Consider the following 57,671-nt stretch of genomic DNA (forward strand, 5'->3'; position numbering starts at 1 on the left):
TGGTGACTGCCACTGTGCCGTTTACCTCACAATTGGTTTGGTGGTTGCGTAGTTTTGGTAAAAAGCTAATTCAGATTGAACCTGTAGAAGTTGCCAATGCGGTGCATCAAACTCAGGAATAAAAAAGCCCCAAATATATTGGGGCGATAGCATTATCGTTCTCTTTTAAATCAAATTATTGTGATTGCTGATTGAAGTTAAAATTAAAATTGACTCGGCATCGTTCAGCGTGGGCATGCCAGTTCAGCTGTACTATAACGAATGCTTTTTAAAGTCATATTTTGCTCCTATCTATGTTGATAAGTGTCACTTTAAATGCTCCTGATCTAGCTGTGAAATCATAAGATATGCAGTCGAAATCAGATTTATTCTTATACGCAACTTCTTCTTTGCTTAGCATCTGATTTACTTTGGCGCATAAAAAAGCCCGCAATTTAAATTGTGGGCTTCTTCATCAATCCATCAAACCTTAAGCAGATTTACGTGACTGTGCATTTTTACGAATGGTGATCATCACCAATTGAACTGCGGCAGGTGTCACACCTGGAATACGACTGGCTTGTGCCAAAGTTTCAGGCAAAACATGCTTCAATTTTAGCGTGATTTCACGCGATAAACCTGACACTGCATCATAATCAAAATCGGCAGGGATTTTGGTTTCTTCCAAGCGTTTTAATTGTGCGACATCTTCATGCTGACGGTTGATATAACCTGCATATTTCACTGCAATTTCAATTTGATCGCCCACTTGTGCAGAAACGTCTGAACCCGTTAATTCTGCGATTTGCGCAAAACTGATATTTGGACGTTTTAACAGATCAATCGCAGAACATTCTTTGGATAAATCTGCACCTGTCATTTCAACAAATTTTTTACCCATTGGATTGTTTGGTGCAGCCCACAAATGTTGTAAACGCCCTGTTTCACGTTCTACTGCTTCCATTTTTTCACAGTAAGCTGCCCAACGAGTGTCATCCACCAAACCAAGCTCACGACCAATTGGCGTCAAACGCTGATCGGCATTATCTTCACGCAACATCAAACGGTATTCCGCACGTGAGGTAAACATGCGGTACGGTTCTTTGGTACCTAGCGTGATCAAATCATCAACCAATACACCAATATAAGCTTCGTCACGTTTTGGTGTCCATTGTTCCTGATCCCAAGCGCGACGTGCCGCATTCAAACCAGCTAACACACCTTGCGCACCCGCTTCTTCATAGCCAGTCGTACCATTAATTTGACCTGCAAAATACAAGTTATTAATGGCTTTGGTTTCCAAAGTGAATTTTAAGGCTTGTGGATTGAAGTAATCATATTCAATCGCATAACCTGGACGCAAAATATGCGCATTTTCCATACCACGAATTGAACGAACTAACTCGAACTGCACATCAAACGGTAAAGAGGTTGAAATCCCGTTTGGATACAATTCATGTGTATCTAAACCTTCAGGCTCCAAAAATACCTGATGCGAGTCTTTATCAGAAAAACGGTGAATTTTATCTTCAATCGATGGGCAGTAACGTGGGCCAACACCTTCAATCACACCTGTATACATCGGTGAACGATCTAAACCACCACGAATAATTTCGTGAGTACGTTCATTGGTATGGGTGATATAGCAGTTCACTTGTTCAGGGTGCATCGACACATCACCCATGAATGACATGGTTGGTGATGGGAAATCACCTGGCTGCGGAATCATGACCGAAAAATCGACTGAGCGTGCATCAATACGTGGTGGCGTACCTGTTTTTAAACGCCCAACAGGCAAATTTAATTCACGTAAACGTGCCGCCAAAGCAATTGATGGAGGATCGCCTGCACGACCACCGCTCGATTTTTCTAAACCGATGTGAATCACACCACCCAAGAATGTACCTGTGGTCAATACCACGGTTTTCGCATCAAAACGAATCCCCATTTGAGTGACTACACCTTTTACAGTATCGCCTTCTACAATCAGGTCATCGGCTGCTTGTTGGAAAATATCTAAATTGGCTTGGTTTTCTAAAGTGGCGCGAATCGCAGCTTTAAAGCGAACTCGGTCTGCCTGCGCACGTGTTGCACGAACAGCAGCACCTTTACGCGAGTTTAAAATACGGAATTGAATCCCGCTTTTATCGGCAGCCAATGCCATTGCGCCGCCTAAGGCATCAATCTCACGTACCAAATGTGACTTACCAATCCCGCCAATTGCAGGGTTACAGCTCATCTGCCCTAAAGTCTCAATGTTATGAGTTAAGAGTAAGGTTTGACGACCCATACGTGCTGCTGCAAGCGCCGCTTCGGTGCCTGCGTGACCGCCACCAATAACAATGACATCGTAAACTTTAGGATAGTGCATAATGGTCAATGAGAGATAAAAAATAAAGACGGAATATTATAGCAAAACTTGTGGCATAAGTTGACAGATTCAGTCGATTTTATTGGCTTAACCGCGCTACAAAATTAATATTTTGTAATCCAAATTTGCATTTTTACTGTACATAAAAACATTTAGACCTAAAAATTAACCAGATCACCGTTGTTTTAATTTGTCTATTTTTTATCCTAATAGCACAGATATGAGAAACAAAGGGAAACATCATGAATAAGAAAATTTTGCTGTCCTCTATGCTTTGTGGCTTATTTTTCAGTCCATTTGCAGTGCAGGCAAATGATAAAGTAGAAACCGTCTATAACGCGCAAAAATTCCAGCAAGTCTGTAAAGGTAAAACTCAGGGCGCACCTGTAAGCTTTGCTTATCGTGGGATTATCTGGAATGGTACCTGTGAACCACAATTCTTTAGTTCATCTAAAGCAGTGCAATTACAAGGCAATGAGCCTGAATTATACCGTTCTTGTATGGCAGATGCGCAAAGCACCGTCATTACAGTCAATGGTACTGAGTTAAAAGGCAAATGTGCCTTAGGCTTTACGCCACCACGCCCTGCTGCAATGTGATCAATCACTTAATCTATATTTTCATGAACAGATCGGGTATTCATTCAAACTGAAAGCATGAAAATAACACCAAAGCAGTCATTTATAAGAAGTGACTGCTTTGTTTATTGCACAAGCTCAAAAAACAATTACACTGCAAAGAGAGGGAAAATTATACCCATAAGAAAAAAATAAAGGATGTGCTATGGATTCAGGCTTTTTTACCTTTTTTCTACCACTGACCTTAGCTGTGATGATGATGGGCTTAGGCTTACAACTCACGCCTAAAGACTTTATTCGGGTCAATCAATTTCCTAAAGTCATTTTTTTAACGCTTTTTTCACAATTGGTCATTTTGCCTGTTTTAGCATTTTCAATTTGTTTATTTTTAGAATTGCCACCGCTCTTGGCAATTGGCTTAATGCTGCTTGCTGCCTCACCAGGGGGGCCTACTGCTAACTTATTTAGCTATGTTTATAAAGGTGACGTTGCCCTAAATATTACCCTAACCGCAATGAACTCTGTGATGGCGACCTTTACCCTGCCTTTTATTGTTAATTTGTCTTTTCTGTATTTTATGACCGATCAACAACAAATTGGCATGCCAATTGAAAAAATGGCACAGGTTTTTTTACTGATTATTGTGCCTGTTTGTGTAGGAATGGCGGTGCGTAATGCAATGCCACAAATTGCATTACAGTTGGGCAAACCTATGCGTTTGATGTCCATTTATTTCATTTTCGCTTTATTCTTTTATGCGCTTTTCCGCGAACGCGCCAATGTCTTTGACTATTTCAGTGCGATTGGTATCGCCACAGCGCTTTTTTGCTTTTTAAGTTTACTTATTGGTTATCTTGTGCCGTATTTGGCGGGTGTGCCTGATCAACAAGCACGCTCTTGTTGTTTTGAAATTGGCATTCATAACACTGCTGTTTCTTTAACCGTTGCGCTATCGGTTTTGCAAAGCACTGAAATTGCCATTCCTTCTGCGATTTACACCATTTTTATGTATATGTTCAGCTTTATTTTAGGGAGTATGTTAGCTAGACAATCGGCCAAACTTGCCCATCAACACAAACAGGAGCAGAGTTTAAACCACAATAAAAATACAATTTAAAACGTGAGCAAAATTAACTACATATTAAACAAACAGTTAAATATCAAATAAATTATTGTAGATGTAAAAACAAAGGAGTGTTTATGGATTCAGGATTAATCACAATATTTTTGCCGCTGGCTTTGGCCGTGGTCATGGCTGGACTTGGCTTAGAACTCACTCCTAACGACTTTAAACGGGTGAGCAAACACCCCAAAGCAGTGTTTATTGCTTTATTTTGTCAATTGGTCGTCCTGACAGCAATTGCATTCTTTATTTGTAAACTGCTGAATTTACCACCACTGCTTGCAGTCGGACTCATGCTACTAGCAGCATCTCCAGGTGGGCCAACAGCCAACTTATTTAGCTACTTATATAAAGGTGATATTGCCCTAAACATCACCCTCACTGCCGTGAATTCCGTGATTGCAGCATTTACCTTGCCCCTGATTGTCAACTTTGCCATTCAACATTTTACGCAGGATGGGCAACAAGTCGGCTTACAGTTTGCCAAAGTATTACAGGTGTTTTTAATTATTATTATCCCTGTCACTTTGGGGATGTTGGTACGCCATTTTAGCCCGCAAACGGCAGACCGTTTAAACAAACCTGTGCGTATTTTTGCTGTGGTTTTTCTGATAGTGATTATTATTGGCGCAATTGCCAAAGAGCGAAACAACATCATGCTTTATTTGGCAGATGTAGGACTTGCCACTGCCCTGTTCTGTGCCTGCAGTTTATTGATTGGTTATTTTGTCCCGCGTTTCTTTGGCGTAAATAGCCAACAAGCCCGAGCCTGCGCCTTTGAAATTGGCATTCACAACAGTACCCTTGCAATGACTATCGCCCTAACCGTTATGTCAAGCTCAACCATTGCCATGCCTGCTGCGGTTTATTCTATTTTCATGTATATTTTTGCCGCAATTTTAGGCACATTACTAAATAAATTTGTGCCGACACCTGCATCGGAGCAATCTGCATCCTAAACAAGTCTCTCAATCATCCCCAATCCAGCAATTTGACTGTTTTGGGGATGATTGAGCGATGATGGTTCAAACAAATTCTTAACTTATATTTTTTAGAGTTATATTTTTGTCACATTATTCGACTATAAGCATAAAGCGAATTTGAAACTTCCAATCGTATAGAGTTTTCCCTTTCGCAATCCGAATAAAAAATAACAGCGTCTGCACCAGTTCAGTTACAATAGCGCTTTCGCATTAAATTTTAGGTTATCTCCGTGAAGTGGTTACAAATACATATTACTGTTGATCAAGCGCAAGTCGATTTTACTGAAACCCTGCTCAGTTCATTGGGTGCAGTCAGCGTAACCTTAGATGATGCGGAAAATCAGGACTTACTTGAGCCACTGCCAGGTGAAACACCACTTTGGAACAAAGTCATTGTGACAGGTATTTATGCACAAGACGAAGGTGAAGAAATTGATGTTGCAGCCTTAGAAACCTTTATTCGTGCGCAAATGCCAGATGCCCCTTTACGCAGTGAATTTTTGGAAGATCAGGTTTGGGAACGCTCATGGATGGATTACTACGAGCCAATCCAGATTGCAGAGAAATTCTGGATTGTACCTGAATGGTTAGAACCACCTGAGGCAGATGCAGTCAATATTAAACTTGACCCAGGTTTGGCTTTTGGTACAGGTAACCATGCCAGTACGTTCCTGTGCCTGCAATGGTTAGGTAAAACCAATGTAAAAGATAAAGTCGTGATCGACTACGGTTGTGGTTCAGGTATTTTAGGAGTAGCGGCTTTGTTGCTCGGTGCAAAAAAAGTCTATGCGACTGATATTGACCCGCAAGCAGTTTTAGCGACCAAACAAAATGCAGAACTCAACGGTGTACTTAAAAACTTATATGTGGGACTTCCAGAAGAGTTCAATGAAACCATCGGTAATGAAAAAGCAGACATTTTAGTTGCCAATATTTTGGCAGGCCCATTGATGATGCTTGCGCCAGAGTTTGCAACTTTAATTAAATCTGAGGGCGAGTTCGCACTTGCAGGTGTAATTGAAGAGCAAGTTGCTGAAGTTTCTAGTGTTTATTCTGAATTTTTTGATATAGTACAAGTCGAAAAACGTGAAGAAAACTGGTGTCGAATTTCTGGGAAACGCCATCCCCACTAACTGTAATTTTTGAGTTATGAGTGACAAGCAAACCAAGTGCCCTGAATGCCAAACTGTTTATAAAGTATCCGTTGCGCAGCTGACCGTTGCGCAAGGGATGGTTTGTTGTCCTAAATGCGACAATACCTTTAATGCTCTTTCGCATTTGGTATTTGCCTTTCCTCAAAATAAAAACTCAGTCACATCACAATTACATCACATTCAAAACCGCAGTTTTATGCAGGCAACTGCTGAACTTGCGCAACCGCAACATATTTTAGATATTTTTCAGCGTAAAGTTGAACATTCCAATATTGATCTGAAAACCTATCTGAATAACCTCAATTATTTCAGTACTGAACCGATTGGCAACATTCCTGCCATGAAGTTGTCTGCGCCTGATCTTGAAAGTGAAAAAAAGCATGGCAATGGTTACTACTTACTTTGGGGAATTATTAATCTTTTATTGATTGGCTTGTTGATCTTCCAAATTTTGTGGTTTAACCCAAAGTTTTTAAACAGCAGCCCTGCACTGAATTCTGTGTTTACCCAAGTCTGTCAATTTTTTAACTGTAGCAGTTTAGAAGAACGCTATAGCTTAATTTCAGCAAATCGCGTGAAGGTTAAACGTGTAGATCGTATGAATACACAATTTACGGGTGAGCTGATCAATTACTATGATAAAAGCTTGGCTTTGCCTAATATCAAAGTCACTTTAAAAGAAAAACAACAAACATTATCGACTTACATCTATTCCCCACAGGAGTATTTGGTCGAAAGTCTTTCGAGCATTCAACGTATTCCTAAAAACAGTCCATTTAAGTTTGACATTTTAGTTCCAATATCACGAAACGACTTCGATGCCTATACTTTAGAAATTATCAAGCCTTAATTCACAAAAAAATAGTGAAAAAATAGCGAAAAAAATTAAAAAAATTGCAGTTTTCTTGCTCACTTTTTCTCATACAATGGTATCATACGCGCCACGAAAGCTTTGTGCTGCAAACTCCTCGCAAGATTCACAACAAATATAGATCTGTCTAATGCGCTTTATTTTTATATATCGCGTACAGAGTAGATTTTTTGTTTTGATTTTGGTCTGTAACAATTATTAATGTATTGTTACGCTTAAATTTCGACCAATGCCTAGAGTTGTGGCAAGCTAAATGTTCCAGTTTTAGAACTTCCCGTTTTAGGATCTAAAACGGAGTTCATTTAATTTATAGACCACATTGATATATCACTTTATCCCAGTGATATCTGATTTTCGGATTAATTCGCATGAATAGCAAATCTCCTATTTTTACTGCACAATCTGATGTTGCTTTACGTATTCACGTAGATCGCGCAGTTCGCCATTATTTTGCACAACTACAAGGTGAACAACCTTCACAAGTGTATGACATGGTGTTAGCAGAAATGGAGAAACCTCTTTTATCTGTTGTTCTTGAATACACTCGCGGTAACCAAACACGCGCTGCTGAAATTCTTGGACTAAACCGTGGTACTTTACGTAAAAAGTTAAAAGCTCACGGTTTAATGAGTGAATAAGTGATAAAATGCTTGCGACCTCCGCAGGCATTTTTTTTACCTGCATTTTGCTAGTTTGTTTTAATCTGTAATTGAAAACTGTGACGAAGATCATGACTATTAAACGCGCTTTAATCTCTGTTTCTGACAAAACAGGTATTGTTGAATTTGCACAAGACCTTGCTGCTCTTGGGGTAGAAATTTTATCTACTGGCGGTACTTATAAGTTGCTTAAAGACAACAATATTGCTGTCGTAGAAGTATCAGAGCATACTGGTTTCCCTGAAATGATGGATGGTCGTGTAAAAACGTTACACCCAAAAATTCATGGCGGTATCTTGGCTCGTCGTGGTCTAGACGAAGCAGTCATGGCAGAACACAATATTGATGCCATCGACTTGGTTGTTGTTAACCTTTATCCATTTGCTGCGACTGTTGCAAAACCAAATTGTTCACTTGCAGATGCGATTGAGAACATCGACATTGGTGGCCCTACTATGGTTCGCGCTGCAGCGAAAAACCATGCTTCTGTAGGTATTGTAGTAAATGCTTCTGACTATGCGACTGTTATTGCAGAAATGAAAAGCAACGGTGCATTGTCTTACGAAACTCGTTTTGATTTGGCAGTGAAAGCATTTGAACACACTGCACAATATGACGGCATGATCGCCTCTTACTTAGGTGCACGTGTAGGTAAAGAAGAAGGTACTGCTGACCAATTTGCACGTACATTCAATACACAATTGAACAAAGCGCAAGATTTACGTTACGGCGAAAACCCGCATCAATCTGCAGCGTTCTATGTAGACCCTGCTGCAACTGAAGCTTCTGTTTCTACAGCGAAACAGCTTCAAGGTAAAGAATTATCTTATAACAACATTGCAGATACTGATGCCGCACTTGAATGTGTGAAATCATTTGCAAAACCTGCTTGTGTGATCGTAAAACACGCGAACCCATGTGGTGTTGCTGTATCTTTAGACGGTATTCAAGCGGCTTATGACCTTGCTTATGCAACTGACCCTGAATCTGCATTTGGTGGCATCATTGCGTTTAACCGTGAGTTAGACGTTGCCACTGCACAAGCGATTGTAGACCGTCAATTCGTTGAAGTAATCATTGCGCCTAGCATTGCAGATGGCGTACTTGAAGTGACTGGCGCGAAGAAAAACGTACGTGTACTGGTATGTGGCGAACTTCCTGCGATTGATGCACGCGCTCCACAAATGGATTACAAACGTGTCAACGGCGGTTTATTGGTTCAAGATCAAGACTTGGGCATGATCACTAAAGATGACTTAAAAGTTGTGACCAAACGTGCACCAACTGAACAAGAAATTGACGACATGATCTTTGCTTGGAAAGTTGCGAAATACGTAAAATCGAACGCAATTGTTTATGCAAAAAACCGTCAGACCATTGGTGTTGGTGCAGGTCAAATGAGCCGTGTAAACTCTGCTCGTATTGCTGCCATTAAAGCAGAACATGCAGGTTTAGTGGTTGAAGGTGCAGTAATGGCATCTGACGCATTCTTCCCATTCCGTGATGGTATTGATAACGCAGCTAAAGCTGGTATCAAATGCATTATTCAACCGGGTGGTTCTATGCGTGATGAAGAAACGATTGCAGCAGCAGATGAAGCTGGTATTGCAATGGTCTTCACTGGCATGCGTCATTTCCGTCACTAATTAAACTCATTAATTAGAAGTCGTATTTAATAATCCTCCGAAATCCCCCTTTTTTATAAAAGGGGGACTTTTCACGTAAGGGAACTGTGTTTTTATGCACAATCTCCTTCCTTTTCAAGGGTGAAAAGCATAGCTTCGCTAGGGGATTTTATTCTTTGAGGGATTTTTAGATGAATATTTTAGTTTTAGGTAGCGGCGGTCGTGAACATGCGTTGGCATGGAAAATCGCACAAGATGACAAAGTCGCTAAAGTCTTCGTTGCACCGGGTAATGCAGGTACGGCAACAGAAAACAAATGCGAGAATGTAGCGTTAGATATTCAAAATAACCCTGCAATCATCGACTTTGCCAAAAATAATGCTGTTGATTTAATCATTGTTGGCCCTGAAGCACCACTGGTCAATGGTGTAGTAGATGCCTGCCGTGAAGCGGGTTTAAAAATTTGGGGCCCAACCCAGTTTGCTGCACAGCTTGAAGGTTCTAAAGCCTTTGCCAAGCACTTTTTAAAACGTCACAACATTCCAACTGCATTCTATGACGTATTCACCGAAGTTGATGCGGCAAAAGCATTTGTTGAAAAAAATGGTGCTCCAATCGTGATCAAGGCGGACGGTCTTGCTGCAGGTAAAGGCGTGATCGTGGCGATGACCAATCAAGAAGCATTTGATGCAATTGATGACATGCTAGCAGGCAACAAATTTGGTGATGCGGGTTCGCGTGTAGTTATTGAAGAATTCCTTGCCGGTGAAGAAGCTTCTTTCATTTGTATGATTGATGGCGACAACATCCTTCCTATGGCAACTTCACAAGACCACAAGCGTATTTTTGAAGGCGACCAAGGTCCAAACACTGGCGGTATGGGTGCTTACTCTCCTGCCCCTGTCGTGACTGCAGACGTATTTGAAAAAACGATGAATGAAGTGATGCGTCCTACCGTTGAAGGTATGAAAAAAGACGGTCATGTTTATACAGGTTTCTTATACGCTGGCTTAATGATTGACGACAAAGGTCAACCAAAAGTGATCGAGTTTAACTGCCGTTTTGGTGACCCTGAAACGCAGCCAATTATGATGCGCTTAAAGTCATCTTTGGTAGATTTGGTTGAAGCAGGTATTGCTGGCAACTTACCTGCCGAAGCAGACTGGGATGAACGCAAAACTGTCGGGATTGTATTGGCGACTGCGGGTTACCCTGAAACTTCAGGCAAAGGTGATGTGATTTCTGGTTTAGAAACACAAATGGCAGATGCGAAAGTATTCCACGCAGGTACAGCAAGCAATGCCGATGGTGAGATTGTGACCAATGGTGGTCGTGTACTGTGTGTAACTGCGCTCGGTAATACCATTGGCGAAGCGCAAGCTAAAGCCCTTGAACTGTGCGAAAAAGTTACCTTTGATGGTGTGCAATATCGTAAAGATATTGGCTATCGTGCCATTGCTCGTGAAAATGCTTAAAATTTTTAGTTTAGCCTAAAAATTTAAGTCGATAAAAAAGCTCGTCACTGTACGAGCTTTTTTATGGCATCAATAGATGAATGAGCCTAAATAACACCTGATTGCTATTTTTCATATTTCTATTTCAGAATAAATTCTAAAGCACCCAAATATTTAAACACTTGTTCAAATTCACAATCTTTACAGAATATATTTATTTATAAGAACTTATTTTGACTTATTCGCTTTCTGTTGTAAAAACAGTGATATGCATAACATACACAGCACTATATAGAATTATTTTTTATTGTTATGATGGTGCATCTTTTGAAAAAGTGAATTGCCCATCCATCTCAAAATTATTGATTGAGCTGTGGGCTGACTTTTTCAGTACTCAAACAATACCTACAACATATTTGAGAAACATACAAAATCATCATCATGCGATTCCATCCATCGTGCTGATTTGATTCTTCTCAATCATTGGCAACTTTAGGCACTGCTTAAACTTGCTCGGGATATATTCATGAAAAAGCTCCTTGGTCTTGTACTTGGTCTTTCAGTTGGCTTGGCTGGCTGTGGCAAACAAGAAGCGCCTGCGACTGACGCGGCACAAAAAGATTCTTCTGCTCTACACACTGTCACTATGGCATCGACTGGTTCAGATGCAGATATTTGGCGTTTTATTGCCGACTTACCTGAAACCAAAGCAGCAGGTATTCAACTTGAAGTGAAAAACTTCACCGATTACGTGTCAATGAACACGGCGGTAGCAAATAAAGAAATTGATCTTAACGCATTCCAATCTTATGCCTATATGGTGGCATTTAATTCCAACAATAAAGATCAAATTGCACCAGTAGCGACAACTTACTTAGAGCCAATGGGTATTTACTCAAGCAAAGTGAAAAAGTTGGATGAGTTCAAAACAGGTGCAACCATTGCTATTCCAAATGATGGTGCCAATGAATCACGTGCACTGTTATTACTTCAATCGGCTGGTTTGGTTAAACTGAAAGATGGTTTTGACAATGTTCAAGGCACGCCTGCAGACATCGTAGAAAATGCTAAGCAAATTCAAATCAAACCAATTCAAATGGCAACGGCTGTACGTGTAAAAGATGAAGTCGATGCAATTGTCTTGGGCAACACCCTTGCAATGGAAGGTGGTTTGAACGTACTGAAAGATTCAATTTATTACGAACCAATTGACCAAAGCACAAAAATGAATGTCAATATTCTCGCGACTGCTGCAGATCGTCAAAATGACCCAATCTTGCAAAAAGTAGGTGCGTTGTATCATACCGAAGCGGTGAAGCAATATATTGATCAGCACTTTGGCGGAACAAAAGTTGCGGTAAATAAACCTGTCAGCTATTTCACTGAAGCAGCAAAATAGTAATATAATGCGTTAAACAAAACAGGCAAAGCGAACTTTGCCTGTTTTTTCATTTATGGACATTTCTTGACGATATGATTGAATTTAAAAACATTTCAAAGCACTATCAGCTCAAAGGTCAAACACTGCGTGCGTTGGATCAAATTAATCTACAAATTCCAACAGGCAGTATTTTTGGCATTATTGGCTATAGTGGTGCAGGTAAAAGTACGTTAATCCGCTTGATCAATTTGTTGGAGCGTCCAAATGCTGGGCAAGTCATCATTCATCAAAAAGATTTTACTGCACTCAATGCCCGTGAATTGCGTCAAGAACGTGCCCATATTGGAATGATTTTTCAGCACTTCAATTTATTGCAGACCAAAACTGTGGCTGCCAATATTGAAATGCCGATGAAACTGTTAGGCTGGAACAAAGCCAAACGTGAAAAACGTTTAAATGAATTACTTGAGTTTATTGATTTAAAACATAAAAAAGATGCCTATCCTGATGAACTTTCAGGCGGACAAAAGCAACGTGTCGGTATTGCGCGTGCGCTAGCCAATCATCCTAAAATTTTACTCTGCGATGAAGCGACTTCGGCACTTGATCCGCAGACTACCAAATCTGTACTGGAATTACTGAAAAAAATTAACCGTGAACAAGGCATTACCATTGTAATGGTGACGCATGAAATGGATGTGATTGAATCGGTTTGTGATTATGTTGCAGTGATGGAACAAGGCAAAGTGATTGAAACAGGTTCAACCTTGGAAATTTTTAGTCAGCCGCAACACCCGACCACTAAAAGCTTCATTCAAACTGTGTTGCAGCAACAATTGCCTATCAATATTTTGAATAATCTGGAAAATCAAAATCAGCACAGCATTTATTGTCTGAAATTTTTAGGTAAATCGGCTCAGGAAACCGTGATTCAAGCTATCATTAAACAGTTTGATATTAGCCTGAATATTTTATTTGCCAATATGACCGAAATTGATGGTGCTGTGATTGGGCAAATGTTCATTCAATTACTCGGTGATACAAACGTCATTCAACAGGCGCTTGAGTTTCTGAAAGCCAATGGCGTTGAAGTTGAACAGTCAGGAATACAAGCATGAGAGATTTAATTGTACAGTGGCTGACTTCGGTAACCACACCTTTCTGGAAAAGCTCTTTATCTATTGACCAATTTGTTACGGCCTTACAAGAAACCTTTCATATGGTGTTCTTTGCCATGTTGTTTGGTTGTATCTGGGGCTTTATTCAGGGCATTACCCTTGTAGTGACTCGTCCGACAGGTATTTTACCAAACCGTGTGATTTATCACGGACTCAACCCGATTGTAAATGCACTGCGCTCCCTGCCCTTCATTATTTTATTGATTGCGGTGATTCCGCTGACTAAATTTTTAGTGGGTACATCCATCGGAACTTGGGCAGCCATTGTACCGCTGACCATTTATGTCGGCCCGTATATTGGTCGTTTGGTAGAAACTTCACTACTTGAAGTCAATGAAGGGATTGTCGAATCTGCACAGGCAATGGGTGCTACACCATTACAAATTATCTTCAAATTTATTTTACCTGAAGCACGCAGCTCACTCATTTTGAACCTAACTACAGCCACCATTAGCTTAATTGGCGCAACTGCGATGGCAGGTGCAGTCGGTGCTGGTGGCATTGGTGACCTTGCTATTTCTTATGGTTATCAGCGTTTTGATAGTAGTGTAGTCATACTTACAGTAGTGGTCTTATTAATTTTAGTGCAATTGGTGCAAAGTTTAGGTGACTGGTTATCTAAGCTCAGATAAAACAATCATCATTCAATAGCGAATAACTTAGCCTGTTCATCCCACTCGATGAAACGGCAAAAGTTAACGCATAAAATGAAAATTGTGTTAGCGGGTGAAGATCACTTCACCACAGAAAAACACAGCAGCGTGTTTTGTCTTGAACAGAGCATGCTAAACTAACCCGTGATTTTTTAAGGGACTGATTCATGCGCTTTGTTCATTTAGGTATACATACAGAATTTTCGATTACCGAGTCGATTGTACGCATACCTGACTTGATTAAAGCTGCAGTCAATGAAGAAATGCCTGCTTTGGCATTGACCGATCTCTCTAACCTACACGCTGCCGTAAAATTTTATGGCAAATGTTTGGGGCAAGGCATCAAACCGATTTTAGGTTCAGTGCTGCGTTTAAATGATGCCGATCATCGTGTGACGCTATTGTCGATGAACAATCACGGCTGGCGCAATCTGACCGAACTGGTGTCGCGTGGCTATATTGAAGGTCAGCAACTCAATATCCCTTGCGTCAATAAAGCATGGATTTTAGAACAAGCCAATGATCTGATTCTGTTACTCGGCATTCAAAGTGATGTCGGCAAAATGCTGATCACGTCCAATCCACAAAAAGCCGAACCGTTGCTAGAAGAATGGATAGAAAAATTTGGTAATCGGGTCTATTTGGCGCTGACCCGTACAGATCGTCCCGATGAAGATGCTTTTATTGCCGAAGCGGTTAAATTAGCTAAAAAATATAATATTGGCGTGGTGGCACATAATGATGTGCACTTTGTCCGCCGTGAAGATTATGAAGCGCACGAAGCGCGAGTTTGTATTGCCGATGGTTATGTTTTAGGGGATAACCGTCGTCCTAAAACGTATAGTCCTGAGCAATATTTTAAAACTACTGCAGAAATGACGGAATTATTTTCCGACATTCCAAGTGCTATTGAAAACAGCTATCACATTGCCAAACGCTGTAACGTCACGCTGCAATTGGGTAAATATTTCCTTCCAGATTATCCAATTCCAGACGGACACACCATTGATACCTACTTCGCGCACCTATCCAAACAAGGTTTAGAAGAACGTCTAAATGTGCTCTATCCTGTCACACAGCGCGATGAAGACTGGGCAGAAATTCGCAAACCTTATGATGAACGAATTGAATACGAAATTAATATTATTAACTCGATGGGCTTCCCGGGTTACTTCCTCATCGTCATGGATTTTATTCAATGGTCTAAAAATAATGGCGTACCTGTTGGGCCGGGTCGTGGTTCAGGCGCAGGCTCATTGGTCGCTTATAGCTTAAAAATTACCGACTTAGACCCATTGCGTTATGAACTACTCTTTGAACGTTTCTTAAACCCAGAACGTGTATCCATGCCCGACTTTGACGTCGATTTCTGTATTGCAGGACGCGATAAAGTCATTGATTATGTGGCACGCACCTATGGACGTGATGCGGTATCACAAATTGCCACTTTCGGTACTATGGCCGCCAAAGGTGCGATTCGAGATGTCGCACGGGTTTTGGGCAAGTCTTATGGTTTGGCAGACCGTATTTCTAAATTGATTCCAACTAAACCTTTAGGGCTTAGTTTGGAAGAATCAATTGAAGCCGAACCACAGCTGAAAGATGTGGTGACCAATCCATCTAACCCAGACTATGACGATGCTTCAGAAATTTGGGAAATGGCTTTAAAACTTGAAGGCATTACCCGCAACACAGGCAAACACGCAGGTGGTGTGGTCATTGCACCAACCAAAATCACCGACTTTTCTGCGGTTATGTGCGATGCTGATGGAACCGCCCGTGTTGCACAATACGATAAAGACGATGTTGAATCGGCAGGTTTGGTCAAATTTGACTTCTTGGGTTTACGTAACCTGACGGTTATTGAAGATGCAGTACAAAATATCAATAAACGCATCCAAGCCGATACACCGCTAGATATTGCCCATATTCCATTGGACGATAAAGACGCCTATTTAGTCTTTGCCAATGCCAACACCACAGCGGTATTCCAGTTTGAATCCGTGGGCATGAAAAAGATGCTGAAAGAAGCACGCCCAAGCAAATTTGAGGAAATTATTGCCTTCGTGTCCTTGTATCGTCCTGGCCCGATGGATCTCATTCCAGACTTTATTCACCGTATGCACGGTGGCGAGTTTGAGTATCTGCATCCTTTGCTAGAAGGTGTGCTTGAACCAACCTACGGCATTATGGTTTATCAGGAACAGGTAATGCAGGCGGCACAGTATTGTGCAGGCTATACCCTCGGTGGTGCGGACTTACTACGTCGTGCTATGGGTAAGAAAAAACCTGAAGAAATGGTGAAACAGCGCCAAATCTTTATTGAAGGTGCTGCGAAAAAAGACATTGATGCCGCCACAGCCAACCATATTTTCGACTATATGGAAAAGTTCGCAGGCTACGGTTTTAACAAATCCCACGCGGCTGCTTATGCCCTCGTTGCCTATCAGACGGCATGGCTGAAAGCACATTACCCTGCCGAATTCTTGGCTGCGGTAATGTCGTCGGAAATGCAAAACACCGATAACGTGGTGTTCCTGATTGATGACTGTCGCCACAATGGTCTGGAAGTTTTACCACCTTCGGTAAATATGTCTTTGTATCATTTCCACGCCAGCGATGAACGCACCATTGTCTACGGACTTGGCGCAATTAAAGGCGTGGGCGAACAAGCCATGCAATCGGTGATTGATTCTCGCCAAAAAGAAGGTCCATACCGCGATTTATTTGACTTCTGTCATCGTATTGATTTGAAAAAAATCAACAAACGAACCCTTGAAGCCTTAATTCGTGCGGGTGCATTAGACTGTTTAGGCATCGAACGCTCAAGTTTAATGGCACAATTGCCAGAAGCGGTACAAGCGGCGGAACAAGCACGTTCCAACCGTGAAACAGGCATCATGGATTTATTTGGTGAAGTTGAAGAAGTACAACGTAAGCCTGCCAAACCTGTAAAACCATGGTCAGATGAAGTCCGACTTAAAGGTGAAAAAGACACACTTGGACTTTACCTCACTGGTCACCCGATTGATGTCTATCGCAATGAATTAAAAGCCTTTATTCCAAGTAAAATTAATGAACTGACGCCAACCCGTCGTGGCGTGACCACCGTCTTTGCAGGCTTGGTGGTGGATGTCGCCAACTTCCCAAATCGGATGGTGGTCACTTTAGATGATGGTACGGCACGTATTGAAGTATCTGCCAACCATGAGCGCTTCCAACGCTTTAAAGATATTGTACAAACTGAAAAAGTGGTGGTGATTGAAGGCGAAATTTACGAACGTGAAGGTTTTGACCGCCCAATGGGACGCTTAACCAAAGCGTTTAGCTTGAATGAAATTCGTCAAAAACGCGCCAATAGTATTCAAATTCACTTGCATGCAGAACATTTAAGCAAGACCTTGAGTCAAGACTTACAAAATATGTTGCTGCCTTATTGTAATGTGGATTTATGCACGCATATTCCTGTTTTATTGCACCTTGACTATGCTTATGCCACTGCAGAATTACATTTGGGCATTCAGTGGAAAATCGCACCCTTAGATGAAGCCTTGGTCAAATTGCGTGACTATTTTGGTAAAGAAAGCCTGCACATTGAATATCAAGTGAAATCCAAAGCCGCGAAAGCTGTCGATGTGGCGAAACCCGCAACGATTGCACCACCACCAGCTGATATGAGCATGGATGATGCTATGGATTTATACCATACCGAAGTTGATCAATATTCTTAATTTAAAATAATTTTTGGACCTTGTATGAGTCAAGTCGACAATGCTGCAGTATCAGCACACCTCTCCCACGTGCGTATTGTCATGGTGAATACCACCCTGCCTGCCAACATCGGTAGCGCCTTACGCGCCATGAAAACCATGGGGCTATGTAAATTGGTTTTGGTTGATCCAAAAACCTATCCGCATCCAGATATTGATGCTTTGGCGGCAGGTGCAACCGATTTAATTGAACAGATTGAAGTGGTTGAACAGCTCGAAGATGCAATTGCCGACTGCCATTTGGTCTTTGGCACCAGTGCACGTAGTCGTACTATTCCTTGGCCACTCTTAGATGCACGCCCTGCGGCAGAAAAGTCGTTAAATGCTGTGGCACAGCATGGGCAAAATGTTGCCATTATTTTTGGACGTGAAGATCGTGGTTTAACCAATGAAGAGCTGGCTTTGGCGAATTATCACGTGACGATTCCTGTCAATGAAGAATATGGTGTGCTCAATGTTGCTCAAGCCATTCAAGTGATTTGCTATGAAATGCGTATGGCTGCCATCGATATTGTCGGAAAAATTGCCGATCCTGCAGCGACGATGCAAGTGACAGATTCTGAAGCGATGCAATGGGATGAACCTTTGGTCAACCATGAACAAATGCAACAGTTCTATCCACATTTAGAAAAAATGCTGGCAGAAATTGAATTTATGGATCCAAAAAATCCACGATTATTGCCTTTGCGCTTGCGTCGGCTTTTCGGACGTATACAATTAGATCGTATGGAATACCATTTACTTCGCGGTATTTTTAGCCGCGTACAAGCAATGAATAACGGTTCATGGAAAAAATCTACATCAACACAGGACGAGGATCAAACTAATGCTTAAACAGCTCAAAGAAGACATTCAAGCTGTCTTCGCGCGCGATCCTGCTGCTCGAAATACACTTGAAGTCTTAACCACTTATCCAGGAATTCACGCTTTAATTATGCATCGTGTGGCGCATGAATTATGGAACAAAGACTGCAAGGGGTCGGCACGTCTACTCTCGTCATTTAGCCGTTTTGCTACAGGAATTGAAATTCATCCCGGTGCAAAAATTGGTCGTCGCTTTTTTATTGACCATGGCATGGGCGTGGTGATTGGTGAAACTGCTGAAATTGGTGATGATGTCACCTTATATCATGGCGTGACTTTAGGCGGCACAACGTGGAATAAAGGCAAACGTCATCCAACTTTGGAAGATGGCGTAGTAGTCGGTGCAGGCGCGAAAATTCTAGGCCCATTCACCGTACATAAAAATGCCAAAGTTGGCTCTAATGCGGTTGTGACCAAAGAAGTACCTGAAGGCACAACTGCTGTGGGTAACCCTGCGCGCTTTATTATGAAAAATAAACCTGCCGATGATCAGGAAGCACGTCGTCGTGATTATGCTGCCAGTATTGGTTTCCAACCTTATGCAGCAACGCAGGACCAATCTGACCCAGTATTGGACGGCATGCGAGTATTACTAGATCGCTTGGAACAAAATGAAAAACGTATGAATTTATTATGTCAGCGTCTCTCTTTACTTGACCCAAGCTTTAAAAACCCACAGCAAAATGAACAACCTTATAGTGCAGAAGAATTAAAAATAATTGAAGATGTTAGACGTGAGTGTGAAGCACAAAGTAAATAGGGCTGTTTATTTGATCAATCCTACATACTTAAAAAAACTTCGTATCACTGTGTAACTAAGCCCCCTCAATTGTATTGCATGTTCGGAACAGATTTCTTAGACTGACCGACATGCAATATTTTAATCCGACACAATCACCTCTCACTTTTAAAATAAATTGAACGGAAGAACACCATGACCCTTAAGCCTTTGGCACTCAGTATTCTAGCCGCAACGCTCGTTAGCGCCTGTGTTGCACCACCAAAACAAGAAGTAAAACCACCTATCGTATTTACCGAACCTGAATTAAGTGCACCATTCTATGCCTTAAATCCATTTAATTATGATGCCCCACCACCATTTGAAATTAACCTACAAAAAGCAGCAGCACAGCCTGTGACTAAAATGGTGGTTACTAACCCAAATGATCCAAGCAAAAGCATTACCTTAGATCAAAACAAATTGATTGTACCTACGGTCAATAACAATGCCCGTAGCTTGAAGTTTGCAGTTTTGGCAGGTGAAAACGAAATTGACATCACCGAAATTGATGACTTCTTACAATTGGTCGAAGGCAAAGCACGTCACTATCCACCACGTTTTAGCGAACGTCAGGAACGTCGTGGTTTCGAGGCAAAGCTCAAAGAATTGACTCAACAATTAGACACTTTGGCAGCCAATGAAAATGCCTCTTTTGATATTTTGATGCGTGCATTTAAAGCCAGTGTTATGGCACGTAATCTAGACTTAGGCTCTGTTTACACCACACGCTCACTTAACTATGCGCAGCGTATCTTAAAAATTAATCAGGAAGATGCCGAAGCGAATTTCTGGTTTGGTTTCGGTCTGTCTGAAGGTGGCGGTCATCGTGAAGCCATTCCTTATTTAGACAAAGCCATGAAAGCAGGTGTGCAGGAAGCTTATTTGTCTGCGGCAAACAATTATATTGCCATGGAACAAAAGAAAAATGCAGTACAAACTTTGAAAAACTATAAAATCAAATACCCGCAAGAAGCCGAAGTGGCTGACCGTTTGATTGCTGAAATTGAAAAGCAAGGTCGCTGGAATGTGTGGCAAGTGATCGCACCACGCACTTAATAAAAAATCGATACAAAAATACCTAAAAATAGACCGTTTCGACGGTCTATTTTGCTTTCTACGCAATTGAAAAAGCTTTAAAAAAACGTATGATGGAAAAAAATCTTAAAAATTAAGCCAGACTTTCCATGAATAAAATTGTGATTGCTGCATTGCTCAGTACAACACTGCTGTCTGGTTGTCAGGTGGTCAGTGTTAAAAATCAGGCGTTAAAAGTTAGTATTGCCAATGAACGTGATAGTATTTTATCGCGCAAAAAACTGAGTGAAGCCAGTTTAAATGTCTTGTCGATGACAGGACGTGAAGCCAATATTTGTGCCGAAAAACCTGAAGAATGTGTGAGTGCACTCAAGCAAATCCCACAAATTCAGGATGAACAACTGCTCTCAACCGCCAGTGAATTATATTTAGCGAAAGCGATTGAACTGGAAAACTCATCGTCCTGTAAAATCAGTATTCTGAACAGTAAAAGATCGGAAGAACAACAAAAAATTCATCAGGCCAATTATGAACAATGTTTAGATCAGCAATTGCACATGCTCGATCAAAGTATTCGTTATAGTTACGCCTACATGTTTAAAACCAAACGTGCGCCGCAAGACCGTCTTTTTGATAACAGACAAGTCCAAATTCGGGATTTTTATAATCAGGCGATTGCCAAATTGGTCAGCAGCTATGCGCTGCGCTATAAACACGATGAATTGCAACAACAAATTCGTGTTGGCAACAGCATTTATGACATTGATTTTGAGTACTACCCGCAGCTGAAACAACAAAAAATTCAGCAGTTGATGTCAACCTATAACCTGAACTTTTCGGGTTTGCGCTCGGTCACGCGCCGTGATGGTTTTGGGTCTGAATTTCTGGTGGTATTGCCTGAAAATCCAAACGATGATCTGAGCAAAAGCAAATATATTATTGATCCGCTAAAATATGATTATCCTGCAGGAAAAAATCCAAATATTCACCAAGCTCGCTATTTAGCCGCGACAATCACTGCAGAACCACATAGCGCCAATTCCATTGAAGATATTTTGAATCGGCCGCATTTTAAGCTCAAGGCTTATGATCCGTATAAATATGAATCTGCCCAAATTGCACAAAAGAACTACCCGCTTGCAGCTAACTTTTCTGCACCTTATGGCTTGTGGTTAGCGCAAAATAATTTAGGTAAATCGGCTTATTTATCCTTAATTGATCGTGAAGAACGACTCAGTATGCCGCATTTGTACTTACTTGAGCCGTATAATCCGAATAAAAAAGTCATTGTCCTCATTCATGGTTTGGCCAGTAGCCCCGAAGCGTGGATTCGCTTAACCAACGATATTATGGGCGATCCTGTATTGCGGGAAAACTTTCAAGTCTGGCAAGTGTTTTACTCGACCAATATGCCAATTTTAGAAAGCCGTTTCCAAATTTATGCCTTGCTTCAACAAGGCTTTAAACAGGTCAGTCCTTCTGCTGCAGCCAAAAAAGATGCTGTAGTAATTGGACACAGCATGGGTGGTATTTTGGCACGTTTGTTGGTCAGCGATACTGATTTAACTCAACCTGCCATGCAAATGCTTAAAAACCGACGTCTGGAACGCTTTAAATCTGATCCTTTGTTGCAAGCACGTTTGCGCCTTAAACCCATCACCAATTTTAACCGTGCAATATTCTTGGCTGCACCGCATAAAGGTACAGAGTTTGCAGACCGCTGGTTCACCCTTGCAGCACGTAAAGTCATTCGCTTACCGACTGCATTTTTAAGCGCGTTTGCGGATACCTTGCAGCAACATGAAGTCGATTTAAAAAATCTAACCAAAGAAATTGGGCATGGCGTCATTCAAAATGGACCGAGTGATTTAAGTAAAAATTCCAAATTTACGGAATTAACTGAAGATATTTTGCCTGTCAAAGGATTTAAATATCACAGTATTATTGGCAATAATACCGACAGCACTGAGCATCTGTTAATGAATGACGATGTGGTGCATTACAACAGTGCCCACTTAGATGGCGCTGTTTCAGAAAAAATTATTAAAGGCGGACATTCCATTCAGGAAACGCCAGAAGCTGTATTGGAACTGCGACGTATTCTTAGATTACATTTGCAAGATTTAGGCTTGTATAAACCGTAATCCGTCACGGCAAATAAAAAACCGAAGTCTAAGTGGCTTCGGTTTTTTATCTATCATGCTATTTTTTAGCAGCATTATAGCGGTGCTTGTCCCCAATAGGCTTTGGTCAATAAAGCCTCTAATTCGGCATAGTCATATTCACGTGGATTATAATATGGACTATCACAGATAATACGTGCCACTTGGGCAGGTGCTGTTTCGGGTAATCCTAAATCTTTAAGTGCCATTGGAATATTCAATTTTTGGTTAAGCTGATAAATCGCCAAGCCTAACTGTTCCCGATCTGACACATTTAAAGCCGCTGCCAGTTGATTCATTGCAGCAATATCTGCATGTCGGTTGTAATGCACTGAATACGCCAACACAATGGCGTGGGTTTGCGCATGTGGTAACTGATAGCGTCCGCCCAAGCTATGGCAAATTTTATGATGAATTGCCATACCCACCGAACCCAAACACACACCTGCCAACCATGCGCCATATAAAGCATGTTCACGTGCCTGCATATTATGAGGCGCTTGCACAATTTCAGGTAAAGCCTGTGCCAGTTGAGTAATCGCCTCTAGTGCCATTAAACTTACAATGGGATTTTTATCCTGTGCATATAATGCCGCAACTGCATGTGCCATCGCATTCATACCCGAACATACCGAAATTTCAGTGGGTAAGTTGAGTGTCAATTCAGGATCATAAATCACTACTTTAGGCAAAACTTGAGCTGCTTTGCCTGTGGTTTTCAGCTGGTTTTCGGTGATGCCATACACCGCAGTCATTTCACTACCTGCATAAGTGGTCGGAATTGCAATAATCGGTAAATGGGTTTCTAAAGCAATTGCTTTGGCTAAACCAATCGCAGAGCACCGCCGAGTGCCAAACAGCAATCGACCTTTAAACGCTGCACATCTTGAATGGCTTGATCGGCAACTTCTTTTGGCACATGCATCACCGCATGAGGATAGACCGCTACAGCCATGTCTTGGATTAGTGCCAATAAACGCTCGCCTGCGGCTTTTTGCCCTGCAGTGGCAATAGTTAAAATACGCCTATAGGTATAAGATCGTAAAATCTCTTGAATTTTTTGCAGATGACCTACGCCAAAATGAACATTGATTGGCAATACCTGATAATGGAATGCTTACATGTTATTAAACTTAAATATTGTCTTTAGATTTTAATAGCATTTAACTATGACTAGGCTGCTGAACAGCCCAATTCTGCAACGCTGCTTTGCAAATATTCAAATAAAACTCAAAACCAACTGTTTTGCTGTAAACACAAAAACCCATGATCGCATGGGCTTTTGGATCATTAAAATTAAATGCGATGAATCATCTATCAATTTTAATGTAAAGAAAACTTATACTTTTGTGCTTAGTCTATTTCTTTTAGGCACACTGCAGACAAAATTGGAATACCAAAACATGGAAGCAACAATAAAATCCAGTATTCCACGACGGTAGCTTCACCACTGATCATATTGATGAATAATCCACCAATGATTAATACCGCTGCAATTAAACCCAGAAAAATTCCAAAAAATCTTGCAGGCATTTGACGTCCCCTGAACAATCGAACAAAAGTGTTAGATCTAGTATATACCTTATAGTTGAATAAGATATGACTTTTTGATCAATTGATGACTTAAATTTTATTAGGATTTAAACACCTGATTTAAAATGTTTTTATAGAAAATCACAACGATATTCGATCAGACACATTTCCTAACAATAATAAAATCTTATTAAATATATAATATTATATTATATAAACTCAAAATAAATGAGTGTGGATGAATGAAAACACCAGATCAACTAATCACTGAAGCCAAAAGTGAAATTACAGAAATTAGCGTGCAAGAATTGCATGAAAAATATTTGCAACATCCCGATATTATTTTGATTGATGTACGAGAACCTGAAGAACATCAGGCTTGTGCAATAGACCGTGCAGTGAATTTTCCACGCGGCATGTTAGAAATGAAAATTGCACAACACCCTGTAGTAAACCACTATTGCGATGTTGAACGTGCTCTTACCAATCTGGCTGAACGAGATATTTACTTACTTTGTGGTACTGGTGCGCGTTCTGCACTTGCCACTCAAGCCTTACAAAGAATGGGTTTCGAGAAAGTCTATTCAATGCAAGGTGGTATGCAAGCTTGGCTGGAAGCAGGTTTTCCGACAGTTTCTTTTACAAGATGATACTAGGGTCTGTTGAATGCTTAAATAATGCTCAATATTAGGTTAAATATTAATTAAAACTTCGTGTAATACTTCAATATTTATCATTGTCATTTTTGTTATAGTATTACATGAATAAATTGAATAAAAGATTGATACAGTGTTTATGATGTGGGGCAGATTGCTAGGATTATTTGCAATCTTGTTACAAGTCGCTGTGTTCCTACAGCCTTTATTACCAGAGAAACAACATTTTTCCTCTGTCTGTGAAACTATTGCCCAAGCATTATTTTTAGAACGCACCGCACCCCATTCTTCGTATTCATCTACACACCATGAAACTGCGACTCATGTTGCATTCGGACTTGAAAGTTCACACGAACATGCATCATCTGAAGATGCGGCGCATACAGATCATGAATGTGAATACTGTCTAGTTTATAGTTTTGCACTACCATTATTTGAAAACAAAATCAGACCAATTTTAGTCCGAACGCAAATTCGGGTTTTGTCTTTTAAAACATCGTTTACACCAACACTATTTCAAACTGAGCCGCTTTTTGTTCTGCCACAAGGTCGTGCCCCGCCCCACTTTGACTCTTGAATTTTCTTATCATTTCTTACAGTGTTGCCATCTTTGCTTCACTCTAAAGTGTAAATTTTGCAGTATCAAATTTATGCAGCTGTAGGACAATACTTATTTTAATAACTCATTGACTTGTTTATTCGACCCTAAGGAGGAGATAACTATGCATCTGCTTCAACACAGTCATAATCATGTGAATCATACTGTAGAGCAAACGGCTTGTTTGGATTTAGCACAACAGATCATTAAAGTTCGGCAAAAAATGAATATTTCACAAACTGAACTTGCGGCAAAATTGTGTATCTCTGCCCGAACTTTAGAAAGTTGGGAACGTGGTGTCCGTCAACCGTCGAGTTCTGCTCAAGCATTGATTCGATTATTTATTAAATCGCCACAATTTGTGTTAGAAAACTTGGCATAAAGCACTTTATGATGATGAATTAAAGCAATGAAAAACAATAAAGAAGCTCCCAAGGGAGCTTCTTTGGTCAAAAGAGTTGAAGCATCATTTTGATATACATATAGAATGAATACCCTTGCTGTTTCATAGCTCTATATTCAAAAATAGAATAAAGATATGAATTTATATTCAAATACAAGAATACAACTTTTCAATATACTGACGCATATATTGTTTTTACTCGATCTATATTCTCATGAAATATCTATCTTCTTTTATCTCAATTGCTGTTATCGCACCTTTGTTTTCAACATCTGCTTTTGCAACAACAGGATATTTCATGCATGCATATAGTGTAAAATCTCAAGGAAATGCAGGCACAGCCATTGCTAATTTTCAGGACAGTTTGACTATTGCAAGCAACCCAGCGGGTTTGAGCTGGTTAGGTAAGCGTGTTGATGCTGGTTTAACTATTTTCTCTCCAGATCGTGAGTCTGAAATTACAGGAAATGGTTATGGAGCAAATGGTCAGTATGATGGCAATAGCCGTAAATACTTTGTAATTCCAGATCTAGGTTATGTTCACCCAGTGAATGAACAAGTCACTGCGGGTATTGCGGTTTATGGCAATGGTGGCATGAATACCAATTATAAAAATAATCCTTATGCAGTTTATGATAATACAGGAAGCGCAGGTATTTCATTAACCCAAGCCTTTATTTCACCTGCTTTATCTTGGAAATATGCAGAAAATCAATCTATAGCCTTGGCTGCAAATATTTTATATCAACGTTTTAGTGCACAAGGTTTTGCTGGTGATGTCTTTGGTGGTGCTTCGTCAAACGGTGCGGCAATTAGCGATCGTGGCAATGACGATTCATACGGCGTAGGTGCACGTATTGGCTGGTCGGCAAAACCAAATGATAAACTGACCCTTGGTGCAAGCTATTCATCTAAAATTAATGCCAGCCGCTTTAAGAAATATGAAGGTTTATTTGCCAAACAAGGTGATTTTGACGTACCTGAAAGCTATGGTGTAGGTTTAAATTATCAACTTACCCCTGCTTTATCAGTCGCGACAGATTACTTACGCATTAATTATTCAGATGTAGATTCTGTTGGCAATAAACTGGATCAATTATTCGCAAACAATAAATTTGGCACAACACAAGGTCCTGGTTTTGGATGGGATGACATCAATGTCTATAAAATTTCAGCGACTTATCAAGCCTCAGAAAAACTGACTTTACGTGCGGGTTATAGCTATAACGATCAGCCTGTTAAAAATGATCAAACCTTCCTAAATATTTTGGCACCAGGTGTGGTACAAGAGCATTTAAGTGTTGGTGCAACTTGGCGACTCGATGATCAACAAAATGTAAGTGTGGCTTATACACACGCACTCAAAGAAACAGTGCAAGGTAACAACTCTATCCCCGCTGATTTTGGTGGTGGCGAAGCCAATTTAAGCATGAGCCAAAATATTTTGGGCGTGTCATATAGTTTGAATTTTTAAATTCTACATAGCTTGAGTTTGAATAATAGCTTGCCATGATCTGAAAAGATGATGGCTTTTTTTACTTTGATTGTGATGAAGTTTTTCCAAAGTACGGCTTTAGCTAGAAATAAGACCATGCAAAGCATAATGTTACAACATGCACTACTTTCTAAATGAATCCATAGAAAACAATCAAATTTCGATGCTTTTTATAACGATGAATTACACGAAAAACTCAGTAAAATTCAGCCAAATGACACAATAATTTTCACTTTTAACTTCGCAAATCATACATTTTCAACAGCTAAGCTCTTTGAGCTATGCGATATCATTTTTGAAACTGTCGGTTTAGATTTTATGGGCGATATTTTTTATGGCTGTGTGCTCACTAACACACCAGATCAATTGAATATTATCCATTTAAAAGCTTAAACCGCTCGATGTTCGACTCGTTAGAGAGCGAGCAACAATGACATGCAGGTTCACTAATTTGACTAAGATGGCGTAAAATAAGCTAGTCACATACTTACACTTAAATTACGCTTCAAATTAAAGGACTTCAACTGCATGAACATGACAGAAATCATGGCTGATCTATCTTCACACACTCCAATGATGCAGCAATACTTACGGGTGAAGATGGAACATCCACATTCTTTAATGTTCTATCGCATGGGCGATTTCTACGAATTATTTTTTGATGATGCACACAAAGCCGCCAAACTCTTAGGCATTACCCTCACCCATCGAGGTAAAACCAGCGGCAAACCTATCCCAATGGCAGGCGTACCGTATCATGCTGCCGAAGGTTATCTCGCTCGCTTGGTTAAAAAAGGCGAAACCGTGGTAATTTGTGAGCAAATTGGCGAGGTAACAGGCAAAGGTCCTGTAGAGCGTGGAGTGGTACGGATTATCACCCCTGGTACGCTCACCGATGATGCCCTGCTCAACAGTCATCAATCTTCCAACTTGGTCTCTTTATGCTTACAGCAAAACCAAATTGGTATCGCGTTGCTGGATTTAAGTGCAGGGATTTTTAAAGTTCAGCAAATGGATTATTTGCCTGAACAACTCGCGATTGAACTTTCTCGTTTAATGCCAAGCGAAATTGTGGTCGATGAAGATATTGTCGATCCGAATATTATTGAACAGGTTAAAAAGCAACTTGACTGCCCTGTGACCAAACGCCCAAATGTCGATTTCAACCTGAACAATGCACAAAAAACGCTTTGTGATCAGTTTGCTGTATCGACACTTTCAGGTTTTGGTATTGATCATTTGCCCTTAGCCAAAGCAGCAGCGGCAGCGTTAATACACTACGCCAAAGAAACCCAAAAAACGGCTTTACCACATATTCGCAGTATTCAATTAGAACAAAGCAGCGATTTTATTGCGCTTGATCCTGTGACCCGACGTAATTTGGAATTGGTTGAACCATTATTTGAACACGGCACTTCTTTATTCCAACTGATTAACGATTGCCAAACTGCCATGGGTAGCCGTTTACTGAGTCGTACCTTGATGCAACCTTTGCGTGACACGGCATTGTTAGATGCAAGACTGGATGCAATTCAAGCCTTAATACAAGGTTACCATGAGTCGCCTGTGCGTTTGGTACTGAAAGAAATTAGTGATATTGAACGTGTGCTGAGTCGTGTCGCACTCGGTAGCGCACGCCCACGTGATTTGGTACAACTACGTCAGGCCTGTGCGCAAATTCCCTATTTGCGTCATGCCTTACAGCCCATTGTTTCTGCACAACAATCCGCACTCATTCAAAACCTGAATGAAGAACTGGGCGATTTTCATGGACTGCATCAACGGCTGATGCAGGCAATTGTAGAAAACCCACCTGTACTATTGCGTGATGGCAATGTCATTGCAGAGGGTTTTGACAGTGAACTCGATGAACTACGCAAAATCTGTGATCATGCGGGGCAATTCCTGATTGATTTAGAAGTCAAAGAGCGCCAAGAAAGCGGTATCCCAACGTTAAAAATTGGCTACAACCGTGTCAGTGGTTACTACATTGAACTCACTCGCGCCCAAGCCGAGCAAGCACCTGAACACTATATCCGTCGTCAAACTTTAAAAAATGCAGAACGCTACATCACCCCAGAGCTAAAAAGTTTTGAAGATAAAGTCCTGTCTAGCGAGTCCCGTGCTTTAGCCCGTGAAAAGATGCTATTTGAAATGCTATTGGATGAATTACGCCAAGACATTGCTCAATTACAAATGATGAGCAGCGCGATTGCACAAATTGATCTATTGGCAAACTTTGCCCATCAAGCACGTTTACGCAATTGGGCACGCCCTGAATATAGCCCTGAAATTGGAATTAAAATTACTGCAGGACGTCATCCTGTTGTTGAGGCCTTGAGTAAAACCGCCTTTACACCGAATGATACTTTACTCGACTACAATCATCGTTTGGCAATTATTACTGGCCCGAATATGGGCGGTAAATCAACGTATATGCGTCAAACCGCACTCATTGCCCTACTTGGCTATTGTGGTAGTTATGTGCCTGCCCAAACAGCCGTATTAGGTCCTATTGATCGCGTGTTTACCCGTATTGGTTCTGCCGATGATTTATCGACAGGTAAATCGACCTTTATGGTCGAAATGACTGAGACTTCACAAATTTTACACCATGCAACCTCACAGTCTTTGGTGCTGATGGATGAAGTTGGTCGCGGAACCAGTACCTACGATGGCTTATCTTTGGCATGGGCATGTGTGTTGGATTTAAGCAAACGCATCAAATGTTTATGCCTATTTGCAACGCATTATTTTGAATTGACCGAATTAAGCAAAGAATCTGGGGTGGATAACTACCACGTAACCGCCAAAGAAATGAATGGCAACCTGATTCTCTTGCACAAAGTTCAACAAGGTCCTGCAAGCCAAAGTCACGGTTTGCAAGTGGCAAAATTGGCAGGCATTCCAGCCAATGTGATTAAAGAAGCGCAAAACCGTTTAAGAATTTTAGAAAAACAGCAGCACAAAAATGTCAATTTAGCCGTTCAAGATGACCTATTTGCACCAGCAACAAGCTCAGCTGAACCAGAAGTGATTGAACGTGTAATAGAGGTAGAAAAACCATCACCTGCTTTAGATTTATTACGCAGTATAGATGTCGATAATTTAACGCCACGACAAGCGCTGGAACAATTGTATGCTTTAAAGGAACAATTGAACGCTTAGCCGCTGTTATTTCTAAAAAATTTGAGCTAAACAAAGACTCTCAATTGAGAGTCTTTGTCATTTATAAGTTTTTTTGATGGTTTTATCCCCCTTTTATCAAATTTAGCAGCACTGTCTATATCAAATATCAGTAAAAGCGATTGTTAGTTGTAGTGATTTTTGCCTAAAATAGACTATTCTGAATTAGAACCATATTTTTAGGTAGCTGTCGCCATGACATTTGTTGTCACTGAAAACTGTATTAAATGTAAATATCAAGACTGCGTTGAAGTTTGTCCTGTAGACTGCTTCTACGAGGGTCCGAACTTCCTTGTCATTAATCCAGACGAATGTATCGACTGTGCATTATGTGAACCAGAGTGTCCTGCCAACGCTATTTTCTCTGAAGATGAATTACCAGAAGGTCAGGAAGTGTTTATCGAGCTAAATGCTGAACTTTCACAGACTTGGCCAAACATTACACAAATTGGCGATCAACCTGCTGATCGTGAAGAATGGAATGGCAAACCAGACAAATTACAATACTTAGAAAAGTAAGTTCGTCTTGTTGTGAAAAAGATCAGTCCTGTGCTGATCTTTTTTTATACCTAAAACACACATTTGATTGCAATATTTTTAAATTTTAACCAGCATTTTCGATTAGAATACTGCCACTTTAAATAAATATCTGATTTGCCTAATGAAGAAATTTTTCAAGGCGCTGTTTTCGTTCAGCATTGTTCCCGTTATCTTGGTTGCCTGTAGTTCAACCCCAAACAGAACAACAACGATCACCACGCCCGATGGAAAACGAATTTTCATTCCTCAAGAAAAAATCACCTATGAGCGTCAGGTAGCACCTAAAATTGTGCCTTATTCGTATAATGCATGGGTGGCAGTGAGTGACAATTTACGCCAAGTTCGTGAATATGAACGCTTCTTGGAACACAACGGTGTTGGCAATATTATTCCAAGTTTTGAATTAATGCGTACCGCACGTGACTGGCAACGCTGTGGACGTTCGCAATTTATGATTCCAAGTCGTGAATTGTGGCAAAATCAGGTGCCTACCTTGCGTGTATTTAAATATTTGGTCGCCTCTAAAGTCTTAACTGATTTTGAAGTCACTTCTGTCTATCGAGATTTACCACTGAATCAATGTGCAGGTGGTGCGAACTCATCGCGTCACTTATTTAACTCAGCCATTGATTTTAGAATTGGGCCACAATTCCCGAATGCCGAAGACTATGCCTATATTGAAAGTACCAAATACAGACTGTGTCAGTTCTGGCAGCAATATGGTCAAAGTTTAAACATGGGCTTAGGCTTATACGCTTCAGGACAAATTCATATTGATACACAAGGTTATCGAACTTGGGGGCCAGATTTAAGCCGCCATTCATCTATGTGTAATTTCTAATTCAGTGTTGTTTAGAATTAAATCCTAAAGAGGTCAAATTGACCTCTTTTTTTATTGCGAAATAGATTATCACCTGCTCCATTCCGCGAATAAATTGCACTCTGAGCAGAAAAGTTTACAATGCACACATCGCAACAAAGGTGAGCACGCTATGCAACAAATGTGGACGGATATCGATCACTATATCGAATCACATTTAATTCCCGAAGACCCAATTTTGACGCAAACTTTAGAAAATACCGATGCCAAAGGTTTTCCAGATCACCTTGCAGTTGCGGCAAATCAGGGCATGTTGCTACAAATGCTCATTCAAATGAATCAATGCAAACGTGTGTTGGAATTGGGCACATTCGCAGCTTATAGCACAATGTGGCTAGCACGTGCGCTGCCTGAAGATGGTTATATACTCACGATTGAAGGACGTGATACCCATGCAGCTTTGGGACAGGAAAATATTGACCGCGCTCAATTAAAACAAAAGGTTGAATTAAAAGTTGGTCGTGCTGCAGAAATTCTAAAAGCTCTGCCAGAAGATACTGAAGCTTTTGATTTTATTTTTATTGATGCCGACAAACAAAGCTATCCTGAATATTTGGAACTGAGTCTTAAACTTTCACGCTCAGGTACAATTATCTTTTTAGACAATGTAATTCGTGCAGGGGAAATTTTAAATCCTGACAATCACAAACCAAGCATTGAAGGGATTCGTGACATGTTCAAAGCCATGCAAAATCATTCGCGAATTTTATCGTGCACAGCATTACAAACTGTAGGCAGCAAAGGACATGATGGCTTTGCTTTAGCGATTGTAAAGTAAAGTCCACACAAGGTTAAAAAACAACCTAAAGCAATTTTACATTATATATTATAATGTTACATATACTGTCCATACAGTTATCCACAAATTATGCGGATAACCATGGACAGTCAGCAAGCATTTACATCAGTTCAACTAAACAATCTTTTGAAATGATCTTTTTTGAATCATTTACGATTTTTACTTTGCCACCAACAAAGGAACAGTTGAGTTACGGAAAATATTGGTGGTAATGCTTCCCAAGAAAAATTGATGAATTTTACTGTGGCTAAATGCCCCTAGTACAATCAACTGGATACCATGTTCACGTTGATAATCTAAAATATTTTCAGCTACATCACCATAACGATATTCAACCACCACATCTAAACCCGCTGCTGTTAAAAAATCTGCAGGTTCATTTAAAACTTCAGGATGATCGCCCACATAAAGCAAATGACATTGCAGTAATTTAAGCAAATCACTTTGTGCAATTCGCTTCATCATTTTGATGCAAGTTGGGGAATATTCATAAGCAAAAATAAAGCGGGTTGGTGCTTTAAAATGCTCTCCCACAGTCATCACGGTACAATTTGCACCACGAATAAAGTTTTCGACATTACTCCCTAAAGCCTTATTGCGTTCAGCAGATTTTTCGCCCACGCGTCCAATCACCACAATATCGTCTTCATTCAACACACTGAAGCTTTGTTCTAGAAAATCGCCTTTTTCTTGAATTTGAGTAGGTACAATTTCATATTTTTCCTGAATCATATTGGAAATGTGCTGCAATAAATTGTTGCTATAGTCGAGTGCTAATTCACTTTGTTTTTGTTCCAACTCAGCTAATTCTTTGAGTAACATCGCATTACTTTCAAAACCAATCACGCCACTAATTTCCCCCAAATGATAACTGGCGGGGTAATAATCCAAAACTTGTAATAACACCAATTCACGTTGAGTTTGTGTTGCAATCCACGCAGCAGCTTCAGCAAGCGCATTAATACAAGGCGAAGAATCAATACAAGCAATTACACGTTTCATTATTGCCTCTCTTACTGCCTTTTGCAGGCTATTTTTTAGTTGTTATTTTTAACTTAACACAACTCGTGTTGCAGGGACATGAAAAAATGTAATGAAGTTTAAAGATTTAGCCTTGCTGCATCGTATTTACTCACGATAACGAATCAATTTGGCAGGGTTTCCTACCACAATTTCCCGCTCCTGAACATCTTTGGTGACCATGCTATTCATACCAACGACTGCATGTGCCGCAATCTTCACCCCATCTTTAACACCAACATGCGCACCTAACCAAACATCCTTACCAACTTCAATGCCCTGTGAACGCACCGCTTGCTGATAAATGGGCTGATCCAAAGCCATGCCATGATCAAATGCATATAAATGACAATATGCTGCGATACGCACCTGATCATGAAGCTTAATTCCAACTCTGCCACCATCTAAAATACAGTGGTGATTAATCGCGACTTCATTGCCAATTTCTAAAGGGCCATGCAAAGTACAATCGGCTGCAATAAAGGTATTATCGCCAATACTGATTTTACGTCCTGGTTCTGCAAAAATATGTGCCAATGGTGAAATAAAACAGTTTTTGCCAATCTCTACCGTTTCCATTGCCATTAAATAAGCTTGATATTCCTGCTGCCAAGCTTCTGCCCAAGCACGATGTTTAGGTTTTAATGACCAATATAACCACGGCATGTAGTTTAAACGGTGTTTATGCTGCTCACGGTACTTCGATAATGGATCAGGTGAATTTGCTTCAGTCATCTTGATCATCCTCAAGGATTTTGAGTTGTTCACGCCCACGGCTAATATCTTGTAATTTTAGTTTTAAAGGGTCTATTTGATCGACTTGCATGAATGCCTTTACCAACACGCCTTCGGCGGTGTAGTCTTCGCTGTACTCAATCTGCTGACTATTTAGCTCGTATTGTAAAATTGCCCACTCATTAAAATGACAGGAAAATTGCACGGTCTTTTTTTCAATCAGTTCTATTTTTTCTGCTAGAGCCAAACATTGCCCTGCACATCCCCCATAGGCACGTACCAAGCCGCCTGTGCCCAATTTAATGCCGCCGTACCAACGATTCACCAACACCAAAACATTAGTCAACTCATTGCCTTCAATCGTGGCTAAAATAGGACGTCCTGCCGTACCTGAAGGTTCGCCATCATCATTAAAACGTAATTGATGCCCGATTTTCCATGCCCAACATTGATGTGTGGTAGATGAATCACGCTGCTGTTCCAAAAAAGTTTTTACCGCTTGCTCATTATCTACAGGCACAGCAATTGCCTGAAATCGACTTTTTTTAATTTCTTCTTCAAAAGTGATGGGCGCAGCAATGGTAAATGGCATAACACTCCAGATCAATCAACCAGTTAAATAAAAACTTGATAATTATAACGTGTTTAGCGCTCTAACGTATTTAGAGTTATAGCTTATTTGGACTGATAACCACCATGAAAAAACCTTCTATCCTCAAAGGTATAGAAGGTTAAATAATGTTTACACGACTTTCTGTTCTACAACTTATGCAGTAAGCATACGAAAACCAATAACGATTAGAACATTCAAGCTTTAAACAAAAAAGTCTTCACCCAAATAAACTTCACGCACAATTTCATTTTCCAGAATTTCTTGCGGTGTACCCTCTGCAATGACTGAACCTTCGCTAACAATATAAGCACGTTCACAAATGGCTAAAGTATCACGGACGTTATGGTCGGTAATTAATACGCCAATGTCACGATCTTTTAAGGTACGAATGATATCTTTAATATCACCGACAGAAATAGGATCGACCCCTGCAAAAGGCTCATCTAACAACATAAATTTAGGGTCTGCTGCCAAAGCACGGGCAATTTCTGCACGACGGCGTTCGCCACCCGACACACTCATCCCTAATGAATCTTTAATATGCGTGATTTTAAAATCTGCCAGCAATTCTAATAAACGCTGCTGACGTTGCTGTTTATTTAAATCTTTGCGGGTTTCTAAAATAGCCATAATATTTTCAGCGATGGTCAGCTTTCTGAAAATAGAGGCTTCTTGCGGTAAATAACCAATCCCCTTACGCGCACGTTCATGCATGGCAAGGTCAGATAAATCCAGTTGATCTAAATGGATTTCGCCTTTATCCATACGCACCAAACCCACAACCATGTAGAAACTGGTGGTTTTACCCGCACCGTTCGGCCCAAGTAACCCGACAATTTCACCACTTTTCATTTCAAATGAAACGTCTTTAACCACCCAGCGCTTATTATAGTTTTTGGCTAAATGCTTAATACACAAAGTCTGCTGACCGTGCTGGACGCTGTCCTGTGCTGCGCTCGTTTGATCCATTAATCACGCGCTCCCGGGAATGATTTTGAACTTGATGGTGGAATCACAATTTTTACACGACCCGCTTCAGAACCAGTTTTGTTCGGTGTACCAATCGCTTCAACATCGCCTTTGTTCATACTATAACGCAAGGTATTACCACGAATACTGGCTCCATCTTGCTCTAAAAGTGCGCCACCCGTTAAGGTGATAATGCCTGTTTCAGCATTGTAAACAATCTTTTGCGCCTGACCTTTGGCAAGCCCTTTGGCTGGATCAGTCTTTTGCTGGAATTGCGCAGGTCTGCCCGTTGCCGTAATGACACTAATTTCTTTTTTGCTGTTCAGATTAGCAACAATCGAATCTGCCTGCAGTTTCATGGTGCCCTGTTCAATCACCACATTGCCTGTATAAGTGGTGACGCCAGTACGTTCACTAAAGGTCGCACGGTCTGCCAATAAAGTAATAGGCTGACTGCGGTCTGACGGAATTGCCCATGCACCTGCCGATGAAAGCACCGCCAAGCCCACAAGTGCTGCTTGTTTTATCAACGCTTTAGGAGCTGTAAGCTTAGATTTATGGTTCATACTTTCCTCGAATATTAAAAAATTCGTATTGCCCGTCATTTAAATTGGCTTTTAAGCCCTGACTGATAAAATCAGCCTGTGGAGATTGTACAGTCACTTGTTTTTCGGTACTGATTTCACGTGTTTTAGGAAACACATTCAACTCGACTGTTTCAAGCGTCAGTTTGCCTTGAGCGAGTAACTTGGTTGCTAGCACTTGATCTGACAACACAACCTTTTCATTGTCATTAAAACCTTGTGCCTGTTTAGCAAAAAAAGTGGCATCCTCCGCGCCCGCTTTATACATAGAGGCATTCAAATTTTCCAGCTTAGAGGTTTTTTGCTGCATGTCTTGCTCTAAACGGTCAATTTGCGCACGCACATATAAATTGCCCTGCTCATCTGTTTGGGTCAGATGAATTTGCTCTGCACTATAAGTCATAGAGCGAGCAGCGTCAGTTTCCAGTTTTTTGCCTTTACCGCTGTAATAGTAATAACCACCACTTACAGCTGCAATTGCAATCGCAGTAACGTATAAAACTTTAGTATCCATAAGTGGGGCTGTAACTCAAACCTTTGAATGTATGACTTAATTAATGAGGGATGCTGAGATATTTTTCAAGTAAGCTTTGGTACACACCTTTGGCGGTTAAAATCATATCGCAGATTTCACGTACCGCACCGCGCCCACCCATGGCCTGTGTGACTAAATCGGCACGACGACGCACTTCAATATGTCCATTTGGCACTGTGACTTTCATCCCTGCAATCGAAAACGCTGAAAGATCAGGCCAGTCATCGCCCATATAGAGACAATCTGCAGGTGATAAACCTAACTTGGCACAGGCTTCCTGCAATGCAGTGCCTTTATCTTCACGTCCTTGGTAGACCAAATCTACACCTAAATCGGACATGCGTTTTTCGACAATATTACTTTTACGACCCGTGATGATAATGACTTTAACACCTGCTTGTTGCACCAGTTTCATACCTAAACCATCACGAATATCGAATGATTTAATTTCATCACCGCTGTTGGTTAAGGTGACAAAACCATCACTTAGAATTCCATCGACATCTAAAACCAAAGCTTCAATATGACGCGCTTGCTCTAATAAAATATAAGATGCCATTGTTTAGTTTACCCCTGCTTGAATCAAGTCATGCATACTGATCACACCAATGACTTTATTGGCATCATCCACCACCACAAACTGATTGATTTTACGGTCACGTAATTGCTCTAAAGCTTCAACTGCACGTGCTTCTTGTGAAATCGTTGCAGGATGTTGAGTCATCACTTGCCCAACTTGTAAATTCACATCAAAGCCCTGTTGTTTATCAATTAAACGTCGTAAATCACCATCGGTGAAAATGCCTAACAAGACGTCATTTTCATCGACAATTGTGGTTAAACCTAGACGTTTGTTTGAAATTTCGTATAACACTTTGTTCATTGGTGTATCTGGTGCAACTTTAGGTAATTCTGTACCGGTATGCATCAAATGTTTCACATGCAATAACAGGCGCTTACCCAAAGCGCCTGCAGGATGTGAACGAGCAAAATCATCGGCAGTAAAACCACGTGCATCAAGTAACGCTACAGCCAATGCATCACCTAATGCCAAGGTTGCAGTCGTACTTGAGGTTGGTGCTAAACCAAGTGGACAAGCTTCCTGAATATTGCCTAATGTTAAAGCGACATCAGCATTTTGTGGCATCGGCCCGCGATCATCACCGCTAATTGTGATTAGAGGAACTTCCAGATGTTTGATGAGTGGCATCAACATCATAATTTCATCACTTTTGCCGGAGTTGGAAATGGCAATTAAAACATCACCCCGTACCAACATTCCCAAATCACCATGCCCTGCTTCACCCGGGTGCATAAAGAAAGACGGCGTGCCTGTAGAGGCAAACGTCGCAGCCATTTTACGACCAATATGACCTGATTTTCCCATACCTGTGACCACAACACGCCCTTTGCAATGCAACATGATTTCGCAGGCACGGCTAAAACGCTGATCAATTTGCGTCGCCAAGACTTGTAATGCTTGTTCTTCTATTCTTAAAGTGTCTAAGGCTACAGATTGGAAATCAATGGTATTTGACATGTTTGGCATTCAACGTTCAACTTAAATTGAGTATTTTCTACACCTCAATAAAAGTGATTTATTGAAGCACATTTAATTTTCGCAATTTTAGCATATCTATGCAATTCTACACTTTGATTCTGCGTGTGTTTTTTGTTTTAACGCATTTTTGTATGCTGTTTTAATTAACTCGCTTTTTGACTCGAGTTTCAAATGAAAAACAATCATATTTGAGCTTAGGCTATTTATTTTATTGATTCAAAGTTGCAGATAAAGCTAAAGATAGAACTAGCTCAGAAGCATATTTCAACGAAAATGCTCTAAAAATTATGGATCAAACCCATCTATAAAGCTGACTGCAAGCAAGCTATAACAAACAGCCATAAAAAAACGCTTATCTTTCGATAAGCGTTTTTTAAAATTTTGGAGCGGGAAACGAGACTCGAACTCGCGACCCCAACCTTGGCAAGGTTGTGCTCTACCAACTGAGCTATTCCCGCAATATGGAAGTGAATTATAGAGAATTTCATACAACTGTCAACTCTCTATGCTCCCAAGTGCTCAATTAATCAGCACGACGCCATACTGTACCTTGACGGGTATCTTCCAAGACCACACCTTGATCGAGCAAAGACTGACGAATTTCATCAGCACGGGCGAAATCTTTGGCTTTTTTGGCATCCTGACGTTGCTGAATGAAGTCTGCAATGGCTTGTTCAGATAAACCTAAAGCGTCCTGACCAATATCAGACTTCAGGAATTCGTCAACATCATGCTGCACCAAACCTAAAATATTGGTCAAATGACGCAAAGTCGAATAGTACACCGCCGCCTGATCTGCCTGCTGCTCTTTTACTGAACGGTTCAGCTCTTTATTGACTTCAAACAGAACTGCAATTGCTTCGGCTGTATTAAAGTCGTCTCGCATTGCGGCATTAAAACGTTCCACCAAAGCCTCATCTAACTGCTTAACTGTTTGCGTACCGTACGCTTGTTGATAAGCTTTAAATGAGTGATAGAAACGTGATAATGCGGTTTTGGCTTCTTTGAGTGCTACATCGGAGAAGTTTACAGGGCTACGATAATGCGATGACACAATAAAGTAGCGGATCACTTCAGGATGGAATTTTTCCATCACATCACGAATGGTGAAGAAGTTACCCAATGACTTCGACATTTTTTCGCCATCGACATTAATAAAGCCAACGTGCATCCAGTAATTTACATACTGCTCACCTGTTGATGCTTCAGACTGGGCAATTTCATTTTCATGGTGTGGGAACATTAAGTCTGAACCACCACCATGAATATCAAAATGATTACCTAAGCAGCAAGTCGACATCGCAGAACATTCAATGTGCCAACCCGGACGTCCATTGCCCCACGGCGAAGCCCAAGATGGTTCATTTTCTTTGGCATGTTTCCACAAAACAAAGTCAAATGGATGCTTTTTGTCGACTTCAACATCAACACGCTCAGACGCGCCCGCCTGCATGTCTTCTAGCTTGCGACCTGAAAGACGGCCATATTTGTCAAATTTTTCAACCTGAAAATAAACATCGCCATTACTTGCAGGATAAGCTGTGCCTTTATTGACCAAATTACCAATCATATTTTGCATTTGATCAATATATTCAGTGGCACGTGGTGCAGCATCAGGTTCAACACAGCCTAAGTTTGCCGCATCTTCATTCATGGCTTGAATAAAACGATCTGTTAAAGCTTGAATGCTCTCGCCATTTTCATTGGCACGTTTAATAATTTTGTCGTCAATGTCGGTAATGTTGCGGACATATTTCACATTCCAACCTTGACTGCGCAAAAAGCGAATGATGTAGTCAAATGCAACCATAACCCGCGCATGCCCGATATGACAGTAATCATAAACCGTCATGCCACAGACATACATGTCGATATGTCCTTCTTTACGCGGAACAAATTCAACTTTTTTTCGTTGCTCTGAGTTATATAGAACAAATGGTTGCATAGGTTTTCAAAATAGGTCTATTAAAAGATGCTCCATCTTAACCTAAGCATTATTTTTCATAAAGTTTTTCGATGTTTTTATTCTGTATGTGTCTGTGTGAAGAGAATATCGCGGATGATCCAAGCCTTCTCCCGAAGGAGAAGGAACTTTTTAATACCTGTACTTAGGCGTTTGCTGATCTTATACGGTTTGGCAAAGCTTATGCAGCATCACGTTTTTGTACCAAAATCGCGCCAACTGAATAGCCTGCGCCAAATGAACACAAGACACCATATTCACCGTTTTCGACTTCGTGTGCAGTACGGTGTAAAGCGATAATTACCCCTGCCGAAGAAGTATTGGCAAACTCATCTAAAATAATAGGTACTAAACCTGGTTGTGCTGCTTCTTTACCAACCACCAATTTCAAAATGAGTTCGTTCATGCTGGCATTGGCTTGGTGCAACCAGAAACGCTTCACCTCGGTTGGCGCAATCTGATTCTTTTCTAATTGCGCAGTAATCATTTTGGCAACTAAGGGGCAAACTTCTTTAAAGACTTTGCGACCATCTTGATGGAAGCGTTTATCGTCAATATCTGCATTTTCACTTAAGTTTAAAAAACCGAAATTATTACGGATATTATTCGAGAACTGAGTAAACAGGTTCATGTCCAAAATTTCAAAACCTGCTTTGGTTTCAGTGTCTTCCAAAATTGAAGCGGTTGCTACATCACCAAAAATAAAGTGGCAGTCACGTGAACGGAAATCGTTATGACCTGAGGTAATTTCGACATTCACCAACAGTACGCGGCGCGCACCTGCTTTAATCGCATCATGCGCTTGCTTAATGCCGAAAGTCGCAGCAGAACATGCCACGTTCATGTCATAGGCATAACCTTGAATACCAAGCGCAGTTTGAATTTCAATCGCCACCGCAGGATAAGCACGCTGCAAGTTTGAGCAAGACAAAATCACCACATCAATATCTTCTGCGGTCACGCCTGCATTTTGCATGGCTTGTTTTGCAGCAATTACACCCCATTCTGCTTGTAGCGAAATTTCATCATCCCCGCGTTCACGCAAATTTGGACGTAAACGGTTAATGTCCAGAATACCTGTTTTTTCTGACACGTAACGGCGTTTTACCCCAGAGGCTTTTTCGATAAAGTTAGCACTTGAGCCACGACGTTCTTCAAGCTCACCTGCTGCAATTTTGTCAGCATTGAGCTGATTATACTGTTCCACATAAGCATTTAAACTTTCGACCAACTCTTCATTGGTAATAACATCTTCTGGGTGATAAAGACCAGTACCTATAATGCGAATGCCCATGTAAAACTCCTTCTAGAAATTACTAATATCTTAACTGATTCCGAGCTTTTCCCATACTTTTTGCAGCCGAGTTGCAGAAATTGGCATTTTGGTTTTCATGGGTTGAGAGAACAGCGATATGCGTAATTCTTCCACCATAAAGTACAATTCCTTGAGTCGGGCATCTTGTTTGTGTTTAAACAATTTGTCCATCCAAGGGTCAATTTGGGCGATGGCAGCATCGTCTCTTTGCAAGTTATTGGGTAAGCGGTCTAAACGTAATAACAACGCTTTCAAATAGCGCGGATATTCGCTCCACACCTCTACAGGCTTGCTATACACAAAGTCTGCCAGATGCATTAAGTCCAGCTGATCTTCTATATCATCCATATTTTTAGCAAAAACTGCTTCATCAAGCATAAGAAGCTGACGGCGGATGTCTTGCCATGCAATATAAATTTCATTAAAGATACGCAGCGTGGTTTGACCATGACTGAGGAAAGTCTTTTTTACCTCAAGCTGCAACTTTTGAAACTCTTCCAAGTTGACTGGTAAGTCACCAATAATGCTTTGCAATGTTGCATAGATCAACATTTGCTCAAGTTGAGCTTTATCACCCAAAGGCGAATACGCCAAAGCCAAGGGTTTATCAATTTGTTTTTTCAATTGGCGTGATAAATCACCCAATTGCACATATAGCAAACGAATCACGCCTTCACGGTGCTGACGAATCGCCTCACTCTGATCATTAAAGGTTTGAATCACCACACCCGATTCATCTTTTGGTAAAAGCTCTGCAAATATTTTGCTTGGTACCAACGCCTGATATTGCTTAACCACTACGCCCGTAACTTTTTGCGAAGCTTCAAATACAAATCGTTCAGGAAAAGTTTGAAATTCTCCGTGCACCTGCTTTACAGGACTATGCGTTTCGGTATGGCAACGCGCTTTTAATTCAGATAAATCACGACCTTGCTCAATCACCCGCCCTTTTTCATCTAGCACTTTAATGAACGGCAATAAATACGCATCTACCCGCTCAAAGCTAAAGTCTTTTTCGGTGATGTGTTCAGCACGTAATTGAAATGCCAAAAAGCTAAAAATGTGCTCGCGTAAATTTACCGCATCAACACGTTGTAGCAACTTTCGAGCTGTGTCTGGAATAGGCACCAAATGACGACGCTTATCTTTAGGCAAAGTCTTGAGCAAGGCTTCAATTAAATTTTCACGCCAACCCAGAACACCCCACGACCAGATATTTTCATCGACCTGTGCCAACGCTTGCACTGGAATTTTAACGGTTGCGCCATCTTCATCATGGCTGGGGTCAAAACGGTAACTGGCCGCCAAGCGCAGCTCACCATTACGCAAATAGTCAGGAAATTGCTGCGTGGTCGGACGATCATTCAGCCAAAGTGCATCATCTTCCACAAATAAATAACGTGGATTTTGCGGCTCTACTGTGGCACGCCAATCTTCAAAGGAACGACGGCTTGCAACTTCTGCAGGTACTTTGGCGGCATAAAATTGATAAATAGTTTCTTCATCAACCACTAAATCACGACGACGTAATTTATCTTCAACCCGTTCCACTTCTTCCAGTTTAAGCAGGTTGTGTTTTAAAAATGGTGGGGTAATGCCCAAGTTGCCTGTGGTTAAAGCATCACGTAAGAATATTTCATGGGCGGCTTCCTGATCGACCTTTTCGTAATTGACAGGACGTTTCGGCTCGATAATTAGACCAAACAGCGAAATCTGATCATAGGCATTCACCACGCCTGCTTTTTTAGACCAATGTGGTTCAAAATAGTGATGCTTCAGCAAATCACGTGCAGCCAATAAAATCCATTCAGGTTCAATTTTTGCCAAGGTGCGTAGATACACTTGCGAAGTTTCTACCATCTCAAATGCCATGACCCACGGTGTATTGGTTTTATGCAAAGTCGATGCAGGGAAAATTCGTGCTTTTTGTTGGCGTACTGCCATAAACACATTGCGCTCATCGGTTTTATTGGCAATAAAAGAAAGCAACCCTGTTAATAACGCCCGATGCAGATTTTCATAACTGGCTTTTTTCTCATTAAACGACAGTTTTAAGCCACGCGCCAAATCCACCAATTGTTCATGAGTTTTCTTCCATTCACGTAAACGCAACCAACTTAAAAAATGCTGACGGGCAAAAGTACGACGTTTGTTTTCACTCATGCCATCACGGTTTTCGTGTAAAGTTTCCCACAATTTTAAATAGAATAAAAAGTCAGAATCTGCTTCACGGAACAAAGCATGTTTTTGATCGGCTTGCATTTGTTTGTCTGCAGGACGTTCACGCGGGTCTTGTACCGCCAATGCCGCTACAATAATCAGGACTTCATTTAACACCCCAAAATGCGCACCGCCTAAAATCATACGTGCCAGTCTTGGATCAATCGGCATTTTTGCCATTTGCTGACCAATTTTGGTTAAGCTGCTGCCTTGAAGCTCGCCTTTATTAGCGGTGGATTTAGTGGAATTATTCGGATGATTGTCTCCCTTTTGCGTCGCAGAGCTACTCATTCCGTCTAAAAGAGGGGCTTTACCCTTCTCAATCATCGCACCCAGTTCAATCAACAGCTTACGACCATCATTGACTAAACGATGATCTGGCGGCTCAATAAAATCAAAATCTTCGAGCGTACCCAAGCCCAAACTTTGCATTTGTAAAATGACCGATGCCAAGTTGGTGCGTTTAATTTCAGGTTCAGTAAACTCTAGGCGACTTAAAAAATCTTCTTCTGAATACAGGCGAATACAAACGCCTGGCGCAATACGACCACAACGTCCTTTACGCTGATTCGCTGCTGCCTGAGATACTGCTTCAATCGGTAAACGCTGCACCCGTGAGCGATAGTTATAACGTGAAATACGTGCAAAACCGCTATCAATCACATAGCGGATATTGGGTACAGTGAGTGCGGTTTCAGCGACGTTGGTGGCAATAATAATGCGACGACCACCACCTGAAGGATTAAAGATTTTTTGTTGTTCCGCCAAAGCCAAACGCGCATACAACGGTAAAATTTCAGTATGACGCGGTCCATGCTTATGCAAGGTTTCTTGCAGCTCCCGAATTTCCTGTTCAGTACTGGCAAAAATTAGAATATCGGCATGTTCAGGATGACCTTTTTCCTGTGCATCGGCAAAGCATTCTTCTACCGCTTGCACCACTGCGCGTGGCAAGTTTTCTTCAAAGTCATCAAACTCATCATCATCACTACCACCAATGCTTAATTCAGAAATTGGACGATAACGTACTTCGACAGGATAGCTTCGACCTTCGACCTCAAAAATAGGTGCGCCGTTAAAATAGTTACTAAAACGCTGCACATCTAAAGTTGCAGAAGTGATGATGACTTTTAAATCAGGGCGACGTGGCAAAAGTTGCTTTAAATAGCCCATAATGAAGTCAATATTTAAAGAACGCTCATGCGCTTCATCTATAATAATGGTGTCGTATTTATTTAAATAACGATCATTGGCAAGCTCTGCTAACAAAATACCATCGGTCATTAAACGGACAATTGAATCTTGCGAACCCTGTTCATTAAAACGAACTTTAAAGCTGATGGACTCACCTAACTTTTCGCCAACTTCTTCGGCAATACGCTGCGATACACTACGCGCAGCAAGACGTCGTGGCTGAGTATGACCAATTAACCCCGTTAAACCACGACCTGCCAACATTGCAATTTGTGGTAACTGTGTAGTTTTCCCTGAACCTGTTTCACCCGCCACAATAATGACCTGATGTTGCTGAATTGCAGTAATCAACTGTTCGGCAGATTGAGTCACAGGTAAATCTTGATTCAACTTGATATCGGGAATGCGCTGCGCACGCTCCAACACTTTTAAATTAGATTTTTCAAATAATTCCTGATATTGCTTTGGATTGGCATCTTTGCCTTTTCGTAGTCGATTTAAACGATGACGATCACGCGCCAAAACGAGGTGGTCTACATTTAAATGACTCTGCACAGAATACGCTTCCTAACCAAAACACAAACGCGTATTTTACGCTGTAATGCCTTTGAGCGAAAGAACAGTGATTTAGAATGCGTATTTAAAAAGTTTTCAATCCACCCTTGAATTTCAAAATAGCATCCCCAAATAGATGTATGTTCGCCAATTGCTGAAATGGGTTGTATTTGAACCTGAGGAAATAGGTTGTCATGCAATCATCATTTTGAGGCTTAATAAAGACTCAATAATGCAGTAATGAAAGTGTACGCTTTTTACATACTCATTTGTTTTTCCGATGCTAGTAATGTAAAAATACCATTTCAGCAATAAAACAAAATTAGATACTCTATTACCAACGAAATACAAACCTTAATCATGGAGACAGTGATGAGCTTAATTAATACTGAAGTTAAACCATTTAAAGCAAATGCATACCACAACGGTCAATTCATTGAAGTAACTGAAGCTGATCTTAAAGGCAAATGGTCTGTAGTATTCTTCTACCCTGCTGACTTCACTTTCGTTTGCCCAACTGAGCTTGGTGACCTTGCAGACAATTACGCAGAATTCCAAAAATTAGGCGTTGAAATCTATGCAGTTTCTACTGACACTCACTTCACGCACAAAGCTTGGCACGATTCTTCAGAAGAAATCAAAAAAATCCAATACGTAATGGTTGGCGACCCAACTTGGACGCTTTCTAAAAACTTCGAAGTATTAATCGAATCTGCTGGTCTTGCTGACCGTGGTACTTTCGTAATTGATCCAGAAGGTAAAATCCAAATCATCGAAATCAATGCTGGCGGTATTGGCCGTGATGCTCAAGAACTTCTTCGTAAAGTTAAAGCAGCTCAATACGTTCACGCTCACCCAGGTGAAGTATGCCCAGCTAAATGGAAAGAAGGTGATGCAACTTTAGCCCCATCTATCGACCTAGTAGGTAAAATCTAAGTTTTAGATTAAACCACTCAAAAAAACCACGCATATTTTGCGTGGTTTTTTTTAATCAGAACATCACCCTTTTCTACCTTATTTATTCATATTTCATCTCTAGAATAGAAAATGTAAAAACATTACAACACTACAATCGAATCTGTACCGGTAACAGTTGTGAGATTTATTTTTGAGGGCTGTTCTATGAAAAAATTATTTTTACTTTCAACATTAATAGCATTTTCAGTGCCAGCTTTAGCTGATTTCAACTGTAATGGCAGCATTAAAAATCGAACTATTGATGATAATGTCAAAGTGCATAAACAATGTGTTCTTGATCATGTGACTATTAAGGGCAACCTAATGTTGCATTCCAACTCACATACGGCAATTAAAAATAGTACGATTGATGGCAATTTAGAATCTAAAGGAAACTTTAGTCAGGTTAATGCACATGCCAACCGCATTGATGGCAATATCCAACTCGAAGATGGGCGTAACATCCAACTCACGTCAAACCGTGTAAATGGCAATATTCAACTTAAAGATAATTCAGGCTCAATCGTTGTAAAAAATAACCGCGTGAATGGCAATTTAGAATGTGAAGATAACCGCGTAAAACCGACTGGCGGCACAAACCGTGTTTCTGGTGACAAAGAAGATCAATGTCGTCATCTATAAAATCTAGTCTTTCAATCATTTTATTTAAATGAATGACTATTCATGTGCAAAGCATAAACACCACATCCTAAATGTGGTGTTTTATTTCGCTTCATAATAGTTTTGTCGTTTTTGGCACGTTTAGGTTGCGCAAAAAACTTATATTCAAAAGTTACAATTCTGTAATACTTTTTAGCAAGCACTTCACTTATGTTCAAAATAAGCAGATTTATTCTGTGAAAAATAATATAAAAAATAAAGGAGTTGCTTATGGGTAAAACACTTGCCGTGACATCCTGGACATACAGTGCATCTTCACGTTATTTAAAAATATTTTACGAAAATGGCTCTGGGGATTTATTCCATCCTGTACCACAATTTATTTATGACAACTTATTAAGACGCAGTGATAAAGCAGCTTTTGTGAGTAAATATTTAGCATACGATTTAAGCTTTAACCGTATTTCCATTCAATAATTGATTTTATTAAACTTTGAGCATCCACATAACGATCCAATCTAAAAATAGATTGGATCGTTTTAAATAGGTAAATAACTTCAAATATTAATACACTTCTTGAATCAATTTAAAGCGTTCCTGTTCACGGTCATCATCCAAAGTAATACTCTCCGTGAACATATCAAGCGGTCTGGCCCAAATAGAATAATCGCCATATAAGCATTGATAAACCACCAATTTCTCTTGGGTTTCACTGTGTGTAGCCACATGCAGCACTTGATACAATTGCCCTTTATAATGTTGATAAATCCCTTTTTTAAGCATTTTACAATCCCAATCTTACAGAATGGCATTACTGTACAATAAAAACTGTAACCATTCTCAAGATTTCACCTTATCAGAAAAAATGAATCGCATCGGCATATTTTTCTCTAATTTATCGTTCTAATCTACACAACAAAAAAATATCTAAACCCATTACATTATTTGAACAATTTTAAGCTTCAAATTGATTGTTTTTTGGTTATATTCGCATTATCCCATCTTAAGTGGATGTAAAAAAAGGAAACATGATAATGAATAAACTTCTTATTGCTTTAGGTCTTGCTGCCACTGTAGCACTTGTAGGTTGTGCAAAAGAAAAAGCACCAGAAACAGGGGCAACTACGGGTGAACACTTAGAAAACGCTGCGGCTCAAGCTGCACATGATGCCAAAGATGCAACACATGAAGCTGCTACTGCTACAGCAACTGCGGTAGATAACGCAGCGCAAGCAACTGAAAATGCTGCACACAATGTTGCAACAGCAACAGAAAACGCAGCTGATACGACTGTACAAGCTGCTAAAGATGCAACTGCTGCGACTGCAGGTGCGGTTGAACAAGGTGCTGCAAATGTGAAAGAAAAAGCACAACAATAATTTGATTGTATAAAACAAAAACTCCTGAGCAAGTTCTCAGGAGTTTTTTATTCAGCACGATTTAATTAGGGTCTGTTGACAATTCGTCTATGTTTGCGACATGAGAGATATATCTCGCAAGGTTTTTTAGCTGATATAAGGCATGGGACAGGAAATTTACTCATTCTAAATGACTGGCACATAACGTAATAGCAGCAAAAAATATGCTTGTACCCTTGCGCAGCAAACAAAGCAGTGCTTTGTTTTTGCTCATGTGGCTAAAACTTTCACAGATTGCGTTATAAAACTTGAAAATAAACCCGTTATTCCCTGCGTTTCATGCCTAATCTGCTCAGTTTTAGCCTACAGCGCAAGCCATTTATGAAATATCAACAGACCCTAGTAAACCTAAATCCTGCCGCAACTATAACGCCGCTTTTAAATTACAACCATAGCCCATGGTCTGTTGTACTTGGCGGTAACTGGTGTAACGATTCAAAATAAAATCATAATAAGATTCTGCATTGGCAAAATTTTCAGCCAAATTTTCCTGCTCTGCACGCGGTAATTTTACATCTTTAAGAAAATCTAGATTGTTATGTCCTAAGCGATATAACTCAGCAAAATAACCATTCATCATATCGCAATAAGCAATTTTAGTCGGCTTTAAAGCAGTACTGGCGACTAAATGCTGATTTAAAGTTTGTAAGTTATTTACATCTAAAGGGAATTGATGTGCAAATGCGATATTTTCGACTTGTTTAAATTGTTTGAAGTCTTGCGCCAATTTGACATTTAAAGCATCTATACGCTGTTGTAATGCAGTCGCATCCTGAACCTGATATTGCTTTGGATCAATTTTTACTTGAGTTTGCTGTGGATTGCTACACGCACTTAATCCACACACCACAAGCAAACCACCATAAACGAAAGGCTTCATTAATTTACTCATCAATTCATACATCAGGCTTATTATGCCTGAAAGCATCTGCAAATTTAATGATATCGCTCATCTTAATATTTCATAAAGAAATGACGGATATGATTTGCCAATCTACCTAGAGTTGGGCAAAGTAGATAAAAACATGGAGTAAATAATATGACCTTATTAGAACAACTGAATATAAAGCATCCTATTTTTCTTGCTCCAATGGCTGGCGTTTCTACTCCCGAACTTGCAGCCGAGGTTTCTAATCAAGGTGGTTTTGGCTCACTCGGTTTAGGTGCAAACACGGTAGATGCTGCACGTGAGCAAATTTTACGCACTCAAGAACTGACTGATTTTCCATTTCAGGTCAATTTCTTTTGCCATGAATCAAGTCCACTAGATGAAGTCGCTGCACAAGCGTGGATTGCACATTTTCAGCCAATCTTTGAACGCTATGGCGCAACTGCACCGAGTCAACTAAATTGTATTTATCCAAGTTTTAAAGACCATGATGGATATTTAGATCTTGTACTAGAAACTAAACCACAAGCCGTCAGTTTTCACTTCGGGATTCCGCATGCGCATCAAATTCAGGCTTTAAAAGATGCAGGAATCATTACTATGGTTTCAGCAACCAACTTAGCCGAAGCTCAAGCCATTGAAGCAGCGGGAATTGATGTCATTATCGCCCAAGGCATTGAGGCAGGTGGACATCGGGGTATCTTTAACCAAACCTTTGATAGTGCAATTAAAACCAGCGATTTAGTACAACTAATTCGTGAACATTGTACCCTGCCAGTGGTTGCAGCAGGTGGCATTATGAATGGTCAGCAAGCACAGTTAATGCTGAAATTGGGCGCTTCTGCGGTACAGCTGGGTACAGCTTTTGTGCAATGTAAAAGTTCCAATGCCAATCCAGCTTATCGACAAGCTTTATTTCAACAAAACATTACTCAAATGACCGACAGCATTTCTGGACGCCCTGCCCGTGGTTTAATTAATCATTGGCATACACAAGTAGATACGCCAGATCGTTTAACAGTACCTACCTATCCGTATAGCTATGATCTTGCAAAACAGTTGCATGCAGCAGCCGTTATACAAGGCGAGCAAGGTTATGCGCCATTCTGGGCAGGCAGTAATGTTAGCCAAATTCGTGAATTAGAAGCTGCAGATTTAATCAATCAATTGGTGCTAGAGATGATTCACGCACATTAAACAAGAATACAACCGCTCTGCTTTAAACAAGCAAAGCGGTTAAGAGTGAAATTTTAACTATAAAATCAAAATCTTAAATGCTAATCAAGTATCCAGTAAATTAACACTTTCTACTTGTACATCACTCATGATTTCACCATGTGCCAATAACTGATTGAAGTAGTCCTCCACCACTTTAAATTGTTCGGCAGTACTTTCAACTTTATACATGTTTTGGCGAAACTCATTACTTGAACGTAAACCTTTGGTGTACCAAGCAATGTGTTTACGTGAAATTCGACAACCTGAATATTCCCCATAAAACTCATAAAGCTCGGCTAAATGCCCTAATAGGACTTTTTGAACTTCTGCAATACTCGGTGCGGCAAGCAGCTCCCCCGTTGCTAAATAATGTGCAATTTCCCGAAAAATCCACGGACGCCCCTGTGCTGCACGTCCAATCATAATGGCATCAGCACCTGTGTAATCCAGCACATATTTGGCCTTTTCAGGGCTATCTATATCACCATTGGCAATCACAGGTATCTGCAACATACTTTTCACGTCTTTAATGAGTGAGTAACGTGCATGATTTAAATACATATCTTCACGGGTACGACCATGCAAAGCTAAAGCGGCAATACCAGCTTGTTCTGCGCGTTTGGCAACCCGTAAAATATTTTCCTGCCCATTCAAAAAACCTAAGCGAGTTTTCAGTGTCACAGGCACATTCACCGCGGCAACCACAGTATCTAAAATGCGTGCCACCAAATCTTCATCTTGCAATAAAGCCGAACCAGCCAACTTATTGCAGACTTTTTTGGCAGGACATCCCATATTGATATCAACAATTTGTGCACCATTGGCGACTTGATAACGTGCGGCTTCGGCCAAATCATGCGGGTCTGAACCTGCAATTTGTGCAGAAATTGGTGCAAGTTCCCCATCAAAGTTGGCACGATACAAACTCTTTTTACTCATGCGCAAAGTTTTGTCAGAGGTCATCATTTCACTGACCGCATGCCCTGCACCAAAGTACTTGCACAGTGAGCGAAAGGGTCTATCAGTGACACCTGCCATCGGGGCAACGATCAAATTATTTGACAGTTGATAGGGACCAATATACATATATATTCTTAACTTTAACGATTGGCATAGTATACTGCATCTGCCCTTTGGGCTCATCCATTTGGAACGAGTTTTCCCTATACTATGAAAGACACTGTATTCACTTCTTTGATGAAACCCTTCAGCGTGCTTGCTTTATCATTAAGCTTGGCTGCCTGTGGAGATAGCGCATGGTGGTCTAAGGACAATGAGCCAACCCTTGAAGCAGAACAAATCCGCAAACTCATTCCGAATAGGGTCAGTGAGCGTAGTGCTTGGGCAAAAGATATTTACGATATTTCAGAGCAATTGGGCATCCCACAAACCAAAGAAAATATGTGCACCATCATTGCCGTGGTGGATCAGGAATCGAACTTTGTAGCCGACCCTCAAGTCTATGGTCTGGGTGAAAAAGCAGTTAAAGAAGTGCAAGACCGTTTGGATGAGAAATTTAAAGATAAACTGGGCGAAGCCATTGGTGGTACGGTTGCAGGCTATTTTCAGGATGTACTGAAAAACCACCCAAGCCCTGAAGATAACTATTTAAGCCAAATGCGTCGTGTGAAAACCGAACGTGAACTGGATGAATTGTATCGTGAAATTTTTGACTATATGGCCAAACATTATCACGTGTCTGCGCTAACAGGTGCTGCCAAACTGTTTGGACAAAATATTGGCGAAAAACTTAATCCAATTACTACTTTAGGCTCGATGCAAGTACATATTAGCTATGCCAAAGAGCATAAACGCCAAAGCGGTAACATCGCAGAGTTACGCAGCGATCTATACACTCAATATGGCGGATTATATTACGGGATTCATCGTTTAATGATGTACCCTGCCGATTACGATCAACCGCTATACCGCTTTGCTGATTATAACTCTGGCATGTATTCGAGCCGCAATGCCGCATTCCAAAGCATGCTAAATGATTTAACTGAAGCAGAATTAGATTTAGATGGTGATTTGCTACTTTATACTAAAGATGGTAGCGTGCGTAATGCAAAGAGTGAATCCGAACGTGAATTAATTGCTGTTTTTTCAAAACACAATATTTTAGTCACCCCACGACAAATTCGTGCAGACCTAAAAAAAGAAAAAGAAAAGAAATTTGAAGATACTGCGACATATTTAGCAGTCACGAAACTCTATAAAGCGCAAACGGGCAAAGAGCCATTTTATGCCATGATGCCGCAAGTGGTCATTTCAGGGCCTAAACTGAGTCGAGATTACAACACCAATTGGTTTGCTACGCGAGTCAATGGACGTTATAAAACATGCATGCAAAAAGCCAAAAATATAAAAATCTAGCCCTATTTGATTTTGATGGGACCCTGTGCAGCAAAGACAGTTTTACAGGGTTTATTTTCTATGCTTTATCTAAGCGGCATATTTTTAAGCAAGGACTTAAAATCTTGCCTTGGATTCAGGCTTACTATTTAAAAGTTTATCCTGCACATGCCATGCGCCCTAAATTGTTTAATGCTATGTTTAAAGATGCAAATACAGCTGAAATATTAGCACTTGCACAGCGCTACGCAGTAGATTTAATACATGATCTTAACCCACAACTATTACAACAATTAAAGCAGCATCAATTCAATGGAGATGAAGTGGTGGTTGTTTCTGCAAGTGTAGATATTTATTTACAGTATATTTGTCAGCAGTTAAATGTCGCTTTGATTTGTACTGAAACAGCAATTGAAAAGCAGCAATTTACAGGGCGATATTCAACACCTGATTGCAGTCAGGAACAAAAGAAAATACGGATTTTAGAACAATATGATTTAGAAAATTATGCTGCTATTTATGCGTATGGTAATAGTGATGAAGATGATGCCATGCTGAGTTTAGCGACTTATTCTTATATGGTGGGTAGTGATCATTCATTGCCAGAAATTGTAACTTATAAAAAACTGGCTTGATTTTGATGAATGATATAATAAAACCACAATTTGAATTGTGGGTTTTTTAAGTTACATGTAGCGGATGCCGCCTATGGTGATTACTTTTTTATACCCAGAATAGAAAATAAAAATAGAGTTTTCTCTTAATAAAATAGCTGATGATTCTGCATAAAAATAACGACTACAACACCTAAAGCAATAAAAAAGGTGACACTTTACAGCATCACCTCTAATTCAAAATAGAAGTATAGTTTTAAACCAAGATCAATCACTTAATCTATTCGTACTAAACAACTCATTTGTAAGTCACTTATTTCTTAAATGGAAAAGCATATTTCACAATACGTTTAAGCACACTGCCGTACTGTTTAACTAAGCTCGCATTGTTGTAGTTCAAGCCATACTTTTCACACACAGCTTGTACTTTTGGAGCCATTTTACGATAGCGACGTGCAGGAATATCTGGATATAAATGGTGTTCAATTTGATGGCTTAAATGTCCTGTCAAAATGTGGAATGCTTCAGAACCTGTAAGATTCGATGAACCACGAATTTGACGCATATACCAGTGACCACGGCTTTCGTTTTGCATCACAGACTTTGGAAATACTTCTACATCCTTCGTAAAGTGACCGCAGAAAATAATGCTGAATGTCCAAATATTACGAATACCATTCGCAACCAAGTTCCCTGTAAACACTGGTAAAGCCGAAGGGCCTGCAATCAATGGAAAGAACACATAATCTTTAAACAATTGTTTTCCAATTTTCTTCTGCATAGGTTGCCATTCTTTTTTGGCTTGGGCTTTGCTTTTACGGCCATTCAAAATTTTACCAATTTCTAAATTCTGAATGGCAACACCCCATTGGAACAGTAAGCAGAAAGGAATACTGTATAAAGGTTGCAATAAATAGCCTGATCTCCAGCGCTGTTCTGGGAACAAACGCACCAAACCATAGCCAATATCATCATCCATGCCTTTAATATTGGTATAGGTATGATGTTTGAAGTTATGGGTTTGACGCCAGTTGTCTGAAGTGCCCACGGTATCCCATTCATAGCTAGCGCCATTGAATTTAGGATCATTCATCCAGTCATATTGACCGTGCATGACGTTATGGCCCAACTCCATGTTTTCCATGATTTTAGCAAAGCCTAATAGCCCTGTACCCAATACCCATGCTGGCGGAAACCAACCAGCAAACAATAAGGCACGACCTGCCATTGAGCTATAACGAATCGTTGAGTAAACACGGCGGATGTATTTTGCATCTTTTTCGCCAATATCATCCAAGACTTCTTGTTTAATAGCATCTAATTCACGTGCAAGCTCATCTAATTCTAATTGAGTGAGTTCACGGTTTTTAGGATTGCGAAAGTATTCTATTTTCACTGGCATATTCATAATCGGAACTCGCTTATAAATCAATAATTAAATCTGTTTGTGCTGAGTTAACACATATTTTTAACTGGTTATTTGGTTCACTATTTTGAACCCCATCGACCAAGTTTTTAGTTGCGCCTTCGGCCTTGTTGCATACGCATTTATGGCAAATTCCCATACGACAGCCGTATTTAGGCTTAATATTTTGCTGTTCCAGACTTTCTAAAATGGACTTGCCTTTTGGAATGGTGACAATCTTTTTCGATTGGGTCAGTGTAACTTGTACCAAACCAACATCGTCACTTAACACAGGGGTCATGCTAAAAGCTTCTGTTTTCAGCAAAGCAGCTTGTGCAAATAATTGTTCAGCTTGCGTGGTAAAACCCGATGGGCCACATGCAAACACTGCACTTTGCTCGATTTGTGCCAAGTCTTGTAAATGTTCTGCATTTAAACGGCTGTGCGCCACACTCGGCTCTTGGGTATAAAACACTTGAAATTTAAAGTTTGGATATTGTTGTGCCCATGCTTCAAACTGTGCTTTAAATGCTGCGTCTGCAAAGGTTTTTACCCAATACATTAAAGTTACTGGAGTGCTACCAAGACGACCTGATTTCGCCATGTCTTGTAGCAAACTATACATTGGTGTGATACCACTACCCGCTGCCAATAGAATTAAAGGCTGGGCTTGTGCAGGCAATTGCATATCACCATAAGGCGCACCAAATTCCAAAGTATCACCAACTTTGGCTTGCTCAACCAGCCATGTGCTGACTTTGCCCTGATCAACTTTTTTTACCGTCAATAAAACGTGTTGTGCATCAAGCTGAGTCAAACTATAGGTTCGCTCATAGCGTACGCCTTGAATTGTCACATAAACAGGATGATGCTGCCCTGCTGCGCCAATTTGGAATTTTTTATTGAATTTCAAAGTAAAGCTCACTACACCTTGTGCAGCGGTATCTTTTTTTACAATTTTGCCGAGTGACTGATTCACCGACCATAATGGATTTACTTTTTGCAACCAGAAGTTTGCTGCATAAGGGTCTAACACAGCCGTTGCAAGACTGCTAAGGGGAGATTTTCTTTTTTCAGTTAGCTGCATGATTCAGCACCACCCGATGAAATTTTAATTATTATACACATGTATATATATTTGTATATACACTTGTATTGTTTCTAATCATTTCACAAGTACTGGCGCAGCCGCTATAATGCCTCTAAGCTTATAAATTATTGAAAATATGACTCAGCCTGCCATGAAAACAAACCATGATGTGACTTTTCCAGAATCTGAAACGGTTCGTGAGCCTCTTGTCGTGCGTACGGTTGGGCGTAAAGCCACCATTACCAAACTAGAATTATTTCAGGCAGCATTAAATTTAATTGGCCCACAAAAAAGTATCGCATCTTTAAGTTTACGTGAAGTTGCACGTGAAGCAGGCATCGCACCAAACAGTTTTTATCGTCATTTTAAAGATATTGATGAACTCGCGATTGAACTGATTGATCGTGCAGGTGTGGTGTTACGTCAAATTTTGCATGAAGCACGTTTAAAAGCATCTAAACAAAACAGTATTATTCGCAGTTCGGTTGAAGTATTTATTGAACAATTAGATACCGATGAAGGCAATTTAAGTCTGCTATTACGTGAAGGTTATACGGGTTCAACCTCTTATAAGCTAGCTGTTGAGCGCCAATTGAATTATTTCCAGCAAGAATTGCAGGATGATTTAATTCGTTTAGAACGTTTAAATAACAGCAAGTTAGCGCATCCCGATATTGTCGCAAAAGCCATTACCCAGTTGGTGTTTAATATGGGCGCTAAAGTCATTGATATGCCTGCGACTGAACGTAAAGAAACCGCTGAACAAACCATGACCATGATTCGCATGATTTTAGAAGGTGCACGACATTTGGATGATGCCAAAATTCGTTAACATAACACAGGATAAATCGGGCGATTTTCCTGAATCAGGTCACGCCCGTTTGAGCATTTAATTGCTAGACTTCGCTGTTAAGCGTGTTGTTTTTGAATTAATTGCTGCACATGTGTTGCCGTGGTTTCAGGATTTTCCAAAGGAAACATGTGTCCTCCCTCGACCACACTAAACTCAATTCCATAAGTTTTTTGCATGCCTTGCGGTAAACCTTGCAAATAAAATGGGCTATGCCTTGCTGTAATTAAATGCACAGGTACATCTGGGGCTTTGCGTGGTGTGCGCCACCACCATGCA

The 57,671-nt window shown here is 40.5% G+C and carries 54 protein-coding genes and 1 tRNA gene (2 of these 55 cut by a window edge); 33 read left to right on the forward strand and 22 right to left on the reverse strand.

Annotated elements, in window-relative coordinates; translation table 11 throughout:
• Positions 1–122, forward strand: the final stretch of a protein-coding gene (locus FTT78_RS13405; RefSeq protein ID WP_004973137.1) for a YafY family protein. The gene continues 877 nt to the left of window position 1, outside the view; only the last 122 of its 999 coding nucleotides appear in the window; its start codon lies beyond the left edge, outside the window; it ends in the stop codon at positions 120–122.
• Positions 123–469: 347 nt separating this feature from the next.
• Here the strand turns inward: FTT78_RS13405 and mnmG are convergent, their stop codons facing one another.
• Positions 470–2,350, reverse strand: coding sequence for a tRNA uridine-5-carboxymethylaminomethyl(34) synthesis enzyme MnmG (gene mnmG, locus FTT78_RS06260; RefSeq protein WP_096900911.1), 1,881 nt, complete (start codon positions 2,348–2,350; stop codon positions 470–472).
• A gap of 242 nt (positions 2,351–2,592) precedes the next feature.
• On the opposite strand from mnmG, the gene FTT78_RS06265 reads away from it, so the two are divergent.
• The 16 genes from FTT78_RS06265 (at position 2,593) to FTT78_RS06340 (ending at position 22,603) form a co-directional block, all read left to right on the forward strand.
• Entirely contained in the window at positions 2,593–2,949 is a 357-nt protein-coding gene (locus tag FTT78_RS06265) for a hypothetical protein (RefSeq protein ID WP_004973135.1), read from the forward strand.
• Between the two features lie 184 nt (positions 2,950–3,133).
• A complete protein-coding gene (locus tag FTT78_RS06270) occupies positions 3,134–4,045 on the forward strand; it encodes a bile acid:sodium symporter family protein (RefSeq protein ID WP_004973134.1) in 912 nt (303 codons plus the stop codon).
• A gap of 83 nt (positions 4,046–4,128) precedes the next feature.
• Positions 4,129–5,010 carry a bile acid:sodium symporter family protein gene (locus FTT78_RS06275; RefSeq protein ID WP_180043841.1) on the forward strand — a complete coding sequence of 294 codons (882 nt, stop codon included), beginning with the start codon at positions 4,129–4,131 and terminating at the stop codon, positions 5,008–5,010.
• Positions 5,011–5,264: 254 nt separating this feature from the next.
• Positions 5,265–6,167 carry a 50S ribosomal protein L11 methyltransferase gene (gene prmA, locus FTT78_RS06280; protein WP_004973131.1) on the forward strand — a complete coding sequence of 301 codons (903 nt, stop codon included), beginning with the start codon at positions 5,265–5,267 and terminating at the stop codon, positions 6,165–6,167.
• A 16-nt stretch (positions 6,168–6,183) separates the two neighbouring features.
• Entirely contained in the window at positions 6,184–7,038 is an 855-nt protein-coding gene (locus FTT78_RS06285; RefSeq protein WP_004973129.1) for a DUF3426 domain-containing protein, read from the forward strand.
• Positions 7,039–7,427: 389 nt separating this feature from the next.
• Positions 7,428–7,697 (forward strand): DNA-binding transcriptional regulator Fis, encoded by a 270-nt coding sequence (fis, locus tag FTT78_RS06290; protein ID WP_001086304.1) that lies wholly within the window; start codon positions 7,428–7,430, stop codon positions 7,695–7,697.
• A 92-nt stretch (positions 7,698–7,789) separates the two neighbouring features.
• A complete protein-coding gene (gene purH / locus FTT78_RS06295; protein WP_004973127.1) occupies positions 7,790–9,364 on the forward strand; it encodes a bifunctional phosphoribosylaminoimidazolecarboxamide formyltransferase/IMP cyclohydrolase in 1,575 nt (524 codons plus the stop codon).
• 170 nt (positions 9,365–9,534) lie between these two features.
• Positions 9,535–10,818 carry a phosphoribosylamine--glycine ligase gene (gene purD, locus FTT78_RS06300; protein WP_004973125.1) on the forward strand — a complete coding sequence of 428 codons (1,284 nt, stop codon included), beginning with the start codon at positions 9,535–9,537 and terminating at the stop codon, positions 10,816–10,818.
• A gap of 505 nt (positions 10,819–11,323) precedes the next feature.
• Positions 11,324–12,196, forward strand: coding sequence for a MetQ/NlpA family ABC transporter substrate-binding protein (locus tag FTT78_RS06305; protein WP_180043839.1), 873 nt, complete (start codon positions 11,324–11,326; stop codon positions 12,194–12,196).
• Between the two features lie 74 nt (positions 12,197–12,270).
• Positions 12,271–13,296, forward strand: coding sequence for a methionine ABC transporter ATP-binding protein (locus tag FTT78_RS06310; protein WP_179988649.1), 1,026 nt, complete (start codon positions 12,271–12,273; stop codon positions 13,294–13,296).
• Positions 13,293–13,988 (forward strand): methionine ABC transporter permease, encoded by a 696-nt coding sequence (locus FTT78_RS06315; protein ID WP_154320676.1) that lies wholly within the window; start codon positions 13,293–13,295, stop codon positions 13,986–13,988. Before FTT78_RS06310 ends, FTT78_RS06315 begins: the two co-directional genes overlap by 4 nt.
• Before the next feature lie 188 nt (positions 13,989–14,176).
• Complete coding sequence (dnaE, locus tag FTT78_RS06320; RefSeq protein ID WP_180043837.1) at positions 14,177–17,740, forward strand: DNA polymerase III subunit alpha; 3,564 nt, start codon at positions 14,177–14,179, stop codon at positions 17,738–17,740.
• Positions 17,741–17,764: 24 nt separating this feature from the next.
• Positions 17,765–18,613 carry an RNA methyltransferase gene (locus FTT78_RS06325; protein ID WP_136144392.1) on the forward strand — a complete coding sequence of 283 codons (849 nt, stop codon included), beginning with the start codon at positions 17,765–17,767 and terminating at the stop codon, positions 18,611–18,613.
• Complete coding sequence (gene cysE / locus FTT78_RS06330; RefSeq protein ID WP_180043835.1) at positions 18,606–19,403, forward strand: serine O-acetyltransferase; 798 nt, start codon at positions 18,606–18,608, stop codon at positions 19,401–19,403. Before FTT78_RS06325 ends, cysE begins: the two co-directional genes overlap by 8 nt.
• Before the next feature lie 174 nt (positions 19,404–19,577).
• A complete protein-coding gene (locus tag FTT78_RS06335; RefSeq protein ID WP_154320674.1) occupies positions 19,578–20,480 on the forward strand; it encodes an ABUW_2363 family tetratricopeptide repeat lipoprotein in 903 nt (300 codons plus the stop codon).
• Between the two features lie 128 nt (positions 20,481–20,608).
• Positions 20,609–22,603 (forward strand): triacylglycerol lipase, encoded by a 1,995-nt coding sequence (locus FTT78_RS06340; protein ID WP_004973116.1) that lies wholly within the window; start codon positions 20,609–20,611, stop codon positions 22,601–22,603.
• 74 nt (positions 22,604–22,677) lie between these two features.
• Here FTT78_RS06340 and FTT78_RS06345 read toward each other — a convergent pair whose 3' ends face one another.
• From FTT78_RS06345 to FTT78_RS06350, 3 genes are all read right to left on the reverse strand, one after another.
• Entirely contained in the window at positions 22,678–23,484 is an 807-nt protein-coding gene (locus FTT78_RS06345) for a maleylacetate reductase (RefSeq protein ID WP_253103578.1), read from the reverse strand.
• Positions 23,445–23,720, reverse strand: a complete 276-nt coding sequence (locus FTT78_RS13455) for an iron-containing alcohol dehydrogenase (protein ID WP_253103581.1) — start codon at positions 23,718–23,720, stop codon at positions 23,445–23,447. The genes FTT78_RS06345 and FTT78_RS13455 overlap by 40 nt, the downstream gene beginning before the upstream one ends.
• A 254-nt stretch (positions 23,721–23,974) precedes the next feature.
• Complete coding sequence (locus FTT78_RS06350; RefSeq protein ID WP_004973110.1) at positions 23,975–24,154, reverse strand: hypothetical protein; 180 nt, start codon at positions 24,152–24,154, stop codon at positions 23,975–23,977.
• Positions 24,155–24,396: 242 nt separating this feature from the next.
• Here FTT78_RS06350 and FTT78_RS06355 point away from each other — a divergent pair, with 242 nt between their 5' ends.
• The 8 genes from FTT78_RS06355 to FTT78_RS06390 all read left to right on the forward strand — a co-directional run bounded on the left by FTT78_RS06355 (position 24,397) and on the right by FTT78_RS06390 (position 32,690).
• The gene (locus FTT78_RS06355) at positions 24,397–24,804 is read left to right on the forward strand and encodes a rhodanese-like domain-containing protein (protein WP_096900921.1); all 408 of its coding nucleotides are present in this window, start codon (positions 24,397–24,399) and stop codon (positions 24,802–24,804) included.
• Positions 24,805–24,952: 148 nt separating this feature from the next.
• A complete protein-coding gene (locus tag FTT78_RS06360) occupies positions 24,953–25,387 on the forward strand; it encodes a DUF2946 family protein (protein ID WP_154321263.1) in 435 nt (144 codons plus the stop codon).
• Between the two features lie 145 nt (positions 25,388–25,532).
• Positions 25,533–25,790, forward strand: a complete 258-nt coding sequence (locus FTT78_RS06365; protein ID WP_004973099.1) for a DNA-binding transcriptional regulator — start codon at positions 25,533–25,535, stop codon at positions 25,788–25,790.
• Between the two features lie 235 nt (positions 25,791–26,025).
• Entirely contained in the window at positions 26,026–27,285 is a 1,260-nt protein-coding gene (locus tag FTT78_RS06370) for an OmpP1/FadL family transporter (RefSeq protein ID WP_180043834.1), read from the forward strand.
• Between the two features lie 549 nt (positions 27,286–27,834).
• Complete coding sequence (gene mutS / locus FTT78_RS06375) at positions 27,835–30,474, forward strand: DNA mismatch repair protein MutS (protein WP_180043832.1); 2,640 nt, start codon at positions 27,835–27,837, stop codon at positions 30,472–30,474.
• A gap of 213 nt (positions 30,475–30,687) precedes the next feature.
• Positions 30,688–31,011: a ferredoxin FdxA gene (fdxA, locus tag FTT78_RS06380; protein ID WP_004973093.1), complete on the forward strand. Its 324-nt coding sequence runs from the start codon at positions 30,688–30,690 to the stop codon at positions 31,009–31,011.
• A 142-nt stretch (positions 31,012–31,153) separates the two neighbouring features.
• On the forward strand, positions 31,154–31,873 hold the full coding sequence (locus FTT78_RS06385; RefSeq protein ID WP_004973092.1) for a D-Ala-D-Ala carboxypeptidase family metallohydrolase: 720 nt from the start codon (positions 31,154–31,156) through the stop codon (positions 31,871–31,873).
• Between the two features lie 151 nt (positions 31,874–32,024).
• Positions 32,025–32,690 (forward strand): O-methyltransferase, encoded by a 666-nt coding sequence (locus FTT78_RS06390; protein ID WP_004973089.1) that lies wholly within the window; start codon positions 32,025–32,027, stop codon positions 32,688–32,690.
• A gap of 180 nt (positions 32,691–32,870) precedes the next feature.
• Here the strand turns inward: FTT78_RS06390 and FTT78_RS06395 are convergent, their stop codons facing one another.
• From FTT78_RS06395 to FTT78_RS06450, 12 genes are all read right to left on the reverse strand, one after another.
• Complete coding sequence (locus FTT78_RS06395; protein ID WP_154320670.1) at positions 32,871–33,713, reverse strand: universal stress protein; 843 nt, start codon at positions 33,711–33,713, stop codon at positions 32,871–32,873.
• Positions 33,714–33,839: 126 nt separating this feature from the next.
• Positions 33,840–34,466, reverse strand: coding sequence for a DapH/DapD/GlmU-related protein (locus tag FTT78_RS06400; protein ID WP_004973079.1), 627 nt, complete (start codon positions 34,464–34,466; stop codon positions 33,840–33,842).
• Positions 34,459–35,058 carry a YigZ family protein gene (locus FTT78_RS06405; protein WP_096900925.1) on the reverse strand — a complete coding sequence of 200 codons (600 nt, stop codon included), beginning with the start codon at positions 35,056–35,058 and terminating at the stop codon, positions 34,459–34,461. Before FTT78_RS06405 ends, FTT78_RS06400 begins: the two co-directional genes overlap by 8 nt.
• Before the next feature lie 222 nt (positions 35,059–35,280).
• A complete protein-coding gene (lptB, locus tag FTT78_RS06410) occupies positions 35,281–36,048 on the reverse strand; it encodes an LPS export ABC transporter ATP-binding protein (RefSeq protein ID WP_154320669.1) in 768 nt (255 codons plus the stop codon).
• Entirely contained in the window at positions 36,048–36,614 is a 567-nt protein-coding gene (gene lptA, locus FTT78_RS06415; RefSeq protein ID WP_004973072.1) for a lipopolysaccharide transport periplasmic protein LptA, read from the reverse strand. Before lptA ends, lptB begins: the two co-directional genes overlap by 1 nt.
• Positions 36,604–37,146 carry an LPS export ABC transporter periplasmic protein LptC gene (gene lptC, locus FTT78_RS06420; protein WP_180043830.1) on the reverse strand — a complete coding sequence of 181 codons (543 nt, stop codon included), beginning with the start codon at positions 37,144–37,146 and terminating at the stop codon, positions 36,604–36,606. The genes lptA and lptC overlap by 11 nt, the downstream gene beginning before the upstream one ends.
• Before the next feature lie 40 nt (positions 37,147–37,186).
• Positions 37,187–37,726 carry an HAD family hydrolase gene (locus tag FTT78_RS06425; RefSeq protein ID WP_004973069.1) on the reverse strand — a complete coding sequence of 180 codons (540 nt, stop codon included), beginning with the start codon at positions 37,724–37,726 and terminating at the stop codon, positions 37,187–37,189.
• 3 nt (positions 37,727–37,729) lie between these two features.
• Positions 37,730–38,707: a KpsF/GutQ family sugar-phosphate isomerase gene (locus FTT78_RS06430; protein WP_004973067.1), complete on the reverse strand. Its 978-nt coding sequence runs from the start codon at positions 38,705–38,707 to the stop codon at positions 37,730–37,732.
• A gap of 403 nt (positions 38,708–39,110) precedes the next feature.
• Positions 39,111–39,186 (reverse strand) — tRNA-Gly (locus FTT78_RS06435).
• Between the two features lie 65 nt (positions 39,187–39,251).
• On the reverse strand, positions 39,252–40,673 hold the full coding sequence (gene cysS, locus FTT78_RS06440; RefSeq protein WP_180043828.1) for a cysteine--tRNA ligase: 1,422 nt from the start codon (positions 40,671–40,673) through the stop codon (positions 39,252–39,254).
• A gap of 199 nt (positions 40,674–40,872) precedes the next feature.
• Positions 40,873–41,985, reverse strand: coding sequence for a beta-ketoacyl-ACP synthase III (locus FTT78_RS06445; protein ID WP_179993760.1), 1,113 nt, complete (start codon positions 41,983–41,985; stop codon positions 40,873–40,875).
• A 30-nt stretch (positions 41,986–42,015) separates the two neighbouring features.
• Positions 42,016–45,975, reverse strand: a complete 3,960-nt coding sequence (locus tag FTT78_RS06450) for a DUF3418 domain-containing protein (protein ID WP_180043826.1) — start codon at positions 45,973–45,975, stop codon at positions 42,016–42,018.
• Positions 45,976–46,347: 372 nt separating this feature from the next.
• Here FTT78_RS06450 and ahpC point away from each other — a divergent pair, with 372 nt between their 5' ends.
• From ahpC to FTT78_RS06465, 3 genes are all read left to right on the forward strand, one after another.
• Positions 46,348–46,911 (forward strand): alkyl hydroperoxide reductase subunit C, encoded by a 564-nt coding sequence (gene ahpC, locus FTT78_RS06455; RefSeq protein WP_004973058.1) that lies wholly within the window; start codon positions 46,348–46,350, stop codon positions 46,909–46,911.
• Between the two features lie 345 nt (positions 46,912–47,256).
• Positions 47,257–47,574, forward strand: coding sequence for a hypothetical protein (locus tag FTT78_RS06460; RefSeq protein ID WP_225530638.1), 318 nt, complete (start codon positions 47,257–47,259; stop codon positions 47,572–47,574).
• A gap of 249 nt (positions 47,575–47,823) precedes the next feature.
• A complete protein-coding gene (locus FTT78_RS06465; RefSeq protein ID WP_004973053.1) occupies positions 47,824–48,030 on the forward strand; it encodes a hypothetical protein in 207 nt (68 codons plus the stop codon).
• 87 nt (positions 48,031–48,117) lie between these two features.
• Here FTT78_RS06465 and FTT78_RS06470 read toward each other — a convergent pair whose 3' ends face one another.
• On the reverse strand, positions 48,118–48,336 hold the full coding sequence (locus FTT78_RS06470) for a DUF1653 domain-containing protein (RefSeq protein ID WP_004973051.1): 219 nt from the start codon (positions 48,334–48,336) through the stop codon (positions 48,118–48,120).
• A 251-nt stretch (positions 48,337–48,587) separates the two neighbouring features.
• Between FTT78_RS06470 and FTT78_RS06475 the strand changes: the two genes are divergently transcribed.
• Entirely contained in the window at positions 48,588–48,932 is a 345-nt protein-coding gene (locus FTT78_RS06475) for a hypothetical protein (protein ID WP_179989569.1), read from the forward strand.
• Positions 48,933–49,335: 403 nt separating this feature from the next.
• On the opposite strand, the gene FTT78_RS06480 is transcribed toward FTT78_RS06475, so the two are convergent.
• The gene (locus tag FTT78_RS06480; RefSeq protein WP_131260826.1) at positions 49,336–49,851 is read right to left on the reverse strand and encodes a hypothetical protein; all 516 of its coding nucleotides are present in this window, start codon (positions 49,849–49,851) and stop codon (positions 49,336–49,338) included.
• Positions 49,852–50,010: 159 nt separating this feature from the next.
• Between FTT78_RS06480 and FTT78_RS06485 the strand changes: the two genes are divergently transcribed.
• On the forward strand, positions 50,011–51,057 hold the full coding sequence (locus tag FTT78_RS06485; RefSeq protein WP_180043823.1) for a nitronate monooxygenase family protein: 1,047 nt from the start codon (positions 50,011–50,013) through the stop codon (positions 51,055–51,057).
• Positions 51,058–51,141: 84 nt separating this feature from the next.
• Here the strand turns inward: FTT78_RS06485 and dusB are convergent, their stop codons facing one another.
• Entirely contained in the window at positions 51,142–52,164 is a 1,023-nt protein-coding gene (gene dusB, locus FTT78_RS06490) for a tRNA dihydrouridine synthase DusB (RefSeq protein WP_180043822.1), read from the reverse strand.
• 84 nt (positions 52,165–52,248) lie between these two features.
• Here dusB and FTT78_RS06495 point away from each other — a divergent pair, with 84 nt between their 5' ends.
• On the forward strand, positions 52,249–53,454 hold the full coding sequence (locus tag FTT78_RS06495; protein WP_004973039.1) for a DUF1615 family protein: 1,206 nt from the start codon (positions 52,249–52,251) through the stop codon (positions 53,452–53,454).
• Positions 53,421–54,068, forward strand: a complete 648-nt coding sequence (locus FTT78_RS06500; RefSeq protein ID WP_004973036.1) for an HAD-IB family phosphatase — start codon at positions 53,421–53,423, stop codon at positions 54,066–54,068. The genes FTT78_RS06495 and FTT78_RS06500 overlap by 34 nt, the downstream gene beginning before the upstream one ends.
• Before the next feature lie 292 nt (positions 54,069–54,360).
• On the opposite strand, the gene FTT78_RS06505 is transcribed toward FTT78_RS06500, so the two are convergent.
• Together FTT78_RS06505 and FTT78_RS06510 are read right to left on the reverse strand one after the other, a co-directional pair.
• On the reverse strand, positions 54,361–55,455 hold the full coding sequence (locus FTT78_RS06505) for an acyl-CoA desaturase (RefSeq protein WP_179993756.1): 1,095 nt from the start codon (positions 55,453–55,455) through the stop codon (positions 54,361–54,363).
• Positions 55,456–55,468: 13 nt separating this feature from the next.
• On the reverse strand, positions 55,469–56,539 hold the full coding sequence (locus FTT78_RS06510; protein WP_180043820.1) for a ferredoxin reductase: 1,071 nt from the start codon (positions 56,537–56,539) through the stop codon (positions 55,469–55,471).
• A 154-nt stretch (positions 56,540–56,693) separates the two neighbouring features.
• On the opposite strand from FTT78_RS06510, the gene fabR reads away from it, so the two are divergent.
• On the forward strand, positions 56,694–57,374 hold the full coding sequence (gene fabR / locus FTT78_RS06515) for an HTH-type transcriptional repressor FabR (protein WP_180043818.1): 681 nt from the start codon (positions 56,694–56,696) through the stop codon (positions 57,372–57,374).
• 77 nt (positions 57,375–57,451) lie between these two features.
• On the opposite strand, the gene FTT78_RS06520 is transcribed toward fabR, so the two are convergent.
• Positions 57,452–57,671, reverse strand: partial view of an alpha/beta fold hydrolase gene (locus FTT78_RS06520; RefSeq protein WP_104852176.1) — the end only. 590 nt of this gene lie beyond the right edge of the window; only the last 220 of its 810 coding nucleotides appear in the window; its start codon lies beyond the right edge, outside the window; the stop codon is at positions 57,452–57,454.

This window comes from Acinetobacter sp. YH01011, assembly GCF_013420785.1.
GTDB lineage: Bacteria > Pseudomonadota > Gammaproteobacteria > Pseudomonadales > Moraxellaceae > Acinetobacter > Acinetobacter towneri.

Excerpts from the sequence above, each read along its gene's own strand:
- mnmG (WP_096900911.1), bottom strand. The coding sequence starts at position 2,350 with ATGCACTATCCTAAAGTTTACGATGTCATTGTTATTGGTGGCGGTCAC.
- FTT78_RS06265 (WP_004973135.1), top strand. The coding sequence starts at position 2,593 with ATGAATAAGAAAATTTTGCTGTCCTCTATGCTTTGTGGCTTATTTTTC.
- FTT78_RS06270 (WP_004973134.1), top strand. The coding sequence starts at position 3,134 with ATGGATTCAGGCTTTTTTACCTTTTTTCTACCACTGACCTTAGCTGTG.
- FTT78_RS06275 (WP_180043841.1), top strand. The coding sequence starts at position 4,129 with ATGGATTCAGGATTAATCACAATATTTTTGCCGCTGGCTTTGGCCGTG.
- FTT78_RS06285 (WP_004973129.1), top strand. The coding sequence starts at position 6,184 with ATGAGTGACAAGCAAACCAAGTGCCCTGAATGCCAAACTGTTTATAAA.
- fis (WP_001086304.1), top strand. The coding sequence starts at position 7,428 with ATGAATAGCAAATCTCCTATTTTTACTGCACAATCTGATGTTGCTTTA.
- purH (WP_004973127.1), top strand. The coding sequence starts at position 7,790 with ATGACTATTAAACGCGCTTTAATCTCTGTTTCTGACAAAACAGGTATT.
- purD (WP_004973125.1), top strand. The coding sequence starts at position 9,535 with ATGAATATTTTAGTTTTAGGTAGCGGCGGTCGTGAACATGCGTTGGCA.
- FTT78_RS06305 (WP_180043839.1), top strand. The coding sequence starts at position 11,324 with ATGAAAAAGCTCCTTGGTCTTGTACTTGGTCTTTCAGTTGGCTTGGCT.
- FTT78_RS06310 (WP_179988649.1), top strand. The coding sequence starts at position 12,271 with ATGATTGAATTTAAAAACATTTCAAAGCACTATCAGCTCAAAGGTCAA.
- FTT78_RS06315 (WP_154320676.1), top strand. The coding sequence starts at position 13,293 with ATGAGAGATTTAATTGTACAGTGGCTGACTTCGGTAACCACACCTTTC.
- dnaE (WP_180043837.1), top strand. The coding sequence starts at position 14,177 with ATGCGCTTTGTTCATTTAGGTATACATACAGAATTTTCGATTACCGAG.
- FTT78_RS06325 (WP_136144392.1), top strand. The coding sequence starts at position 17,765 with ATGAGTCAAGTCGACAATGCTGCAGTATCAGCACACCTCTCCCACGTG.
- cysE (WP_180043835.1), top strand. The coding sequence starts at position 18,606 with ATGCTTAAACAGCTCAAAGAAGACATTCAAGCTGTCTTCGCGCGCGAT.
- FTT78_RS06335 (WP_154320674.1), top strand. The coding sequence starts at position 19,578 with ATGACCCTTAAGCCTTTGGCACTCAGTATTCTAGCCGCAACGCTCGTT.
- FTT78_RS06340 (WP_004973116.1), top strand. The coding sequence starts at position 20,609 with ATGAATAAAATTGTGATTGCTGCATTGCTCAGTACAACACTGCTGTCT.
- FTT78_RS06350 (WP_004973110.1), bottom strand. The coding sequence starts at position 24,154 with ATGCCTGCAAGATTTTTTGGAATTTTTCTGGGTTTAATTGCAGCGGTA.
- FTT78_RS06355 (WP_096900921.1), top strand. The coding sequence starts at position 24,397 with ATGAAAACACCAGATCAACTAATCACTGAAGCCAAAAGTGAAATTACA.
- FTT78_RS06360 (WP_154321263.1), top strand. The coding sequence starts at position 24,953 with ATGTGGGGCAGATTGCTAGGATTATTTGCAATCTTGTTACAAGTCGCT.
- FTT78_RS06365 (WP_004973099.1), top strand. The coding sequence starts at position 25,533 with ATGCATCTGCTTCAACACAGTCATAATCATGTGAATCATACTGTAGAG.
- FTT78_RS06370 (WP_180043834.1), top strand. The coding sequence starts at position 26,026 with ATGAAATATCTATCTTCTTTTATCTCAATTGCTGTTATCGCACCTTTG.
- mutS (WP_180043832.1), top strand. The coding sequence starts at position 27,835 with ATGAACATGACAGAAATCATGGCTGATCTATCTTCACACACTCCAATG.
- fdxA (WP_004973093.1), top strand. The coding sequence starts at position 30,688 with ATGACATTTGTTGTCACTGAAAACTGTATTAAATGTAAATATCAAGAC.
- FTT78_RS06385 (WP_004973092.1), top strand. The coding sequence starts at position 31,154 with ATGAAGAAATTTTTCAAGGCGCTGTTTTCGTTCAGCATTGTTCCCGTT.
- FTT78_RS06390 (WP_004973089.1), top strand. The coding sequence starts at position 32,025 with ATGCAACAAATGTGGACGGATATCGATCACTATATCGAATCACATTTA.
- FTT78_RS06395 (WP_154320670.1), bottom strand. The coding sequence starts at position 33,713 with ATGAAACGTGTAATTGCTTGTATTGATTCTTCGCCTTGTATTAATGCG.
- FTT78_RS06400 (WP_004973079.1), bottom strand. The coding sequence starts at position 34,466 with ATGACTGAAGCAAATTCACCTGATCCATTATCGAAGTACCGTGAGCAG.
- FTT78_RS06405 (WP_096900925.1), bottom strand. The coding sequence starts at position 35,058 with ATGCCATTTACCATTGCTGCGCCCATCACTTTTGAAGAAGAAATTAAA.
- lptB (WP_154320669.1), bottom strand. The coding sequence starts at position 36,048 with ATGGATCAAACGAGCGCAGCACAGGACAGCGTCCAGCACGGTCAGCAG.
- lptA (WP_004973072.1), bottom strand. The coding sequence starts at position 36,614 with ATGAACCATAAATCTAAGCTTACAGCTCCTAAAGCGTTGATAAAACAA.
- lptC (WP_180043830.1), bottom strand. The coding sequence starts at position 37,146 with ATGGATACTAAAGTTTTATACGTTACTGCGATTGCAATTGCAGCTGTA.
- FTT78_RS06425 (WP_004973069.1), bottom strand. The coding sequence starts at position 37,726 with ATGGCATCTTATATTTTATTAGAGCAAGCGCGTCATATTGAAGCTTTG.
- FTT78_RS06430 (WP_004973067.1), bottom strand. The coding sequence starts at position 38,707 with ATGTCAAATACCATTGATTTCCAATCTGTAGCCTTAGACACTTTAAGA.
- cysS (WP_180043828.1), bottom strand. The coding sequence starts at position 40,673 with ATGCAACCATTTGTTCTATATAACTCAGAGCAACGAAAAAAAGTTGAA.
- FTT78_RS06445 (WP_179993760.1), bottom strand. The coding sequence starts at position 41,985 with ATGGGCATTCGCATTATAGGTACTGGTCTTTATCACCCAGAAGATGTT.
- ahpC (WP_004973058.1), top strand. The coding sequence starts at position 46,348 with ATGAGCTTAATTAATACTGAAGTTAAACCATTTAAAGCAAATGCATAC.
- FTT78_RS06460 (WP_225530638.1), top strand. The coding sequence starts at position 47,257 with ATGTTGCATTCCAACTCACATACGGCAATTAAAAATAGTACGATTGAT.
- FTT78_RS06465 (WP_004973053.1), top strand. The coding sequence starts at position 47,824 with ATGGGTAAAACACTTGCCGTGACATCCTGGACATACAGTGCATCTTCA.
- FTT78_RS06470 (WP_004973051.1), bottom strand. The coding sequence starts at position 48,336 with ATGCTTAAAAAAGGGATTTATCAACATTATAAAGGGCAATTGTATCAA.
- FTT78_RS06475 (WP_179989569.1), top strand. The coding sequence starts at position 48,588 with ATGAATAAACTTCTTATTGCTTTAGGTCTTGCTGCCACTGTAGCACTT.
- FTT78_RS06480 (WP_131260826.1), bottom strand. The coding sequence starts at position 49,851 with ATGAAGCCTTTCGTTTATGGTGGTTTGCTTGTGGTGTGTGGATTAAGT.
- FTT78_RS06485 (WP_180043823.1), top strand. The coding sequence starts at position 50,011 with ATGACCTTATTAGAACAACTGAATATAAAGCATCCTATTTTTCTTGCT.
- dusB (WP_180043822.1), bottom strand. The coding sequence starts at position 52,164 with ATGTATATTGGTCCCTATCAACTGTCAAATAATTTGATCGTTGCCCCG.
- FTT78_RS06495 (WP_004973039.1), top strand. The coding sequence starts at position 52,249 with ATGAAAGACACTGTATTCACTTCTTTGATGAAACCCTTCAGCGTGCTT.
- FTT78_RS06500 (WP_004973036.1), top strand. The coding sequence starts at position 53,421 with ATGCATGCAAAAAGCCAAAAATATAAAAATCTAGCCCTATTTGATTTT.
- FTT78_RS06505 (WP_179993756.1), bottom strand. The coding sequence starts at position 55,455 with ATGAATATGCCAGTGAAAATAGAATACTTTCGCAATCCTAAAAACCGT.
- FTT78_RS06510 (WP_180043820.1), bottom strand. The coding sequence starts at position 56,539 with ATGCAGCTAACTGAAAAAAGAAAATCTCCCCTTAGCAGTCTTGCAACG.
- fabR (WP_180043818.1), top strand. The coding sequence starts at position 56,694 with ATGAAAACAAACCATGATGTGACTTTTCCAGAATCTGAAACGGTTCGT.